Annotated in this window: 44 protein-coding genes, 1 other RNA gene and 1 riboswitch (1 of these 46 only partly in view); of the genes, 22 read left to right on the top strand and 23 right to left on the bottom strand. The window is 63.7% G+C overall.

What is annotated here, in order from left to right:
• Nucleotides 1-235: 235 nt before the first annotated feature.
• From LMTR3_RS35985 to LMTR3_RS35955, 7 genes are all read right to left on the bottom strand, one after another.
• Nucleotides 236-634: a hypothetical protein gene (locus LMTR3_RS35985; RefSeq protein ID WP_065749661.1), complete on the bottom strand. Its 399-nt coding sequence runs from the start codon at nt 632-634 to the stop codon at nt 236-238.
• A 27-nt stretch (nt 635-661) separates the two neighbouring features.
• Complete coding sequence (gene thiC / locus LMTR3_RS35980) at nt 662-2,590, bottom strand: phosphomethylpyrimidine synthase ThiC (RefSeq protein ID WP_065749660.1); 1,929 nt, start codon at nt 2,588-2,590, stop codon at nt 662-664.
• A 239-nt stretch (nt 2,591-2,829) separates the two neighbouring features.
• Nucleotides 2,830-3,456 carry a thiamine phosphate synthase gene (locus tag LMTR3_RS35975; RefSeq protein WP_065749659.1) on the bottom strand — a complete coding sequence of 209 codons (627 nt, stop codon included), beginning with the start codon at nt 3,454-3,456 and terminating at the stop codon, nt 2,830-2,832.
• The gene (locus tag LMTR3_RS35970) at nt 3,443-4,225 is read right to left on the bottom strand and encodes a thiazole synthase (protein ID WP_065749658.1); all 783 of its coding nucleotides are present in this window, start codon (nt 4,223-4,225) and stop codon (nt 3,443-3,445) included. Before LMTR3_RS35970 ends, LMTR3_RS35975 begins: the two co-directional genes overlap by 14 nt.
• 157 nt (nt 4,226-4,382) lie before the next feature.
• Nucleotides 4,383-4,580, bottom strand: a complete 198-nt coding sequence (gene thiS, locus LMTR3_RS35965) for a sulfur carrier protein ThiS (RefSeq protein WP_028349567.1) — start codon at nt 4,578-4,580, stop codon at nt 4,383-4,385.
• A complete protein-coding gene (locus tag LMTR3_RS35960) occupies nt 4,571-5,584 on the bottom strand; it encodes an FAD-dependent oxidoreductase (RefSeq protein WP_065749657.1) in 1,014 nt (337 codons plus the stop codon). Before LMTR3_RS35960 ends, thiS begins: the two co-directional genes overlap by 10 nt.
• Nucleotides 5,572-5,718, bottom strand: a riboswitch (TPP riboswitch). (Overlaps the previous gene by 13 nt.)
• A gap of 212 nt (nt 5,719-5,930) precedes the next feature.
• Nucleotides 5,931-6,464, bottom strand: coding sequence for a lytic transglycosylase domain-containing protein (locus LMTR3_RS35955; protein ID WP_084030015.1), 534 nt, complete (start codon nt 6,462-6,464; stop codon nt 5,931-5,933).
• Between the two features lie 368 nt (nt 6,465-6,832).
• Between LMTR3_RS35955 and LMTR3_RS35950 the strand changes: the two genes are divergently transcribed.
• From LMTR3_RS35950 to LMTR3_RS35935, 4 genes are all read left to right on the top strand, one after another.
• The gene (locus LMTR3_RS35950; RefSeq protein ID WP_057854958.1) at nt 6,833-7,027 is read left to right on the top strand and encodes a hypothetical protein; all 195 of its coding nucleotides are present in this window, start codon (nt 6,833-6,835) and stop codon (nt 7,025-7,027) included.
• A 160-nt stretch (nt 7,028-7,187) separates the two neighbouring features.
• Nucleotides 7,188-7,565 carry a PRC-barrel domain-containing protein gene (locus LMTR3_RS35945; protein ID WP_065749656.1) on the top strand — a complete coding sequence of 126 codons (378 nt, stop codon included), beginning with the start codon at nt 7,188-7,190 and terminating at the stop codon, nt 7,563-7,565.
• Nucleotides 7,566-7,661: 96 nt separating this feature from the next.
• A complete protein-coding gene (locus tag LMTR3_RS35940) occupies nt 7,662-8,198 on the top strand; it encodes a PRC-barrel domain-containing protein (RefSeq protein ID WP_065749655.1) in 537 nt (178 codons plus the stop codon).
• A gap of 197 nt (nt 8,199-8,395) precedes the next feature.
• Entirely contained in the window at nt 8,396-8,611 is a 216-nt protein-coding gene (locus LMTR3_RS35935; RefSeq protein WP_065749654.1) for a dodecin family protein, read from the top strand.
• Nucleotides 8,612-8,743: 132 nt separating this feature from the next.
• On the opposite strand, the gene LMTR3_RS35930 is transcribed toward LMTR3_RS35935, so the two are convergent.
• Nucleotides 8,744-10,312 (bottom strand): DUF4403 family protein, encoded by a 1,569-nt coding sequence (locus LMTR3_RS35930; RefSeq protein WP_065749653.1) that lies wholly within the window; start codon nt 10,310-10,312, stop codon nt 8,744-8,746.
• A 147-nt stretch (nt 10,313-10,459) separates the two neighbouring features.
• Nucleotides 10,460-11,134: a L,D-transpeptidase gene (locus LMTR3_RS35925; RefSeq protein WP_065749652.1), complete on the bottom strand. Its 675-nt coding sequence runs from the start codon at nt 11,132-11,134 to the stop codon at nt 10,460-10,462.
• A gap of 611 nt (nt 11,135-11,745) precedes the next feature.
• Here LMTR3_RS35925 and LMTR3_RS35920 point away from each other — a divergent pair.
• A complete protein-coding gene (locus tag LMTR3_RS35920; protein WP_065749651.1) occupies nt 11,746-11,946 on the top strand; it encodes a hypothetical protein in 201 nt (66 codons plus the stop codon).
• A gap of 376 nt (nt 11,947-12,322) precedes the next feature.
• Here LMTR3_RS35920 and LMTR3_RS38855 read toward each other — a convergent pair whose 3' ends face one another.
• On the bottom strand, nt 12,323-12,499 hold the full coding sequence (locus LMTR3_RS38855; protein WP_176722067.1) for a hypothetical protein: 177 nt from the start codon (nt 12,497-12,499) through the stop codon (nt 12,323-12,325).
• A 166-nt stretch (nt 12,500-12,665) separates the two neighbouring features.
• Nucleotides 12,666-14,066, bottom strand: coding sequence for a TAXI family TRAP transporter solute-binding subunit (locus LMTR3_RS35915; RefSeq protein ID WP_065749650.1), 1,401 nt, complete (start codon nt 14,064-14,066; stop codon nt 12,666-12,668).
• Between the two features lie 130 nt (nt 14,067-14,196).
• On the opposite strand from LMTR3_RS35915, the gene LMTR3_RS35910 reads away from it, so the two are divergent.
• The 3 genes from LMTR3_RS35910 (at nt 14,197) to LMTR3_RS35900 (ending at nt 16,742) form a co-directional block, all read left to right on the top strand.
• Nucleotides 14,197-15,252 (top strand): glycosyltransferase family 4 protein, encoded by a 1,056-nt coding sequence (locus LMTR3_RS35910; protein WP_065749649.1) that lies wholly within the window; start codon nt 14,197-14,199, stop codon nt 15,250-15,252.
• 60 nt (nt 15,253-15,312) lie between these two features.
• Complete coding sequence (locus LMTR3_RS35905) at nt 15,313-16,002, top strand: class I SAM-dependent methyltransferase (RefSeq protein WP_065749648.1); 690 nt, start codon at nt 15,313-15,315, stop codon at nt 16,000-16,002.
• 122 nt (nt 16,003-16,124) lie between these two features.
• The gene (locus LMTR3_RS35900) at nt 16,125-16,742 is read left to right on the top strand and encodes a hypothetical protein (RefSeq protein ID WP_065749647.1); all 618 of its coding nucleotides are present in this window, start codon (nt 16,125-16,127) and stop codon (nt 16,740-16,742) included.
• A gap of 283 nt (nt 16,743-17,025) precedes the next feature.
• On the opposite strand, the gene LMTR3_RS35895 is transcribed toward LMTR3_RS35900, so the two are convergent.
• Entirely contained in the window at nt 17,026-18,690 is a 1,665-nt protein-coding gene (locus LMTR3_RS35895; protein ID WP_065749646.1) for an aminotransferase class III-fold pyridoxal phosphate-dependent enzyme, read from the bottom strand.
• 34 nt (nt 18,691-18,724) lie between these two features.
• Here LMTR3_RS35895 and asd point away from each other — a divergent pair, with 34 nt between their 5' ends.
• Together asd and LMTR3_RS35885 are read left to right on the top strand one after the other, a co-directional pair.
• A complete protein-coding gene (gene asd / locus LMTR3_RS35890) occupies nt 18,725-19,594 on the top strand; it encodes an archaetidylserine decarboxylase (RefSeq protein ID WP_065749645.1) in 870 nt (289 codons plus the stop codon).
• A gap of 74 nt (nt 19,595-19,668) precedes the next feature.
• On the top strand, nt 19,669-20,181 hold the full coding sequence (locus tag LMTR3_RS35885; RefSeq protein WP_084030002.1) for an NUDIX hydrolase: 513 nt from the start codon (nt 19,669-19,671) through the stop codon (nt 20,179-20,181).
• Between the two features lie 163 nt (nt 20,182-20,344).
• Here the strand turns inward: LMTR3_RS35885 and LMTR3_RS35880 are convergent, their stop codons facing one another.
• A complete protein-coding gene (locus tag LMTR3_RS35880; RefSeq protein ID WP_065749644.1) occupies nt 20,345-21,073 on the bottom strand; it encodes a DUF2147 domain-containing protein in 729 nt (242 codons plus the stop codon).
• Between the two features lie 189 nt (nt 21,074-21,262).
• Here LMTR3_RS35880 and LMTR3_RS35875 point away from each other — a divergent pair, with 189 nt between their 5' ends.
• A complete protein-coding gene (locus tag LMTR3_RS35875) occupies nt 21,263-22,099 on the top strand; it encodes a DUF2147 domain-containing protein (RefSeq protein ID WP_065749643.1) in 837 nt (278 codons plus the stop codon).
• A gap of 414 nt (nt 22,100-22,513) precedes the next feature.
• A complete protein-coding gene (locus LMTR3_RS35870) occupies nt 22,514-23,767 on the top strand; it encodes an extensin-like domain-containing protein (RefSeq protein ID WP_065749642.1) in 1,254 nt (417 codons plus the stop codon).
• A gap of 108 nt (nt 23,768-23,875) precedes the next feature.
• Here LMTR3_RS35870 and LMTR3_RS35865 read toward each other — a convergent pair whose 3' ends face one another.
• The 6 genes from LMTR3_RS35865 to LMTR3_RS35835 all read right to left on the bottom strand — a co-directional run bounded on the left by LMTR3_RS35865 (nt 23,876) and on the right by LMTR3_RS35835 (nt 30,067).
• Entirely contained in the window at nt 23,876-24,799 is a 924-nt protein-coding gene (locus LMTR3_RS35865; protein WP_065749641.1) for an FAD binding domain-containing protein, read from the bottom strand.
• Entirely contained in the window at nt 24,796-27,486 is a 2,691-nt protein-coding gene (locus LMTR3_RS35860; protein ID WP_065749640.1) for a molybdopterin-dependent oxidoreductase, read from the bottom strand. Before LMTR3_RS35860 ends, LMTR3_RS35865 begins: the two co-directional genes overlap by 4 nt.
• Complete coding sequence (locus LMTR3_RS35855; RefSeq protein WP_065749639.1) at nt 27,483-28,154, bottom strand: TetR/AcrR family transcriptional regulator; 672 nt, start codon at nt 28,152-28,154, stop codon at nt 27,483-27,485. Before LMTR3_RS35855 ends, LMTR3_RS35860 begins: the two co-directional genes overlap by 4 nt.
• A gap of 100 nt (nt 28,155-28,254) precedes the next feature.
• Nucleotides 28,255-28,587: a KTSC domain-containing protein gene (locus tag LMTR3_RS35850; RefSeq protein WP_065749638.1), complete on the bottom strand. Its 333-nt coding sequence runs from the start codon at nt 28,585-28,587 to the stop codon at nt 28,255-28,257.
• Between the two features lie 13 nt (nt 28,588-28,600).
• On the bottom strand, nt 28,601-28,957 hold the full coding sequence (locus LMTR3_RS35845) for a YunG family protein (RefSeq protein WP_065749637.1): 357 nt from the start codon (nt 28,955-28,957) through the stop codon (nt 28,601-28,603).
• Between the two features lie 468 nt (nt 28,958-29,425).
• Entirely contained in the window at nt 29,426-30,067 is a 642-nt protein-coding gene (locus LMTR3_RS35835; protein ID WP_065749635.1) for a TetR/AcrR family transcriptional regulator, read from the bottom strand.
• A gap of 192 nt (nt 30,068-30,259) precedes the next feature.
• Between LMTR3_RS35835 and LMTR3_RS35830 the strand changes: the two genes are divergently transcribed.
• The 3 genes from LMTR3_RS35830 (at nt 30,260) to LMTR3_RS35820 (ending at nt 35,330) form a co-directional block, all read left to right on the top strand.
• Nucleotides 30,260-31,558, top strand: a complete 1,299-nt coding sequence (locus tag LMTR3_RS35830) for an HlyD family secretion protein (RefSeq protein WP_065749634.1) — start codon at nt 30,260-30,262, stop codon at nt 31,556-31,558.
• Nucleotides 31,559-31,609: 51 nt separating this feature from the next.
• Nucleotides 31,610-33,193, top strand: coding sequence for a DHA2 family efflux MFS transporter permease subunit (locus LMTR3_RS35825; RefSeq protein WP_065749633.1), 1,584 nt, complete (start codon nt 31,610-31,612; stop codon nt 33,191-33,193).
• A 334-nt stretch (nt 33,194-33,527) separates the two neighbouring features.
• Nucleotides 33,528-35,330 (top strand): ABC transporter ATP-binding protein, encoded by a 1,803-nt coding sequence (locus tag LMTR3_RS35820; protein ID WP_065749632.1) that lies wholly within the window; start codon nt 33,528-33,530, stop codon nt 35,328-35,330.
• A gap of 224 nt (nt 35,331-35,554) precedes the next feature.
• Here LMTR3_RS35820 and LMTR3_RS35810 read toward each other — a convergent pair whose 3' ends face one another.
• Entirely contained in the window at nt 35,555-36,487 is a 933-nt protein-coding gene (locus LMTR3_RS35810) for a DMT family transporter (RefSeq protein ID WP_065749630.1), read from the bottom strand.
• A gap of 72 nt (nt 36,488-36,559) precedes the next feature.
• Nucleotides 36,560-37,303 carry a sulfite exporter TauE/SafE family protein gene (locus LMTR3_RS35805; protein WP_065749629.1) on the bottom strand — a complete coding sequence of 248 codons (744 nt, stop codon included), beginning with the start codon at nt 37,301-37,303 and terminating at the stop codon, nt 36,560-36,562.
• A gap of 146 nt (nt 37,304-37,449) precedes the next feature.
• Here LMTR3_RS35805 and LMTR3_RS35800 point away from each other — a divergent pair, with 146 nt between their 5' ends.
• From LMTR3_RS35800 to LMTR3_RS35790, 3 genes are all read left to right on the top strand, one after another.
• Entirely contained in the window at nt 37,450-38,166 is a 717-nt protein-coding gene (locus LMTR3_RS35800) for an alpha/beta fold hydrolase (protein WP_065749628.1), read from the top strand.
• Between the two features lie 96 nt (nt 38,167-38,262).
• A complete protein-coding gene (locus LMTR3_RS35795; RefSeq protein WP_065749627.1) occupies nt 38,263-39,228 on the top strand; it encodes a helix-turn-helix transcriptional regulator in 966 nt (321 codons plus the stop codon).
• Nucleotides 39,229-39,327: 99 nt separating this feature from the next.
• Nucleotides 39,328-40,056: an alpha/beta hydrolase gene (locus LMTR3_RS35790; RefSeq protein WP_065749626.1), complete on the top strand. Its 729-nt coding sequence runs from the start codon at nt 39,328-39,330 to the stop codon at nt 40,054-40,056.
• Nucleotides 40,057-40,128: 72 nt separating this feature from the next.
• Here LMTR3_RS35790 and rnpB read toward each other — a convergent pair.
• An RNA gene (rnpB, locus tag LMTR3_RS35785) (RNase P RNA component class A) lies at nt 40,129-40,551 on the bottom strand.
• A gap of 134 nt (nt 40,552-40,685) precedes the next feature.
• Here rnpB and LMTR3_RS35780 point away from each other — a divergent pair.
• The 3 genes from LMTR3_RS35780 to LMTR3_RS35770 all read left to right on the top strand — a co-directional run bounded on the left by LMTR3_RS35780 (nt 40,686) and on the right by LMTR3_RS35770 (nt 42,998).
• Nucleotides 40,686-41,117 carry a PAS domain S-box protein gene (locus LMTR3_RS35780; protein WP_065749625.1) on the top strand — a complete coding sequence of 144 codons (432 nt, stop codon included), beginning with the start codon at nt 40,686-40,688 and terminating at the stop codon, nt 41,115-41,117.
• 150 nt (nt 41,118-41,267) lie between these two features.
• On the top strand, nt 41,268-41,618 hold the full coding sequence (locus LMTR3_RS35775) for a YciI family protein (protein ID WP_065749624.1): 351 nt from the start codon (nt 41,268-41,270) through the stop codon (nt 41,616-41,618).
• 138 nt (nt 41,619-41,756) lie between these two features.
• Nucleotides 41,757-42,998: an RNA polymerase sigma factor gene (locus LMTR3_RS35770; protein WP_065749623.1), complete on the top strand. Its 1,242-nt coding sequence runs from the start codon at nt 41,757-41,759 to the stop codon at nt 42,996-42,998.
• A 104-nt stretch (nt 42,999-43,102) separates the two neighbouring features.
• Here the strand turns inward: LMTR3_RS35770 and LMTR3_RS35765 are convergent, their stop codons facing one another.
• The gene (locus LMTR3_RS35765) at nt 43,103-43,888 is read right to left on the bottom strand and encodes an N-acetylmuramoyl-L-alanine amidase (RefSeq protein WP_065749622.1); all 786 of its coding nucleotides are present in this window, start codon (nt 43,886-43,888) and stop codon (nt 43,103-43,105) included.
• Nucleotides 43,889-44,535: 647 nt separating this feature from the next.
• On the opposite strand from LMTR3_RS35765, the gene rsmH reads away from it, so the two are divergent.
• A protein-coding gene (gene rsmH / locus LMTR3_RS35760; protein ID WP_065749621.1) for a 16S rRNA (cytosine(1402)-N(4))-methyltransferase RsmH crosses the window boundary here: on the top strand, nt 44,536-45,307 show its 5' portion. Its footprint extends 224 nt past the window's final position; only the first 772 of its 996 coding nucleotides appear in the window; its start codon is at nt 44,536-44,538; the stop codon falls past the right edge of the window.

Genomic DNA, 45,307 nt, shown 5'->3' with positions numbered 1-45,307 from the left:
TCCCCATAGCCACGCCGCGCTACCCACGTGCTCCCTCCCGCGGTTTCCTCCCTTGGAGGCTTTCGGACGCCGGCCGCCGAATACGCCGCGACGTCCCTCAAGCGGCCGGCATCCGAAACCCTTCACACTCTGCGACATATGCAGCGCAAGGAGGGATTTCCGCTAAACCGCCGAAACCGGACGGCGCATTATGAGTACACGCGCCCTAATCCGCTCTACGGGTTAACGCCACCTGCTACCGCACCGGCTCCTTCGCCCGCTCTTCCGCTGCGACGGCTTCCGCCGGCTTGCTCGATCGGACCATCAGAAACGTCCCGGCTGCCGCCGTGCCCGGCAGCTTCCAGCGCCCGTCGATTTCTGTCGCCTCGGCATTGACCGTGCCTTCATAAGAGACGGTGTTATAGCCGTGGCCGGGCGGCTCGTAACGTTTGATGAACGAGACCGCGCTGCCGGAGCGATGACCCGCAATCGAGGCGTTGTGTGTGCTGATCGGGCAGCCAGGCACTGTGCAGGGTTCGGTCACGTTTCCTGTGAGCGCGCCACCGGACTCGATGAGCGTCGCCAGAAACGTGACCATTCCTACCTGCCGCTGAACAAAGGTGCCGTCCCAGACACCGGTCAGATTGTCTGTCATTGCGGCTTAGGTGAGTGGGCAGCGCTCTCACAGCACCCGATTACTCTCCTTCACCTTCTCCGCATCCAGGTAGAGATCACTCCCCATCTCCTTGAACTTCTGCGACATCTTCGCCATGCCCTCCTTCGCCAAGGCTTCGGAGGGCAGGCCGTCTTCGATCGTCCCGCTCATCGACATCCCCACGCTCGCCGGATCGTTCAGCGTTGCCGCATAATCCCGCACGTCCTGCGTGATCTTCATCGAGCAGAATTTTGGGCCGCACATCGAGCAGAAGTGGGCGACCTTGTGGGCTTCCTTCGGCAGCGTCTCGTCGTGGAAGCTCTTTGCCGTATCAGGGTCGAGGCCGAGGTTGAACTGGTCGGTCCAGCGGAAGTCGAAACGGGCGCGGGAGAGCGCGTCGTCGCGGAGCTGGGCGGCGGGATGGCCCTTGGCCAAGTCAGAGGCGTGGGCGGCGATCTTGTAGGTGATGACGCCGGTCTTGACGTCGTTGCGGTCGGGGAGACCCAGATGCTCCTTCGGCGTGACGTAGCAGAGCATGGCGCAGCCGAACCAGCCGATCATGGCGGCGCCAATGCCTGAGGTGATGTGGTCGTAGCCCGGCGCGATGTCGGTGGTCAGCGGCCCAAGCGTATAGAACGGGGCTTCGCCGCATTCCTTGAGCTGCTTGTCCATGTTGATCTTGATCTTGTGCATCGGCACGTGGCCGGGGCCTTCGATCATCACCTGGCAGCCCTTGTCCCACGCGATCTTCGTCAGTTCGCCGAGCGTCTCGAGCTCCGCGAATTGCGCGCGGTCGTTGGCGTCGGCAATCGAGCCGGGGCGCAGGCCGTCGCCGAGCGAGAACGACACGTCATACTTGCGCATGAGGTCGCAGATCTCGTCGAAGTGCGTGTAGAGGAAGCTTTCCTTGTGATGCGCCAGGCACCACTTCGCCATGATCGAGCCGCCGCGCGACACGATGCCGGTGACGCGGTTGGCGGTTAAGTGGATGTAGGGCAAGCGGACGCCGGCGTGGATCGTAAAATAGTCGACGCCCTGTTCGCACTGCTCGATCAGCGTGTCCTTGTAGAGCTCCCAGGTCAGCTTGACGGGATCGCCTTCGCACTTCTCCAGCGCCTGATAGATCGGCACCGTGCCGATCGGCACCGGCGAGTTGCGCAAGATCCATTCCCGCGTGGTGTGGATGTTACGCCCCGTGGAGAGGTCCATCACGGTGTCGGCGCCCCAGCGGATCGCCCACACCATCTTGTCGACTTCCTCTTCCACCGAGGAGGTAACCGCGGAGTTGCCGATATTGGCGTTGATCTTGGTGAGAAAATTGCGGCCGATGATCATCGGCTCGAGTTCGGCATGATTGATGTTGGAGGGGATGATGGCTCGTCCCCGCGCGATCTCGGAGCGCACGAACTCCGGCGTGATGAAGGCGGGGACCTCAGCGCCAAAGCTTTCGCCGTCCGCGAGCGCTGCTTCCGCGCGCTCGAGCTGCTTTTTGCGGCCGAGGTTTTCGCGCTCGGCGACGTAGATCATCTCCTTGGTGATGATGCCGGCGCGGGCGAATTCGAGCTGGGTGATCTTGTGCCCGTCGAGGCCGCGGATCGGCTTGTGGTGCGCGGTGAAGGCTTTTGCAGCGTGCGAAGCGCCGACATTGCCGTTGTCTTCCGGCTTGATCTCGCGGCCCGCATATTCCTCGACCCCGGCGCGCTCCTTCACCCAGGCGAGACGGTTGCGGGGGAGACCGGCGTTGACGTCGATCACGACGGAGGGGTCGGTATAGGGGCCGGAGGTGTCGTAGACCGGCAGGTTCGGTTCGCCGGCGCCTTCCGAGAGGATGATTTCGCGCAAGGGCACGCGCAGGTCGGGCGCGGCGTCCGGCGCTGAAAAGATTTTTCGCGACGAGGGCAGGGGCCCGGTGGTGACGGCGGGAAGGGTGGTGTCGGGGTTGGAGCGAATGTTCATACCGTATCCTCCGTGTTATGGGCGTCGTTCCGGACGGACCGCGAAGCGGACCGATCCGGAACCTCGAGGTTATTGAGCGAGATTCCGGATTCGCGCTTGCGCGCGCTCCGGAATGACGCCGGTGGAAATTTCTTCCGTCATTGCGAGGAGCGAAGCGACGAAGCAATCCATTGTTACCGAGTACGCAGTGCCAATGGATTGCTTCGCTTCGCTCGCAATGACGGGGAAAGAGTGGAACATCACGCCGCCTCCGCGCCTTGGCCCAGCCACTGCCGCACCCGCGCATCGGGGTCGGTGTTCTGGGTGACGTCGCTGACGACGGCGATCGAGTCGGCGCCGGCGGCGTAGATTTCGGCTGATTGTTCGAACTTGATGCCGCCGATCGCGACCAGCGGGATGTCGCCGATGCGCCTTTTCCATTCGGTGATCTTTGGAATCCCCTGCGGCGCAAAGCGCATCGATTTCAGCGTGGTCGGGAAAATCGGACCGAGCGCTATGTAGTCCGGCTTCGCGGCAAGCGCGGTCGCCAACTCCTCGTCGTCGTGGGTGGAGATGCCGAGCGTCAGCCCTGCTTTGCGGATTTCGTTGAGGTCGGCGTCGACCAGATCTTCCTGGCCGAGATGCAGGTGCTTTGCGCCGGCGACGATCGCCGCGCGCCAGTAGTCGTTGACCACGAGTTTGGCGTCGGTGCCCTTGATGACTTCGAGGGCGTCGGTCACGATCTGCAGCGCCCCGGCGTCGTCGAGATTCTTGGCGCGCAACTGGATGGTGCCGGCGCCGAGCAGCGCCAGCCGGGCCACCCAGGCGACGCTGTCGACGACGGGATAAAAGCGGTCAGGATACGCGTGGCGATCAGGATACGGCATGCCAGAACGGTGTCCCGATCACAGGGGTGGAGGGCGAGGCGAAGTCGCGGGCTTCCATCAGGCCGGCTTCATAGGCGGTGCGGCCGGCTTCGACGCCTGATCGAAACGCCTTCGCCATCGCGACGGGGTCGGCAGCTTTTGCCACCGCGGTGTTGAGCAGCACGGCGTCGTAGCCGAGTTCGAGGGCGTGGGCGGCATGCGAGGGAGCGCCGATGCCGGCATCGACCACCAGCGTGATGTCGGGCAGGCGCTCGCGCATCAGTTTTAGCGCATCGCGGTTGGTGATTCCCTTCGCGCTGCCGATCGGCGCGGCCCACGGCATCACCACCTTGCACCCCGCATCGACCAGCCGCATCGCCACCGAAAGATCCTCGGTGCAATAGGGGAACACCTCAAAGCCGTCCTTGATCAGGATTCCGGCGGCTTCGACCAGGCCGACCACGTCAGGCTGCAGCGTGTCGTTGTCGGCGATCACTTCGAGCTTGATCCAGGGCGTACCGAACAATTCGCGCGCCAGCTTTGCGGTGGTCACCGCCTCGCGCACGCTGCGGCAGCCGGCGGTGTTCGGCAGCACGGTGACATCGAGCTCGCGGATCAGCGACCAGAACGCATCCCCGGTCTTGCCGCCGGCGGCCTCGCGCCGCAGCGACACCGTGACGATGTTGGCGCCGGAGGCGCGGATCGCCTCCTGCATGATCGCCGGCGAGGGATAGAGCGCCGTGCCGATCAGCAGGCGGGAGGAGAAGGTTTTGCCGTAGAAGTTCAGCATGTTCACGGTGTTTCCTCAAATAATCCTGTCATCCCCGCGAATGCGGGGATCCAGTACGCCGGGAAGCCTGCGATCGAACGACAGGCCGCGGCGTACTGGGTCGCCCGGTCAAGCCGGGCGATGACAGCGGAGTGTGCAGCGTGTGCACTGGCATCCATCACCCTCCCTGCCGTGGGGTGATGATCTCGATCTCGTCGCCGGCTTTCAGTGCGGTCTCGGCCCAGCGGCTTTTCGGCAGGACGTCGTAGTTCACGGCGATCGCGAAATGCGTGCCTTCGTATTCGAGCTCGGAGAGCAGCGCGTCGACGCGCTCCGAGGCGATCTCGCGCTGTTCGCCGTTGATGGTCACACGCATCGCATCACCTCATTGTCGATCTGGCCGCGCTGCACGAAGCGAAGCGTCAGCTCGGCCAGCGCCGGCGCCAGCAGGAAGCCGTGGCGGTAAAGGCCGTTGACCGCGATTCTGTTCTTGCGAACCGTGATCCGCGGCAGGTTGTCGGGGAAGGCGGGACGCAGCCCCGAGCCGAACTCGACGATGCGCGCTTCGGCAAAGGCCGGATGCACGGCATAGGCCGCGCCGAGCAGCTCCAGCGCCGAGCGCACGCTGACGCCGGTGTCCTCGGCCTCGATCGAGGTCGCGCCCAGCATGAATTTGCCGTCGCCGCGCGGGATGACATAGAGCGGCCAGCGCGGATGGATCAGACGCACCGGGCGCGACAGCTCGACTTCGCTCGTCTCGATGATGATCATCTCGCCCTTGACGCCGCGCAATTCCGGCTGCTCGTCGCGCGCCGAGAGCCCACGGCAGTCGATCACGATGCCGTCGAGATCTTCCGCACTGATGTCGCAATCGAACTTGATCGTGCCGCCGGCGGCTTCGATGCGTGCATGCAGCTCGGGCAGCACCTTGCGCGGCTCGACATGGCCCTCCTCGGCATAGAACAGGCCGTCGCGAAAACGTCCGTCGAGCGAGGGTTCGAGCCCGCCGACGCCGCTTGCGTCGAGCCTGACATGGCCGGTGGTGAGTTTGGCAAAACGCTCGAAATCGGCGCGGTCGCGCGGATGCGCCACCACCAGCGATCCGTTGAACGGGGTGTCGGGAAAGAGCTCCCGCCACAAATCGAGCGAGCGGAAGCCGAGCCGGCCGATCACAGGCTCGGAGGTCTCAGCCTCGCAATAAGGCGCCAGCATGCCGCCGGCCCAGTGGCTGGTGGAGAGCGTCATATCGGCGTCACTGCGCTCGTACAAAGTGACGGCGTGGCCGGCCTGTGCGAACAATAGCGCCTGCCAGGCGCCGGCAATGCCCGCGCCGATGATGGAGACGGGGGAATCCCCCCGCAGATCTGACTTCTGGTACATCCCTGTCCCTTCGCCGGCATGACCCGGATCAGGTTCAAAGGGTCACCGCGGTCCCAGACCTCTACTTTGAAGAAGTAGAACTGCCCAAGCTTGCGGTATCTCAGCTCCTCGTCGGAGCACCCCTCGGAACAGGACTAATGTAGGCGGTTGGGCGGAGGTGTCAACACGCGCCCTGTCGTCATGGTCCGGCCAAAGGACATTTCGGAAGGAACTTGCACAGCGTTCGTGCCCCGGACGCAGCGCAACGCCAGCGTTGCGCTGCTGAGCCGGGCCTAGACGGGTGGTATGGGTCCCGGTTCTGCGGAGCAGCGCAAGCGCTGCACCGCGCCCGGGACACGAGATACAGCTATTTTGCGGCCTGAAGCGCGTTCGCGTCAGCCGGCGTTCCGACCGGGCTGGCGACGATTTTCGGCGTCGCACCGCTCGCCAGCACGGGCGCGATCTGCAGCGGCTGCTCCGGCCTCTGGCGCTTTGCCGCGTAACGCTTTGCGGCGTAATAATAGCCGCTTGCATAATAGCGCACGGCGCGGCCGTGATCGCCACCCGCGGCGCGATAGGCGCCGGCGAGATATTTGATGCCCCAGGCGAGATTGGTGTCGGGATCGCGCAGGCCCGCGGCGTCGCCGGTGTAGCCGAGGCCGCGCGCGGTCGGCAGCTTGATCTGCATCAATCCGATGGTGCCGCCGCGTCCGACCAGGTTCGGGTGATACTTGCTCTCGCGCACGATCACCCGGTGCACCAGCGCTTCCGGCACGTTGTTGGCGGCGGCGTGGCTTGCGACCATGCTCTCATACTGGGCGCGGCTCTGCGCGCTTGCACCTGATGAAACGAACAGCGCGGCCGTCGCGACGAGCCAGACAAACTTCGGAAAACTTTTCATAAAAATGATCTCGGCGGATGGACGCGTGAACGAAGTGGCGCTTTCGATTAGTTCCACCGGCGGGCCAAGATGTGGCGAAAAGCCGACGACATCACGGCGAGATGTTCGCGGCTGATGCAACTGTACTGATGCAAGTGTAACGAACACGTCCAGCGTGACGCTTACGTTGTGGGTGCGATGCATCGCATCGAGCGACGCGAATCTGCGTCATGCGGACGCGCAAGGAATGTCGTGCAAAAGACGCAGTCAAGGTGTAAAGAAGACGCCGCGACAAAAGCCAATTCATTCCGACAGCAAACCTGTCTCATTCAACGACATTTTAAAAAGCGAGACGTCCTTACGACGTCCGAAGTCTAGGGAGATGCGCCATGGCTCGACTCGACTCCAGCTATCTGCCTCGCGGAAATCCCTGTGCCCAGTGCGGCAAGCCGATCCCGAGACCGGATTGGGTGGAGAGCAGTCCGGGCCGTACATCCTTCCTCTGGTTCTGCCGCGCCTGCGACTATCGCTTCGAGGCGATCGCGATTTACGAGGAAGCGGATCCCGACGCGCTCGCGGCCTGATAGCACACGCTTCATTCTACGCTACGAGATCGGCATCGCCGGGCGGGCGCTGCCCGAACGCATCGCATTTCGCCATTTCTGAATAGGACAGGCTGGTTGTCGTAGAGCGGAACCAGCCGGACGCTGCCACGTTGATTCTTCCTTGATAGTGGAGGGTCCGATGGCAAGCGATGTCATGCCCAAGCCGCATCAGTTGATCGCGAGCGACCGCGTCGAGGGGACCGCGGTGCGCCGGCCGAACGGCGACATGATCGGCCACATCGAACGGCTGATGATCGACAAGGTCACCGGTAAAGTATCGTATGCAATCCTGAGTTTCGGCGGGTTTCTGGGCATCGGAGCCAATCTGCTGCCGCTGCCCTGGGGACGGCTTCGCTACAACACGAAGTTCGAAGCCTACGAACTCGACATCGACGATGAAGAGTTGAGGCGCGCGCCGTCATTCCGTGCGGACACGGATTTCGACTGGGGCGATCGCGCAAAGGAAGCCGAGCTGCATCGCTATTACCGTATGCCGCCTTACTGGGGCGGCTTCTGATGCGGTCGGATCGGCGTGTTTCATGCGAAAACGGGTGGAACACTTGTTGAAGTGCCGGGTTTTCCTCAAAGCGTTTCTGAACTGAGGAGAACGGATATGTTAACGAAAACTGCCGTTGCCGGCATCGCGGTGTCCGCGTTGCTGGCGAGTGGAGCGTTTGCGCAGCAAAGTCCTTCGGCAACGACTGACAGCGCCAAGACCGCCGCGCCTGCGGCTGCAACCGATACCTCGTCGTTCAAGGGTACCTGGCGGGCTTCGAAGATGGTCGGTCTGAACGTGTACAACGATAGCAACGAAAGCCTCGGCTCGATCAACGATCTCCTGACCGACAAGAGCGGCGATATCAAAGCAGCCGTGATCGGTGTCGGCGGCTTCCTCGGCGTCGGCGAGCACCTGGTTGCGGTGCCCATCGACAAGGTGAAGTTCGTTGATGAGCCGGTTGCCTCTAGCACCGCGAGCGCGCCCGCGACCGGCGGGGCACGCACAGGCGCAGGCGGAGGCACGGGCACGACGGGTGCTGCGACGGCGCCTGCCGCGGCGAAGAAGAATCCGTGGTATCCGGATCACGCCGTGTTCAGCGCGACGAAGGATCAGCTCAAGGCGATGCCGGAGTTCAAGTACTCGACCGAATGAGGCCGCGGTCTTAAACACCAGGCTTCCTCAAAATGGCCGGACGGCATCACGCCGCCCGGCCATTTGATTTTGGAAATGCCCGTTCGCGCAATGGTGCAGCGCAGCCTATCGGCACGTACTTCGCGATGATAGGTTGTATTCCGGCAGGAGCATCTGCCTTCTGCCTTGCATGGATCCTGCGTCAACGGGAGGACGACATGGCGGACAGCGTCTACAAGGTTATCGAGCTGATCGGCACCAGCAGCGAATCCTGGGAGAAGGCCGCCGCTAGCGCGGTCAGCCGCGCCGGAGAAACCCTGCGGGACCTTCGTGTTGCCGAAGTGGTCCAGCTTGACTTGCAGCTTGATGCCCAAGGCAAGGTGGAAGCCTACCGCGCCAAGCTGAAAGTCTCATTCAAGTTCGAGGGGTCGTAGTCGGCCGTTTCGTAGGGTGGGCAAAGGCGCTTGCGCCGTGCCCACCATCTATCCACGATGGTTGCCTTACGTGGTGGGCACGCTTGCGCTTTGCCCACCCTACGATCTTTGCGCACCCTACAATTTGCAACATCACAGCGCCGGCAGCGCGCTGACGTAGACATTGATGGCGCCTTCCGCTTCGGCGATCACGCGCAGCGTTTTGGAATCGAAGGCAATGCCGGCGAGCCGCAGCTTGCTGATCTCGGCCGAGACCCGCAGGCCGTCCTCGTTCTTCTGAAGATCGGCGATCGCTGCTGCAATCTTCTTCTGCGCGTTGCTGGCGAACGGCTTGAGGTCGACGACAGCCTTCTCCGCCAGCGTCTCCTGCAAATGCGGGATGGCCGCGCGCGCCGCGGCGCCCAACAGCCCGAAGGCAGCCTCCGACTCGACGGCGAGTTCGATGTCGGTCAGCCGCAGCGTCTGCTCGCCCTGATCGAGCACCGGCTTGCCCCAGATATGCACATTGGCCTCGCCGCCGAGGCCCAGGAAACTCGTCTTTTCCCTGGCGCTGACCAGAAGCGAGATCAGCAGGCGATTGCCGGAAGCGGCCACGGCGGCGCGCTTGACGGTGACGTCGACCGCGCCCGAACCGTCTTCAGGAAAAGTCTTCCCGGCGAACTGTGCCTCCACGATCTTGTTGATCTCGGTAAACGGCATGTCGATGGGCACGCCGATCGCGACCCGTCCCGGCATCGGTGGCACCATGGCGATCGTAGCGGGGAACGGGCAGGACGGCTTGGTTTCGCTCGGTGTGATCCGGGTCTCGGCCTCGATGCCGAGCGTCAGCGTCAGGTTCGAAGCATCGACGCGCGGCTGCGCGGCAATCGCCCGGGTAGGGCGCAATTCCAGCCACAGCGCCGGCATCGTCGAACCGGCTGTCGTGCCCTGCAGCGGAATCGAACGGCAGGCCTTGGCCCACTGCACCCGCGCGTTCCGTTCGAAGGTCGGATCGTTGCGCATGCGTGCCTGCACCAGCGCGATTTGCTCGGCAACGTTCTGGTCGATCAACGGCTTCACCTGAGCGGGCACGTTGACGCGCGCGCCGGCCACGCTGAGGCTGGTGTCGCCGAGATTGACCTGCGCTGCGAGATTAGGCTCGATGCGCCAGTTCGTGGCGATCTGTGGTCGCGCCGATATGACGACGTTGCCCTTGATCTCGGCGCTGGCGTTCAGGTTCTTGATGTTCACGCTGCCGATCTGCTTGGCGACGTTGCCGCCGAGCAGGCCTCCGAGTGCTTCGCCGACCGCCCCCGTCGCCTTGGCCGACAGCGAGCCGGTTACGTTCAGTGTGCCCGTCAACGGAGTCGCCAGCGACAGCACGTCCTGCGCGCCGGTAGCTACGATCGGCCCGCGCGAGGCGGTCCAGCCGATGTCGGCATTCTGCAGGATCTGCGAAATCGGATTGTCGGCCTTGCCGGCGAAATTGCGTGGCGCGCCGCGATCGGCGGCATCGCGGATCGCCGACAGCGCAACCGCAATCGGCGCCATCACCGTGGATGCGCGCGCCGCCGGCGGCAGCGGCGGCAATTCGGCGAGCGCGGGCGCGCTGTTCGTGGCGCGAGGCGTGACAAAGTCCATCACCTTCAGGCTGACGGCAAACGACACGACGAGGACCGCAAGCGCGATCGCAATGGTCTTGACCCGCATCGGCAGACGCATCGTGCCCCGGACCCCAATGAATCGCCCCACGACGTTTTACAGGGGTGGCGAGGGGGACGCCACTGCACATTGCCGCGACCTCAGGTCAACGCAAAACGGCCCCGGCGAATGCCAGGGCCGCCTCTCGCATTAAAAAAAGCTAATGCCTCAGCGGATGGTCCGGCCGAGATCGGCGCGGCGATCCGTCATCGGCAGCACGATCACCTTGGTCCCGACACTGACCCGCGAATACAGATCAATGACGTCCTCGTTGGTGAGGCGCAGGCAGCCCGAAGAGACGCGGGTTCCGATCGTCGACGGGTCGTTGGTGCCGTGGATGCGATAGATGGTGCCGCCGAGATACATCGCGCGGGCGCCGAGCGGATTACCCGGGCCGCCGGTCATGTGGCGCGGCAAATAGGGCTGGCGGGCGATCATTTGCGGAGGCGGGGTCCAGGCCGGCCATTCGGCCTTGCGGGTGATCGTCTGGGTGCCCGACCAGGTGAAGCCGTCGCGGCCGATGCCGATGCCGTAGCGCATCGCCTGGCCGTTGCCGAGCACGAGGTAGAGATAGGTGTTCGGTGTATCGATGATGATCGTGCCCGGCGCCTCGCGGGTGTAGTAGTTCACGACCTGGCGACGCAGGCGGGCCGGCAGCTCGAAGCGCTCTCCCTCCTCGGGCGCAGCCGCAACCGGCGGCGGGGCCGCTTCGATCTGCGGCAGGAAAAACGGAAACAGCGGCAGCGGAGCCGCAGTGGCGGGTGCGGAAGATGCGGTCGCGCCAATCGCCAGCGCGCCGAAGGCAGCGGCCGCGAAGCGGCTCAGTATCGATGAATTGGACATGATCGTCCCCCTGTTTGTCGCACCAGTTCGGCGCGTCGTTGGGGAAACCTCTACCGATGAACCGTTTCAGGACATTTGCACGAAATCGCCAAAATGGTTTCGTGGCGTTAGGGAATTGTTTCGTTAAGGTTTCGTTGCCCCTCTCCCCCTGTGGGCCCCTGTGGGAGAGGGTGGATCGAATGGGCGTCAGCTCATTCGAGACGGGTGAGGGGTTCTCTCCGCGAGCTCATCTCTGGGAGGCAACCCCTTGTATCTGCCCATTGAGCAAAATGTGCGATGGGAGCGACTGAGCGCTTTGGCCGGTGGGCACCGGCCAAAGCGCTCGGCGATGACGCCCTCTCGCCCCCATGCTCCAGATCGTCCCAACAGGAGGCGATCCGCTTCCGCGGCGATGACTTCAACCGGATCAATAAGCGCGGCGAGTTGGATTGGTCGGGACATTGGTGATGGACGGGGTTATAGCCCTCTGCCATGGGCGCATGACGTGCTTTGCAATGCGCACCGCTCGGCACACGGCTTGACCGGCTACGCAACATTGCGGGCATAGGAACAGACATGAAAGCCGCGAGTTGATCGCTGGCAGAAGTCGATCCTGACAGGGCTATTCGGCTATGAGAAACATCGTGAATGAGACCGGTGAGATCATCGCCAAGGCAACGCATGACGGCACGTTGGTCGGCGGGCACCACCGCATCGCGGTGGCGGCTAGCCTCGGTCAAAAGCTGCTTTGGCAAGACAGCGGCGAACCTGTGAAGCTTGATGCCTTCTTCAAGCATCCGCATCCGAGTAGTTCTCAGCGGCACATAGCTTGAGGCGCTCGCTGACGTAGCGCCAGCCGGACCAGCCCTCACTGAGTATGACGAGGAGCACATCATCATGCGCGGGCTTGATGCGGATCAACAAGCGACGCCTGCCTTTGCCTGTATCTCTCGATCATGGCAGGCGTAGCCTTCTCGGCTAGGGCCTTGATGGTGTGGAACGGATTGTTAGGGGCGCTTGGGTCTCGGTCGTGGCAAAGGAGGTGATACAGGGCCCGCTAAGGCAATGGGCTTGGCCACGGGACGCTGCGGCTGCGCGCCTGCCGCGTCGTTCACGGGACTGCTGTGGCGGCCTACAATGTAAGCCCCTAGCGCCGTGACAACCAGTAGAACGAGTAGCGTTTTTGCCCGCATACTCGCACCACTACTTTTAGCCGGTCTTTCGAGCATTCATGGCCCGCTCAACCTCGTCGGCTAGTTGATCCAGATGCCGCGCAAGCCGGTCGAACATTTCGCGCTTCGCTTTGTCGGTAGCCAAGTCCCGGACAAGCGCGCATTCGGCCGCGTCTTTGCGCAGCTTCTCCAAATGGGTTTGATAATCCTTCATTGTCCCCTGCCTGTCTTAATTTTCCGTGACGGTGGCACGGAGAACGGGAGGCTGACCTAACAAATGTTAGGTCGGGGCAGACATTCGAAGGGAAAGAAGTAAGAGCGCTGCAATACGTCCGGCGCCGGCAAATCTAAATCGAAGGGGGAAAAGTCCACCTAACCAATCAAGCCTGGCCAGCGCGCATTCTCGGCATGTCGGCTTGGTCGGTGGCGAGCACCGCGCGGCGGTCGGCGACGGCGTGGTGGAATTGTTCGAGCGCGAGCGCGATCACCGAGAGGTCGCCTTCCTCGACGGTGCCGTCGTCGTAGCAATCGAACGCCTCGCGCAACATGCCGTCGGCCGCAGCTTGCATCTCGGCCAGCTCTTCCGGCGTTTCGGCCTTCCTCGCCCTGGAAATCAACTCAAGCAGATGATCGCGATGGGCGGTGTATTGCTCGCGCTCGTCCCTGTTCCAGTAATGCTTGAACCAGGCGCCGGCGGAGCCCAGGCCCGACAAGATCAGCACCGCGAACCAGATGTAGTCGGTGTATTTTTCGAGGAACGTTCGCTCGTTGCCGTCGATATAGGCGGCTGCGCCCGCATGCGCCGGCAGCGCTGCGTCCTTTTCGGTATCTGGCTTCTCGATCTGCGAGGCGGTCGGCAATTCACGCGCGAGCTGCTGGCGGTTGGTGAAGAGCTGGCGGGCGAAGGCGGCGACCGCCGTGTCAGACAACGACTTCGGTGCGATGATCAGGTGATTGACGGCCACCGTATCGACCTTGTCTTCCGGCCGCTGCGGTGAAGAGCCGAAGATGCTGGCGGGAATTTCCTCGGATTCGTAGATCGGATTCTTCTTGGCGATCGCGTCGGAAACCTCGATCGGCAGGAATTTCGGCTCGCCGCGGGCAGCAGCCGTTGCCGCGATGGCGTCCACAGTGATCTTGCTCTTGAGCGGGCCGACCGCCATGAACGCGTCGACCGACTGATCTTTCGCCATTTCGCCGAGCTGATTGGTGGCGAACTGGCTGATCGCGACCTTGTCGGGATTGATTCCGGACTCTTTCAGGATCCCGCGCAACAGCGTGACATTGGCCTGCGTGCGCCCGATCACACCGACGCGGTGGCCGGCCAGTTCATCGAGACTCTTGATCTTGGGCGTGGGCTGCTTCTTCGAGCCCTTGGCGGGAAGGCCGGAAGGCGCCCACAGCACGACGACATTCTTGCGCAGAATGGCAACCGACTCGGCATCCGTCGGCAGGTTCAGATCGCCGCGGGCCACCGCGAGATCGGCCTTGCCGTCCGTGAACAACGCAATGCTCTCCGCCGTTCCTTCCGTCGTGATCGGCGCCAGCCGCACCGAGCTGCCCTCGCGCGCGAACGTCTGCGCCATCAACTGGACCAGCTTCTGGTCGTCGCTGCCGGCAGGACCGACCGCAATCCGCAGCGTCGTCGGCCGCAGCACGTAATACAACGTGCCCGCGGCGACGCCGAACGCGAGCAGGCCGGCCGCAAGGATCAGAAGCGCATAGCTCTTGCGCTTCCGCCGCCGGCGGGATCGCGCAGAATTGTCGTTGTGGTCTGTCATCTCGCTGTCACGTTACACGAAAATGCGTGGAGGGGTCTTAAAAACATCCTTACATATCGATGACGTCATACGCTTGAAATATCCATGGCTGAACGTCGGATTTGAGAATCATTAATCTCGGGTCCGGGACATGAAGATATTGATTGCGACCGATGCGTGGCATCCGCAGGTGAACGGTGTCGTCCGCACGCTGACGTCGTTGGCGAAGAGCGCCTCTGCGCTCGATGCCGATATCAGCTTCCTGACCCCGGACGGGTTTCCTTCCCTCGGCGTGCCGACCTATCCTGGCTTACGCATCGCGCTGCCGAACCGGCGCGAGATCGCGCGACGGATCGAAGAGGCCGCGCCGGACGCCATCCATATCGCAACCGAGGGGCCGATCGGCTGGATGGTGCGCGCCTACTGCCGGCGCCGCAAGCTTTCGTTCACCACGTCCTATACGACGCGCTTTCCCGAATATATCGCCGTCCGCACCGGACTCCCGGCGGCCGTCGGCTATGCGGTGCTGCGGCACTTTCATGCCGCGTCTTCCACGGTCATGGTCGCCACCGACTCGCTGCGGCAGGAACTGACCGCGCGGGGCTTTCGGAAACTCGGCTTCTGGACGCGCGGCGTCGACACCGAATTGTTCAACCCGCATAATCCAGCGGCGCTCGATCTGCCGCGGCCGATCTTCATGACGATGGGCCGCGTCGCGGTGGAAAAGAATCTCGATGCGTTTCTGTCGCTCGACCTGCCGGGATCAAAAGTGGTCGTCGGCGACGGACCGCAGAAGGCGCAGCTCGCGCAGAAGTATCCCGACGCAGTTTTCCTCGGCGAGAAGAAGGGCGCGGAGTTGACCGCGCATCTCGCCGCCGCCGACGTCTTCGTGTTTCCGAGCCTTACCGATACGTTCGGCGTCGTGCAGCTCGAGGCATTGGCGTGCGGCACGCCGGTCGCGGCATTCCCGGTCACCGGGCCGAAGGACGTCATTGCCGATCATCCGATCGGCGCGCTCGACACCGATCTGCGCAGCGCGTGCTTGCGCGCGCTGCCGATGTCGCGCGAGGCCTGCCGGAATTTTGCGCTGGCGCGCTCCTGGGAAAACAGCGCGCGGCAGTTCCTCGGCAATCTGACCGCGCTGCAGCCGAGCCGCGTGTTGCGGCCGGTGCGCCGGGCGCCTGTGAGGGGCGCCGTGCAGGGCTGAACCGAAAAGTTCGACTATCAACCCAAGTCATATGCGTGAGACGAGAAGGCAGAACCAACCATGGCAGACATCATCAAGCTTGACGGTACCAGATCCCTGGATTTCGACCGCGAAACGGTCGAGCAGGCGTATGATCGCTGGGCGCCGGTTTACGACCTCGTGTTTGGGGGCGTGTTCAGCAAGGGCCGCAAGGCGGCGATCCAGGCGACCAACAAGATCGGCGGCCGTGTGCTCGAGGTCGGCGTCGGCACCGGCATTTCGCTGCCGCTATACGCGCCGCATCTGCGCATCTTCGGCACCGACATTTCGGAAGCGATGCTGCAAAAAGCGAAGAAGCGCGTCGATGAACTCGGCCTCAAGAACGTCGAGGGCCTCGCCGTCATGGACGCCGAAAACCTCGAATTCCCCGACGATTGTTTCGACGTGGTGATGGCGCAATATGTCGTCACCGCCGTGCCGAACCCCGAAAAGGCGCTCGACGAATTCGCTCGCGTGCTGCGGCCGGGCGGTGAACTCATCATCCTCACCCGCGTCAGCGCCGACGCCGGGATGCGCCGCTTCATCGAGCAGCGGCTGCAGCCGGTGGTGCGTCCGCTCGGCTTCCGCACCGCCGAATTCGCCTGGTCGCGCTATGCGCAATGGCTGGCGGGCGCGCGCGGCATGGAGCTGGCGGAGCGCCGCCTGGTGCCGCCGCTCGGCCATTTCTCGCTGGTGCGCTTTCGGAAAATCGACGTCGCCGCGGCTGCCTGACGCGCCCTGATCGCCGTTGCGCCATCGCGCCGCTGCGAACTGTCACATGTCATTATCATGATGTCACATGCCGGACATCGAATCTCAGTAGACCCGATCCCATCGGAATTTTGGGGGAGAACATGATCAAGAACTTTCTGCAGGAACTGCGTACCCAGCGCTGGGACGATCATCGCTACTATCACCACAGCCGCATCAACCAGTCGCTGCACTTCGTCAGCGCGGCGAGCTTCCTGTTCGCCTACGCGATGCTTTTCTTCGATCCCGTGGTTTCGGCGCTGGTCGGTTGGCTGGTCTCGATGACGACGCGGCAGGCCGGTCACTTCTTCTTCGAGCCGCGCGGCTACGATCACGTCAACCAGGCGACCCACGAGCACAAGGAAGAGATCAAGGTCGGCTACAATCTGCAGCGCAAGGTCGTGCTGATGACGATCTGGGCGCTGTCGCCGCTGGTCCTGTATCTCGACCCGACCTTGTTCGGCTTGTTCACGCCCTGGACGTCGTCGGCAGACTTCATGCGGCAGGTCGCCAAGATCTGGCTTGCGGTCGGCATCGGCGGGCTGTTGTTCCGCACCGTCCATCTGTTTTTCATCCGCGACGTCGAGACCGGCTTGGTCTGGATGACCAAGATCCTCACCGACCCCTTCAGCGACCTGAAGCTGTACTACAAGGCGCCGCTGGCTCTCATGAAGGGCGAGCTGATCGATCCGGGTCTCGAGAAGCACGTCAAGCACGCCTAAGCGTTGAGCTTGATCCAAACAACGCAGTCATGGCCGGGCTTGTCCCGGCCATCGACGTTCTTAAGCACCAGTTGTGAGATCGTCATTGCGAGCGAAGCGAAGCAATCCACCTCTCCGCACGGGGATAGATGGATTGCTTCGTCGCGGAGCCTGTCATCGGGCGCGCATTCGCGCGACCCGTTGGCTCCTCGCAATGACGAAGGAGGCCAGCCTGGCGATGTCGGCAGCGAATAAGACGTGGATGGCCGGGACAAGCCGGGCCACGACGACAGGCGATAGAGCCTCAGCGACCAAACCGCTTCCGGATCATCTCTCTCAAAATCCGCCGCTTGATATCCTTATTGGTCAGCGCAGCATCATGCCACCACCAGCCATCGCGCTTCATCTTCTCGGCCGCTGCGACGAAGCGATCGGCGACTTCATTGAAATCCGCATCCGTGTAGTTGAGGCTGAAGATCAACCGGCCGGTGCCGACCCAGCTCAGCGCCAGCCCTTCGGCGCGCAGGTAGTATTGCAGCATCCAGTTGTAGCGGGACGGGTCGGTATATTGCACCATCCAGATCGAGGAGATGTTGCTGACGCGGACGGGCAGATCCTGCGCGGCCAGCCGCTCGTTCAACGCCTTGGCGCGGCCGTTCCAGGTCTCGTCGAGCCCCTGATAGACGGCATTGAAGTTCGGGCTGGCGAGGCGGCTGAGGAACTCGTCCATCGCCGTCATCACGTAAGGGTGCGAATTGAAGGTGCCGCGGGCAAAGCAGACGTCGGCGGGGCGATCGTCGCGGAAGCGCCGCATCAATTCCTTGCGGCCGCAGACCACGCCGACCGGCAAGCCGCCGGCGAGGCTCTTGCCGTAGGTCACCATGTCGGCGCGGACGCCGAAATACTCCTGCGCGCCGCCGGCGGCGAGGCGGAAGCCGACGAAGACTTCGTCGAAGATCAAGACGATGCCGCGCTGCGTGCAGACCTCGCGCAGTTTCTTCAGCCATTCGGTGTAGGCCGCGCGATCGAACGCACCCTTGCGCGAGGAATCGACCAGCGCGGAATCGCCGGGCGCGTTGGCGTTGGGATGCAATGCCTGCAAGGGATTGACCAGCACGCAGGCGATGTCCTTGCGTGTTCGCAGCACATGCAGCGTGCGCTCCGACATATCGGCCAGCGTGTAGGTCTCGTGCGGCGAAACCGGATTGCCGACGCCCGGTTGCACGTCGCCCCACCAGCCGTGATAGGCGCCGGCGAAACGGACCAGATGCGAGCGTTTGGTGTGATAGCGCGCCAGCCGCACCGCCTGCATGACGGCCTCGGTGCCGGACATGTGGAACGAGACTTCGTCGAGGCCGGAAATCTCGCACAGCCGGCGGACGTTGTCGGTGATGACGGGGTGATAGGGGCCGAGCACGGGGCCCAGCGCGCGGGCGCGCTTTTCGGCTTCCGTGATGCACTCCTTGTAAAAATCGTTGCCGAAAATGTTGACGCCGTAGGAGCCGGTCAGGTCGTAGAAGATGTTGCCGTCGACATCGGTGACGGTGACGCCGGCGGAAGACTGCATGAAGGCGCCGGTGCCGAGATTTTCGCGCACCAGCCGGCTGTACTGGAACGGTACGCGGTATGTTTCCGTAAACTGCAGGTCGGAGATGTGCGTCGCGGCCTCGGCCGTCATCTGCCGGCCCTTGGCGTAGCGCTCCTCGTAGAGGCAGGCGAGCCGGAAGAAGGCGTCCTGCCGTTGCATGGCGACATCGCTGGGCGCGCCGTCGGAAGCGAAGTAACCGTCGATATCGAATTCGTAGTGGGGCACCAGCCGCGCGACCATTTTGGACATCTTGGAATGCCCGGTCAGCGAGCGGTGTTTGGCGCGCGACAGCGCCAGCCGCGCCTGCAATTTGGGGAACACTGCCGCGGCGCTAGCGACCGCAGCGGCGGACAGCGAAAGAATCGGAAGGGACGAATCCATGCCTGAAGCGCTAGCCAATCCTGCTGACAGATTGATGACAATCCGGCGCCTGATCGCCCGCCTCACCCAGCAGGAGGACCTCAACTTCCTCCTGACCAACCGCATTCCGCGGGCGGCGCTGACCCGCTTCATGGGCTGGTTCAGCAAGATCGAGAATCCGCTCGTCCGCGATTTTTCGATTGGCTGCTGGCGGCTGTTTTCCGATCTCGATCTGTCGGAAGCCAAGAAAACCGAATTCAAGAGCCTGCACGATTGTTTTACGCGCGAGCTGCGCCCGGGGCTGCGGCCGGCAGATCCCGATCCATCTGTCGTGGCAAGTCCTTCCGACGGCATCATCGGCGCGTTTGGCAAGATCGCCGATACCGAGCTGTTCCAGATCAAGGGTGCGCCTTACTCGCTGATCGACCTGCTCGGCGATCCCGCGCTGGTCGAGCAGCATCGCAACGGCCGCTTCCTGACGCTCAGGCTGACGTCGAGCATGTATCACCGCTTTCACGCGCCGTATGACGCCACGATCAAGAGGGTGACATTCATTCACGGCGATGTCTGGAACGTCAATCCGATCGCGCTGAAGCGGGTCGAGCGTCTGTTCTGCAAGAACGAGCGCGCCGTGTTGCAGGCGCGGTTGCCATCGGGCGAGGCGCTTACGCTGGTACCGGTTGCCGCCATTCTCGTCGCCAGCATCCGCCTGCATTTCCTCGATGTCACACTCAACGCGCAGAGCAGGGGACCGGTGGATTTCGCCTGCCTTGCGCGGGTCAAGAAAGGCGACGAGCTCGGCTGGTTCGAGCACGGCTCGACCATCATCGTGCTGGCGCCCGAGAACTTCGAATTTTGCGACAACGTCGCGGAGGGCGGACGCATCCGCGCCGGCGAACGACTGTTGCGAAAGCCGCAGGTTTAATCTCGATTCTCCGGGCTGTTGCCTCTATATGCTCGCGGTCGCAGTCGCAGTTGCGAAAACGCGGGAAGAGATAGATGGCGAGAGCGCCTGTCATGGCGGCGGGAGGAATCGTGTTGCGGCAGGCGGAGCCGCCGCTGATCGCCGTGGTGCGCCTGCGCAAGCGCAACGAATGGGTCTTGCCGAAGGGCAAGCTCGACGACGGCGAGACGCCGCGCGCCGCTGCCGAACGCGAGGTGATGGAGGAAACCGGGCACGACGTTGCCGTGCACGAGTTTCTGGGCACGCTGGCTTACGAATCCCGTGGCGGCGCCAAGGTGGTGCATTACTGGCGCATGGCGGCGGGTGATCTGCCCACGCGCATACCGATGCGCGACGTGAAGGCGGTGGACTGGCTGCCGCTCACTGAGGCCGTCGAACGGCTCTCGCGCGGCTATGAGCGCGCGTTCCTGGAAAATGTCGGGCCGATCGCGCTGGCGGCGGCGAATGGTGCGGAAGGCGTAGGGTTGCCGACGTCGGTGCAGCCTGCCGAAGTGCCCAAAGCCCAGCGTGCAGGCTTTCTTCAAAATCTGCTTCGGTTATTCCGCTAATTCGTGTCCCGGGCGCGATGCAGCGCGCTGGCGCCTTGCTCAGCCATTCCGGGGCGCACGAAGTGCGAACCCGGAATCTCGAGATTCCCCGATGCGCAATTGCGCATCTGAGGTCTGGTCCTTCGGACCATCCCGGAATGACGAGCATGTTAACGATTGACGGTCAGCTAACGCGCTTCCAGGTCTGGCCGCCGCAGAACATGCCGCCGAAGGCACAGCCCTGGACGCGCAGTGAGCTGGCGCCCTTCAGCGCGATCGTCGAGTCGTATTTGCGGCCGCTGTCGGGGTCATGAATCCGGCCGGTCCACTTGCTGCCCTGCGGCTTCATGTTGATCAGAATCCTTTCGCCGGTGTTGACGGAATAGCCGCACAGATTGGCGCCGCATTGCTCGATGCGCACGTTGCCCTTGTTCTCTTCCGTCGCCCAGATGCCGATCGGCGAGTCGGCAGCGGGCGCTGCGGCCGCGGCCGGCTGCGGTGCAGGCGCCGGCGCTGCGGCGACCGGGGCGGGCGGAGGCGGAGCGGGCGGTGCGACTTCGGCTTGCGCCGGTGTTGCAGCCGCGACTGTGGTTTGAGCGGGCGCAGGTGTTGCCGCGGGAGCCGCAGGCTGCGGAGCGGTGGTCTGGGCCGGGGCGGGTGCCGCGGGTTTGGGCGCCGGCGCGGTCGCGACGACCTCATCGTCGTCCTTGCTCTTCGAGCCCAGACCTTTGAGGTCGATATTGCCGAGCGTCCCGTTATAGCCGGGCGCGGTAATCTTGATGCAGGAAATGGCGTTGCAGTTGCGCGGCGATTCGACACGAATGCGCTCGCCGTTGATCTGGAGGGTAATGCCGCCCGCATGCGCCGAGGTGGTGGCCATCAACAATGCGGCGAGGATGTACAGCTTCTTCATGCGAGCCTCCTGAGCAGCCTGTGAGCGGGTGGCGGTGAATTTGGACAGACCCTACGCGGGCGCGGGGATACGCTCTGTGATCCAGGTCACGAAGCATCAGGCGCCGCCGAAGCGGCTCGGTGATTCAAATCACATCCAGCCGAAGTTCCCCGCGACTAGTTTTTCCGCGATCACCCGCGGGAGGCTTCGATGAAACAGCTTTGTTTTCTCGCCGTGCTGATGCTGCTTGGTGCTTCAGCCCATGCCGGCGCGATTTCATTCAAGATCGGCGGCCATCGGGTGCACATCGAATCCTCCAGGCACTGCCGTTCGACGTCCTGTGCCTCGATGTCGGTCTCCAGAAGCCTCAACTGGCGCCACAAACGCGACCGCCATGACGATGATCGCGATGGGGTCGTGCCGGCGAAGCCTGCACCACAGACGGTTTCGCCGCCTGCGCCGCCAGCGGCGGCCCCCAAGACCATCGTCGCCGCGCCACCGCCGGTCGTCTACACCCCAGCCGCATCGACGACGCAAATCGTAGCTGCGCCGCCGCCTCCGCCAACTCCGCCGCCTGCACCCCCGCCGGCTCAGCAGGCCTCGATTCCGTTGCCGCCACCGCCACCGCCTGCGAAACCGGCCGAAACTGTGCAGCCTGCGCTGCAGGTTGAACGGGTCTCGCGTCAGGCCGCGGAAGAGCCAGCGGACTCGCCGATCGGCGACTGGCAGACGGAAGGCAAGGGAAGGGTGCGGATCGGAAAATGCGGCAGCGCGCTGTGCGGCTATGTGCTCGATTCATCGTCGAACGAGAAGGGTGAGGCTATTCTGGTCAACATGAAGCCGAAGACGGAAAGGCGATGGACCGGCGGCGTCTACAGCCAGGGCAGCGGCGAGACGTATTACGGCACGATGTCGATGAAGGGGGTCGATACGCTTCGCGTCGAGGCCTGTGCGGTTCTCCGCTTCTACTGCTCCGGCAACAATTGGAGCCGTATCATGCGCCACGCCGATGGCCCGTCGATGGTGTCCGCCGAGCCGCGCTCATGACACCTTTTGTTTTGACGCGTTTTCTTTACGCGAACCGGAATCCACTTCGCTCGAAAACGCTATGTGCGCGAAAACGCCCGGTGACTTGGCCACCGGGCGTTCGGGTCCATTGTCTGGACGGGAAGTCTAGAACACGCCAAGCACAATCGCGCCGACGAAGGCAATTGCAACATACGCAGTTACAACGCCAAGTCTGCTGACGAGAGGACTTACGAAATCCATTGGGAAGGCTCCCTGGGTTCACGTCTGCCCGCACTTAACACTTAAGGTTAGCAAAGCGTTCCCGGCCCAAAAAGTCAGTGCCGCTGTCCATCCACGGATTCTCGACCGCCGGCAGCCCCGGCAACGTGGTAAAAAAATCGTTAAATCAACATGTTGAAGAGTCTTTAAATAAATTGGTTGAACGTGCGCGGGATGACGCGCGGAGTTCGTTTGTATCTCGTCGGCTCCTTCGTCCTCGTCTCGCTAGCGGGTTGTGGCCGCGGATTTTTTCAGTCCGCCGAGCGCGAACCGTGGCGTACCGAGGCCGAGGTCGCATGCCTGAAGTCCGGCGCGGTCAAGGAGAGCCCCGACCTGGTCCGGATCGATCCGATCTCCGGTCCCGGCGTGTGCGGCGCGGAATATCCGCTGAAAGTGGCGGCGCTCGGCGAAAACATCACCTCTTTCGGCTTTGCCGACCAAAGCCTGCGGCCGCCCGCCAATATCGGCAGTCAGCCGCGCTGGCCGATCGCGCGCGCCCCGGCTGCGGCTCCGCCCCAAGGAAACTATTCTGGTTATTCTGGGAGCCATTCAGGAAACTATCCGGATTCGGCGCCGCCCCAGCCGAACTATGCCGCGCCGTCGAACGGTCCGATCTCGCTCTCGGCGCCGGGCGTCGCCTCGCAGCAGGATGATATCGATGTGCCGCCCGAAGGCGTGCCGACGTCGCGCGACGGCGGTTATGCGGCGCCACCATCCTATCCACCGCGCGACCGTTACACCGCGCCGTCTTCTGCGCCGTATCCGCCATCCCATTCGCCATCGCCGGCTGCGCCGCGGCTCGGTCCCGCGCAAGGCAATTCCGTCAGCGCCTTCGGTCAGGTCTCGATGAAGCCGGCGGCGACGCTGGCGTGTCCGATCGTCTCCGCGCTCGACCGCTGGCTCACCGATTCGGTGCAGCCGGCGGCGATGCGCTGGTTCGGTGTGCGTGTCGTCGAGATCAAGCAGATCTCCGCTTATTCCTGCCGCGGCATGAACGGCAATCCGCATGCGCATATTTCCGAGCACGCGTTCGGTAATGCGCTCGACATCGCAGCCTTCACGCTCGCCGACGGCAGGCGCATCACGGTCAAGGGCGGCTGGCGCGGCGTGCCGGAAGAGCAGGGTTTTCTGCGCGACGTGCAGGCGGCCGCCTGTCAGCAGTTCAACACCGTGCTGGCGCCGGGCTCCAACTCCCACCACGAGGATCACATTCACGTGGACCTGATGCGCCGTCCCTCCCGCCGCACCATCTGTCAGCCCGCCGCGGTATCAGCCGAACAGGTCGCCGCGCGCGCCCAGCGTAACCCCTACGCATCACGTGACCCGTATTCGACGGGCTCGCTCGGAGCCAAGAAGTCGATCTCGCGCTGGTTCGGGGGTCGCAGCAAGGTCAACGAGGAAGACGAGTTCGAGGATCATTCGCATTGAGCGAATTGCTCAATGCGTAGGATGGGTGGAGCGAAGCGATACCCATCAATGCCGGCTGCGCAACGATGGGTTTCGCTTCGCTCTACCCATCCTACGAGATCTTCACGCTCACTCTGCAATCTTCTCCAACAAATCCCGCACCACTCCTTTCAGCAGATCGAGCTTGTAGCCCGTCATAGGCAGCGGCTTTGCGCCGGAAGTCGCCTGCTGCGCCGCGTCGGCGATGGCGGATGCGGATGCTTGCTTGCCCTGCACGGCCGCTTCCGCAGCCGCAAGCCGCAGCGGCACCGGCGCGATGCCGCCGGCGGCCAGGCGGACGAACTGAAACGTGCCGTCCTTTACCACGGCGCGGGCGCAGACTTCGACCAGCGGCCATTCGGCATGGGTGCGGCTGATCGCGCGCTTGTAGAACGCGCGCTCGCCTTGCAGCGGTGAAGGAAGCTCGATGCTCTTGATCATCTCGCCAGGCAGCAGCGCGTTGTCGGAGCCGCCGTTGCGGCCGTCGCCGAGCAGCTCGCCGATCGTTAGCGAACTCCGTTGGTCGGTCATCACTTTCGCATCATAGGCAAGCAGTGCTGCGGCCATCGTCGAGGGATGCGGCGCCACGCAGGGGCCGAGGTCGAACGCGACGTGGTAAAGATGATTGCCGGACCGCGCGGGGCAATCCGGTCCGCCCTTCCTGAGACAGGCGATGTGCGGATTTCGAAAATACCAGCAGCGCGAACGTTGCGCGAGATTGCCGCCGAGGGTGGCGAAGTGACGGACCTGCGGCGTCGCCAACCCTTGCGCGGATGCGGCGATGCCCGGATACGCCGCGACGACGCGTGCATCGGCCGCGATGGCGGCAATGGTGGTGAAGGCACCGAGGCGCAAATTTCCGTCGGCGCCCCAATGTGTCCCGATCATGTCGGGTGCGGCGGCAATATCGATCAACGGTCCCGTCGAGACGCCGCTGCGGCGCCGCTCGGAGAGGTCGGTGCCGGCGGCGCGGAATTCGCTCGCCTGCGTGGCGGTCATGGCTGTCGGTGTCATGCAGCAGCCCTCCCCTTGAGCGCGGCGACGAGACGGTCGGGGCGGATTGGCAACTCCGTCAGCCGAACGCCGGTCGCGTGGTGAATGGCATTGGCGACCGCGGGCGAGGTCGGCACGGTCGCGACCTCGCCGATACCGACGCTGCCGCCGAGCACATGATCGAATCCGCGCTGGTCGAAATGCACGTCGATCATGGGCGTGTCGGCAATGCCGGGAATACGATAGTCCTCCATGCCGCCGCTGAGCACGTCGCCGGTGCGGGAATCGACCTCGCGTGCTTCATAGAGCGCGTAGCCGATGCCCTGAATGACGGCGCCGGTGGCCTGGCTTCGCGCCAGCGCCGGCGCCACGATCCTGCCAACCGCAATGCCGGTGTGGACGTTGACGACACGTACATGGCCGAGCCAGGTATCGACTTCGACTTCGACGACCTGCACCGAACTCGGCACGCCGGCGCCGATCGCAAGATTGGAGAACCACCGCATAATCCAGCCGAAGATCCAACCCATGAAGCCGGCCTGCTTCAGCGGCGACTGGACACCCGGCGCCGTCCGCCTGGAGTCCTCCGGCCGCACGCCTGATGCGGCGAGGTCGGGCGAGGCCGCGAGCATTTCGCGCCATGGCGCGTTGGAGCCGGGGACCGGCTGCCGTTTTGCATTCTGCCGGATTGCGGCTTTCAACTGCTCGATCGCCAGCAGCATCGGCGGGATCACCGAAGCCGTGACACGGCTGCCGCCCGAGCCGGGCCCTTCCGGCAGCTTTGAATCGCCGATCCGGACCTCGACCTCATGCGGCTCCAGCCCGAACTCGCGTGCGAGCGTATCGGCAATCACGGTGCGGGTGCCTGTGCCGATATCCTGCGTCGCGGTGCTCGCGATCAGGCGTCCGCCCTTCACGGCTACTTCGACCTTCGAGCCGGGCTGCCACAGATAGAGCCAGTAGCCGGTGGCGACGCCGACGCCGCGGCGATAACGGCCGCCTTGCGCTGCGACCGGTTTGCGGTTGCGCCAGACCTCGAGGCTCGAAGCCCAATCGTAGAGCCGCTGGCGGTTGGGATCGGGGTCCCAGCGCTTGCGAAGCGCGATCGCGTCGATGTTCATGCGCACCGCCGCTTCGTCGATCGCCTGCTCCAGCGCAAACGCCATCGGCGGCCCGCCGGGGCCGCGGAACGGGGCGCCTGCCGGCAAATTGCTGATGACGTCGAAATCGGCGAGCTCCTTTCCCTCCGCCGGATAAATCAGGCGCGCCAGTGCCGCGATGGTCGAATTGGTCGCTGCTCCTGTATCGGCATAGGCGGTGAACGAAAGCGCTTTCAATTCGCCCTGGTCGGACGGCAGCAGTGCGACCTTCATCTCCGCCGCCGGTCGATAACCGGTGACCGAAAGCTCCTCGTGCCGATCGTAGGCGACGCGCACCGGCGCCTTGGCCTCGCGCGCCAGCTCGATCGCGGTGGTGGTTTCCACGCCAAGCGCAGCCTTCGAACCAAAGCCGCCGCCGACATGGTCGGCAATCACGCGCACCTTGTCGTGGTCGAGCTTGTAGCGCTTGGCGATCAGCTCCATCAGGTGAAACACGGCTTGCGTCGAGACATGCACGGTGAGCCGGTCGCCTTCGAAACGCGCGACCGCCGCATGCGGCTCGAGGCAGGCATGCTGTTGCGTGCCGGTGCGGAAGGTGCCCTCCACCAGCAGCGGGCTGTTCGCGGAGCGTGCGCTGTCGATCCAGCTTCGCACCTTCTTCGGCTTCTTGGAGAACGCCGCCGAGGGACCGCGGATGTTGCCTTTCCAGGAAGCCGGCGCACCGGCGCCCTCGGAGACGTTGCCGGCCTTCCTGCGCGTGGATTTCTCGAACACGACGGGCGCATCGGCCCTGCGCGCCTCATCGAGCCCGATCACCGACGGCAGGCGTTCGCTTACGAGCTTGATTGCGGCGATGGCGGCCAGCGCTGACTTGCGATCCTTCGCCGCGACCGCCGCGATTGGTTCGCCGACGAAGCGGACGATGCGGTCGTCGCCGAGCAGCGAGATCGCTGCGCTCACACCCGGCAGGGCGCGCGCGGCGGTGAGATCGAGCTCACCGATGCGCGCATGCGCGAACGGCGAGCGCAGGATCACGCCTTCGAGCTGGCCGTCATGATGGATGTCGACGGTATACTTCGCCGATCCCGTCACTTTGTCGCGCGCTTCCATGCGCGGCGGAACGAACTCCTCGCCGTCGAAGCGGCCGGCGCAGGCATCCGCCACGGCGCGAAAGATTCCGTCATAGGCTCCGCAGCGGCAGAGATGCCCCGACAGCGCCGCGCCGATTTCCTCGCGCGAAGGCACCGCCGTTCCCTTGGCCGCACGCCAGGAATCATGAAACGCCGCGGCCTCGACGATGAAGCCCGGCGTGCAGAAGCCGCATTGCAGGGCGTCGTGCGCCATGAAGGCCTTCTGCACCGGATGAAGTTTTTCCGCGCCGATGCCTTCGACCGTGGTCACGTTTCGATCCGCGGCGGTGCGCGCCGGCATCAGGCAACTCACGGCAGGCTCGCCGTCGACCAGCACCGTGCAGGCGCCGCAGACGCCGGCCCCGCACACAAGCTTGGTGCCGGTGAGGTCGAGCGCCTCGCGCACGACGTCGACCAGCAGTGCATCGGGATCGTCGGGGAGGGAAGCGAGCTTTCCGTTGATCGTCATGGTGCTCATCTGCGATCTCCAGGTTTGCGGGCGGATTTCTTGTCAGATTTCTTGGCTGGCTTCGGTTTGGCCGCGCGCGGCTGCTTCGCCGGGCCGACGGCCCCGGCGATCAGCGTGCGCAGCATGATTTCCAGATCCTTCAGAAAGGCACCGGGCGGCTGCAGCGCGGGGTAGGCGGACTTGGTGCCGTTGACCGCCATCTCGATGCATCGCGCAAGCTCGCGCGGCGTCATGCCGGCGTTGAGAACGAGGCCCTGCTTGCGGCAGACGCGCGTGATCGTCGCGGCGAGCTGATCCGCATAGAGAGCGGTATATTTCTGGTAGAGGTCGCGGGCTTGCAACAGATGTTCGGAGAACAGCTCCTCGACATGGGGCGAGCCGTCGAGCGAAGCGGCCATCTGTCCGAGCTTGGCGGAAACGGACGCGACGAGAATATCGGCGAGGCTGCCGCCGGCCTTCTCCGCGGCGCTTGCTGCGGCGATCTCGGCGGCAAACGCCTCCTCATGCAGCCGCTCGATGACGGCACGGAACAGCGCTTCCTTGGATTTGAAGTGGTGATAGAGCGCCTGTCGCGTCAGCCCGGCAGCATCGGCGGCCTGCTCGATCGACGAGCGCCGAAAGCCGTGCCGGCGGAACACCAGCATCGCGGCATCGAGAATGCGGGTACGGGCGCTCATTTGACGATTTTTACAAAAATGAACGAATTGTCAAATCACGGAGGCGCGAGGACAGCGCGGGCCACAATAGCGGGCGTGACGTCACTAATGGGACGACGCTTTATGTGCTTGGGCAATCGTAAAGCCGGTTACCGTCGTGGTCGGCCGCCTTGATGTTGGCGTTGAAGTATTGGCCCATCGACGGCGCATTCAGGAGCGCACCGATGGCGTTCTTCGGCACATCGCAATATTGCTCGTAACTCGCGTGGCGCTGGACCAGCATGCGCTGGCTTTCGCTGTCGTAGCATACCCGGCTGATGACGCTGCTCCGGGTGACATCCTGACAGGTGAACGGCGCGAGGTCGACCAGGCCGCGGTCTTTGACGTCAACGGTCTCGGCTTCCTCCCAGGGCGCGGCGAAGAGCAGGGCGAGGATGAAGGCGAGACGGGTCATTTGACGTCAAGGTTCACGACGGCCGCTTTCCTGATCGAACCAGCCCGAGAAGCAGTTCGTATTGCCTTGCGGAGGTGTCGCTGAACGCCTCCTGCCTGTTGCTCGGGAGGTCATCATACCCGATTGGGCTGTCGAACTGGCTCATCGTGAAATCGACGCGCCGCCCGTCGACCTGATTGTAGAAGTGCCAGGCGCCGTTGACGTCCGTCTTCAGTATCCCGCCTCCGAGTTCGTCCTGGATCACCAGCGCTGTCACCGAGCATTGACCCGCCGCCGGATTGTCGGACCGCCACTGGCTGCTCGTCTCCGCCGACCAGGCATCGCGCAGTTTGTGATAGAGACCGATCAGGGATGGGCAGCCCGTCGTCATCAATACCTCGTGGGTGTGGTGATGGTGCTCCCGCCATTCTGGCAGGTCGCCACCGCTGCTCTAAGGTGCGAGAGGGAGACCGGTCGCACGTTACACGACTTGATCCCGATCACGTCGCCCTTTTTCCAGGCGACCTTACAGGCTCTGGCTGCGCGATGTCCGGTCGAACTTCAATTGAAGCTGCGACTCGACGAGTTGCCCTAACGAACGCGTCAGCCGGGATGCAGGAAGAGTGCGAGCAGCAGAATGATCGATAGCGGAACGCCGGTCATCCAAAAAAGTGCGCTCTTTACGGACATCATCCATGCCCTCCGAGCGGGGATAAACTATCCAGCGGAACGATGGTTCCTAGGCCACGGCTTTCCTGTTGACGCCCTTGCACAGCGCGACCGTGACGCACGACGACATCATTTTGTTCCCCCGGTTCATCAGCTTTTGGCTCGTGACCAGGAAAGGTCGAGGAGGGGACTACTTCAGTTTCGCCCGGTACGTCGCCAAAAACATCCGCGTTGCGCTGTCGACCACGCGCGCGATGCGCTCCGCCGACGGCGCCGGCTCGGCCTGAAACACGAACGGCAGAAACAGCGTCGCCTGGCACATCTGCAGGAATTGCGCGGCGGCGAGGCCGCAATCGTCGATCGCAAGCTCGTTCGACCGGACATGCGCCTGCAGATACTCGGCGAGGCGGTTGATCGTCTTTGCCAGCACGTTCCCGTAAAATTGGCGTCCGACCTCCGGCATCCGCTCGGCGATTGCCATTACCGTGCGGATCGACGAACCGCCGCCCGGCTGGCAGATCGAACCGATATAGGTTCGGCCGAATTCGCACAGCGTGGTTTCGACATCGCGTTTGGGATCGAGATTGTACGCTATCTTGCTTTTTTCGAGCGCTTCGTCCTCGACGATGGCCTCGAACAGCCGGCTCTTGTCGGCGAAGTAGACATAAAGCGTGCCTTTGGAGACGCCGGCCGACCGCGCGATCTCGTTCATGCTGGCCCCATCAAAGCCCAGATCCATGAACACCTGTCGCGCGCCGTCCAAAATCTGGCGGCGCTTCGAACCGTCCTCCTCGCCTAACGGATGAATCGTGTTTGCTGTGGATGCAACCATTGGTTTATCGTCTCGCGCAAGAATTCAACCCGGGATATAGTAGGAAGTCTCTTCTCGCTTTATGGTCGGGGTGGTAGCAATCTAACTTGACCGAACCGTTCGGTCAAAGATATTTTGAACCAAAGGCGCCAATGCGGCCGGTTTTCGTGGCTTCATGCATCGCGACATTTTGAAAATGGGGAGGCCCCGTTGATGGCCGCAGCGAGAGACCAGGCCGCACGCGTCGTTCGCGCCGAACCGGACGAGGCGCAGGACGAAGCCGCGCCCGAGGCCAGCCCTCAGCTCGCCGATCAGTTGCGGACTCACGTCGCGGAAGAAACCAGGCGTCGTCCCGCGGAGCCGCCCGGCGCTCCCGCAATTGAAAAACCGGCCGCCGCGTCCGTCGATGCACCGGCGGCGAAACCGGGCAAGCGCAAGTTGGTCATGATCGGCGTGCTCGGCTTGCTCGCGCTGGCCGCGATCGGTTACGCCGTCTACTTCGTCCTGGTCGGGCGCTTCTATGTCTCGACGGACGACGCTTACGTTCGCGCCAACAACACCACGCTGGGCGCCCGGGTATCGGGCCATGTCGCGGCTATCCTGCCTCGCGATAATTCGCTCGTTCGCGCCGGCGACGTGATCTTCAGGATCGACGACGGCGACTATCGCATCGCGGTGGAAGCCGCGCGCAGCAAGATCGCGACCCAGCAGGCCACCATCGACCGCATCGGCCGTCAGGTCACGGCGCTCGAAAGCGCCGTCGAGCAGACCAGGGCGCAGCTCACTTCCGCGGAAGCGGCGATGAAGCGCGCAGGCCTCGACTTCGATCGCCAGCAGACGCTGAGCACCAAGGGCTTTGCCTCACGCGCCGCCTTCGAGGTCTCCGAAGCTGGCCGCGACCAGAGCCTCGCCGCGGTGAAATCGGCGCAGGCGGCCTATGACGCCGCGCGCGACAATGTCGAGGTGACGAAGGCGCAGCAGGCCGAGGCGCGCGCGCAGCTCGTGGAATTGCAGACCCAGCTTGCCAAGGCGGAGCGCGACCTTGCCTTCACCTCGGTGCGCGCGCCCGTCGACGGCACCTTCTCCAATCGGCTCGTCAATGCCGGCGATTTCATCCAGGCCGGGCAGCGGCTCGCCAATGTGGTGCCGCTCAACGACGTCTTCATCGACGCCAACTACAAGGAAACCCAGCTCAAGCGCATCCGTCCCGGCCAGCCCGTAAAAATATCGGTGGATGCGTACGGCCATCGCAAATTCGCCGGCGTCGTCGACAGCATTTCACCCGCGGCAGGATCGGTGTTCACGCTGCTGCCGCCGGACAACGCCACCGGCAACTTCACCAAGATCGTGCAGCGGCTGCCGGTTCGCATTCGCGTGCCGAAGGAAGTTGCGAAGCAGAACCTGCTGCGCGCCGGCATGTCCGTCTATGTGACCGTCGACACCCGCGAGGGCGCAGCCGACGCGGACAGCGAAGCCGACCTCGACGCGCCCGCGACGGTTCAACCGCAGTAATTCTCACCTCGAGCTCCGGGCGAAACGCCCGGCGCCTGTGCCGAGCTGATCATGGCCGACGCCATCACCGCATCGCCCTCGCTGATGAACACAGCAGTCGACGAGCGCATCCCGCCGCGACGGCTGTTTGCCTTTCTCTTCATGGTGTTCGGGATGTTCATGTCGATCCTGGACATCCAGGTCGTCTCGGCGTCGCTGCAGCAGATACAAGCCGGCCTTTCGGCCAGCTCCAGCGAAGTATCGTGGGTGCAGACCTCATATCTGATCGCCGAGGTGATCGCGATCCCGCTATCCGGGTTCCTGTCGCGCGCGTTCGGCACGCGTCTTCTGTTTGCGATTTCCGCTTCCGGCTTTACCGTCGCAAGCTTGTTCTGCGGTTTTGCCTCGACAATCGAGCAGATGATCGTGTGGCGCGCGATCCAGGGTTTTCTGGGCGCGGGCATGATCCCGACCGTGTTCGCATCCGCCTATACGGTGTTCCCGCGTTCGAAAATCCATATCGTCGCTCCGATCATCGGCCTGGTCGCGACACTGGCGCCGACGATCGGGCCGACCGTCGGTGGTTTCATTACAGACACGATGTCGTGGCACTGGCTGTTCTTCATCAACATCGTTCCCGGCATCGGCATCACCATCGGCGTATGGACGCTGTGCGATTTCGACAGGCCGAATTTCGCGCTGCTCGAGCATTTCGACTGGTGGGGCCTGCTGTTCATGGCCGGATTCCTCGGCACGCTCGAATATGTGCTGGAAGAGGGGCCGCAGTCGCAATGGCTGGAAGACACCTCGGTCGCGGTCTGCGCCGCGATCTGTGCGATCTCGGCGATCGCCTTCTTCTGGCGCGTGCTCAGCGTGCGAGAGCCGATCGTCGACCTCAGGACCTTCACCGACCGCAATTTCAGCCTCTGCTGCCTGATCTCGTTCTGCGTCGGCATCGGCCTTTACGGGCTCACCTACATGTATCCGCGTTACCTCGCCGAAGTGCGCGGCTACAGCCCGATGATGATCGGTGAGACCATGTTCGTCTCTGGTATCGCCATGTTCCTCACCGCGCCGATTGTGGGGCGGTTGATGGCGAAATACGACGTGCGCTACCTGATCGCGATCGGTCTGGTGCTGTTCGCGCTCGGCTCGTACCAGATGACCTGGATGACGAAAGAGTATGATTTCTACGAATTGCTGCTGCCGCAGATTTTGCGCGGAGCCGGCTTGATGCTGGTGATAGTGCCGACCAACACGATCGCGCTCGGCACGCTGGCGCCGGAGCGGGTGAAGAACGCCTCGGGCCTGTTCAACCTGACGCGCAATCTCGGCGGTGCGGTGGGCTTGGCCGTCATCAACCAGGTGCTGAACGAGCGCACTGACCTCCACATCTCGCGCCTGCACGACCGCGTCACCTGGGGCAACGCCGCCGCGGTCGATACCCTCAACATGTTCACCCAGCGCATGCAGGGCATGGGCGATTCCGCCCTGATGGCGCTGAAGCAATTGTCGCAGATCGTGCACCGCCAGGCCGTCGTGATGGGCTATGGCGACGCCTTCTTCATGCTGGCGGTGTTCTATTTCGGCCTGAGCCTGCTGGTGATGGTTCTGGAAAAGCCTTCAGCAGCGGCGCTCGGCGGCGACGCGCATTAAAAGCGGCGAGACAACGCTGTTCACGCCCTTGTCATGTTGCAAATCACCCGCGATGCATTTATAAGCTGCGCATTGTCGCTCGAACCGGGGAGATTTGCATGATTTCGATGTATTCGCAGATCGCGCCCTCGCGTCCGACGCTGGTGCTGGTTTTTCGGTCGCGTCGCTGAGCGCGATCTCCGCCGGCCCTGATCGGGCCTGACGCCCGATCTTTCCAAACTTCCCAACGACTTAACGACAGTTTTTCAACGACGCATGCGTTCGGCCCCGGGGCTGCCCGCGCGTCAAACCCAGATGGAGCCGGTTTGCGCCGTTCGCGCAGCCGGATGACGCCATGACCGTTCAAATAGACAAACGTCCCGCGGCGATACGCGTGGTGATCCCGTTCGTGTTCCGCCACTGGCTGCAACAGCCCGGCCGCGCCGCCGTCGTAACCGGCGGCCTGCTGGGAGCAACCGCGGCCGACCTGTTCATGCCGATCTTCTCCGGCCGGCTGGTCGATGCGCTGACGCTGGGCGCCTCCGACCCGGCCGCGCGCCATGCCGCGTTCGTTGCCTTCGGCGGGATCGTCGCGCTCGGCCTCATGTCGATGGTCCTGCGCCTGACCGGCCTGCAGGCGATCGTGCCGTTCACGCTCACGACCATGGCCGACGTGTCGCGCGACGCCTTCGCGCGCGTGCAGCGCTTCTCGACCGACTGGCACGCCAACTCGTTTGCCGGCTCCACTGTGCGCAAGATCACGCGCGGCATGTGGGCGCTCGACCTGCTCAACGACACCATCTTGATGGCGCTGCTGCCGTCGCTATTGGTGCTGGTCGGCTCGATGATCCTGCTCGGGCTGCACTGGCCGGTGTTAGGTGCGGTCATTGCGGTCGGCACAGTTATCTACGTCTCGATGACGATGGCGTTCTCGGTGAAGTACATCGCACCGGCCGCGCGCGTCTCCAACGCCTGGGACACCAAGGTTGGCGGCACGCTGGCGGACGCCTTGACCTGCAACGCGGTGGTAAAGTCCTTCGGCGCGGAAGCGCGCGAGGATGCGCGGCTGGCCGGCGTCGTCGGACGCTGGCGCACGCGCGTGCGTCGGACGTGGTATCGCTATAACTACACCTCGACGGCGCAACTTGCGGTGCTGTTGTGCTTTCGCGGCTCCGTGATCGGCGGGGCGATCCTGCTATGGATCGCCGGCCGCGCCACGCCGGGCGACGTCACCTATGTGCTGACCAGCTACTACATCATTCATGCTTACCTGCGTGACGTCGGCATGCACATCAACAACCTGCAGCGTTCGGTCAACGACATGGAGGAGCTGGTCGCGATTCACGACGAGCCGATCGGCATCGCCGATGCGCCGGATGCCAAGCCGATCGACATCCAGGGCGGCCGCATCGTGTTCGACGACGTGACGTTCCATTACGGCGGCCACCGCGCGCCGCTGTATGACGGACTGTCGGTGGAGATCCGCGCCGGCGAACGGGTCGGCCTGGTCGGCCGCTCCGGCTCCGGCAAGACCACCTTCGTCAAGCTGGTGCAACGGCTCTACGATATCGGCGGCGGGAAAATCCTGATCGACGGTCAGGATGTCGCGAAAGCCACGCAGCAATCGCTGCGCAGCCAGATCGCGATCGTGCAGCAGGAGCCGATCCTGTTTCACCGCACGCTGGCCGAGAACATCGCCTATGGCCGGCCCGGCGCCAGCATGGCTGCGATCGAGCAGGCGGCGCGGCTCGCCAACGCGCATGACTTCATCCTGCGGCTGCCGAAGGGCTACGGCACGCTGGTCGGCGAGCGCGGCGTCAAGCTGTCGGGCGGCGAACGGCAGCGCGTCGCGCTGGCACGCGCGTTCCTGGCGGACGCGCCGGTGCTGATCCTGGACGAGGCAACCTCCAGCCTTGATTCAGAGTCAGAGGGCCTGATCCAGCAGGCGATGGAGCGGCTGATGAAGGGACGCACCTCGATCGTGATCGCGCACCGGTTGTCGACGGTGCGCAGCCTCGACCGCATCCTGGTGTTCGACCGCGGCGAGATCGTCGAGCAGGGCACGCACGCGGCGCTGACGGCGCGGCCCGGCGGCATCTATCGCGGGCTGTTCGAGCTGCAGGCCACCGAGTTCAGCCGCATTTCGGCGGCGGAGTGAGATCCGTATTGTTGCGAACCCGATCGATGTCGGAATATGTTTTCCGGCATCGAGAGGGGTTCGCGCGGTGCGCTGGTTTCGAAAGGATCGGCCGCCGGAGGTCTGGGAAACCGACGTTCAGCCCGCGGGGCGAACCATCTGAAAACGGCGAGAGTTCTGCTGCGCGCTATCCAGTCGGAAAAGATCAGGGCCGAATTGACCGCGGAAAGTCCGGTCCTGACCGATCAGGACGCCGCTAGCTGAGGCGGCTCGCGATTTCGCTGCGACGGTGAGGGCGCCGGCTTGGCCCGCGTGCGCGTCGAAATGGCGACCGTCACCACGACGGCGGCAGCGAACAGCAGGATCTGCAGCGTGATGGTCTCGCCGTTGAAGAACGCCGCGAGCGCAAAGGTGACGAAGGGTTGCAGCAACTGGATCTGCGAAACCCGCGCGATGCCGCCCATCGCGAGCCCGGCGTTCCACGCGAAGAACCCGATCCATTGCGAGAACAGCGCGACGTAGAGCAGCCCGAACCAGGGTTTCAGCGCGATGTGGGTGATATCGGCGGGCATGGTCAGCACGGCTGCCGGGATCGACAGCGGCAGCGCAATCACCAGAATCCAGCTTATGACCTCCCAGCCCGGCATTTGCGAGGTGAGCCGGCCGGAGAATGCGTAGCCGATCGCGGCGACGGCCACTGATGCGAACAGGAATAAATCACCGGCGACCAGCGCGCCGCCGCCTTGCCGCAATGCGAATGCGATCACCAGCGCGGCGCCGGCCACGGACGCGATCCAGAACAGCGGCCGCGGCCGCTCATGGGTGATGGCGACGGCGACCAGCGCGGTGGCGATCGGCAGTACGCCCAGCACCACGCCACCATGCGAGGCGTCGACCCTCTGCATGCCCATCGACATCAACAGCGGAAACAGGATGGCGACGCAGAGCATCGCGATGATCAGTTGCAGCCACAGCGCGCGGGGCGGCAGCGGTCGGCGTAACACGAGAAGGAGCGCCAGCGAGCACAGCCCGGCGATCGCGGTGCGCAGCGCGGTCAGTGCAATCGGATCAATTTCCGCAACCGCGATCCGCGTCGCCGGCAGCGTACCGCCGAAGATCGCCATGCCGATGAAGCCCAGCAACAGGCCGAGGCGCTCGCGCGAAGCAGGGGAGCTCATGACGCGATTGGTTAACCGCTTTGCAGGTCAGCGTACAGCAATCTACTCGGAGCACATGGCGGCTATGCGCGCCTATCTCGGAGCAATGCTGCTCCACACCAATCCGGCCCCGGAAAGAAACAGCAGCGCCAGCACGACGTCGTAGAAGTTTCGGTCATTCAGGGCGTGATAGGTGCGCATGCCAAGACGAGCGCCGATCAGCGTGCCGGGCAGCGCCAGCACCGCCAGCCAGAACACGTCGAATTTAACGAAGCCGCTGGCGATCTGCAGGATGAGGGCGGCGCCGAGCACGCTGCCGTTGAAGATCTGGAACACGCCGCGGCGCTGGTCCTTGGTCCAGCCGCGGATGCTGGCCCACAGGGTCGGCAGCGGACCGGACAGGCCGGCGAGGCCGCCGAGGATGCCGCCGGCAAATCCGATGGCTGCGTCGGCCGGCCGGCCGCCGAAGCGGAAGGCCATCGGCTTGCGGATGAAATACAGTGCGGTGGGAAATACCAGCAGCATCACGCCGACGCTGAGCTTGAAGTTTTGCGGGTCGGCGCGCGCGACCAGCAGCGCCCCGATCGGCATGCCGACAAGACCGCCGGCGACGAACGGCCACGCCAGCCTGAAGTCGAGAACTTTCCACATCGACGGCAGCGTCGAGATTTGCGAACTGACCGAACAGATCAGGACCAGCGGTACGGCAATGGCCGGCGGCAAGATGTAAAGCCAGATCCCCAGCGCCATCAGCGCCGTGCCGAAACCGGAAAGTCCGGAGACAAAACCGCCGGCGAGCGCGCCGGCAAGCAGGATGCCGTAGGTGGCTAGTTCCACTCTTAGTATTCCCCCTCGTCGTTCCGGGTTTGCATCTTCGATGCGCCCAGGAATGACGTTGAATGTTGTAGTGACGTTTACACGACGCTGAGGGCGGGTACTATCGCAATCCAAGCCTTCAACAACAACCTGGTGGAAACGGCCCAATGAGCTCGACCTCCTCGAAAACCTTCCTCGTCTGTCACGGCGCGTGGTCCGCGGGTTGGGCCTGGAAGAAGATGCATCCGCTGATGCAGGCGGCCGGGCATCGCCTGGTCACGCCGACCTATAGCGGTCTCGGCGAGCGCGCGCATCTGGCGCATCCGGGGATCGATCTCAATTCGCATATCGAAGACGTACTTGCCGTCATCGAGTATGAAGACCTGCGCGACTTCGTGCTGATCGGCCACAGCTACGGCGGCATGGTCGCGACCGGCGTCGCCGACCGGGCGCGCGACAAGGTCAAGCAGCTCATTTATATCGACGCTTTCGTGCCGCAGGACGGCCAGTCGCTGCTCGATTTGAACGAGGCGGGGCGGGCGCGGATGCAGGAGCTTTCGAACAGCGGCGACGGCTGGCGCGTGCCGCCGAATCCGACGCCGCCAGATACGTCGCCTGCGGACGTGGAATGGCTCAGCGCGCGCCGTGTCGACATGCCGATCAAGTGTTTCGAGACCAGGCTCAAGCTGCAGGGCGGCGCGCTGACGCTGCCGCGCAGTTACATCTACGCCACGCGGATCACGCCCGCCGATACTTTCGGACCGTTCGCCAGGATGACGAAGGTTGATCCCGCCTGGAGCTATTACGAGATCGACGCCAGCCATTCGCCGAACGTCACCGCGCCGGAGGCGTTGATGGCGCTGTTGCAGAAGATCGCAGCGTAGGGCCGTTACCCCATCCACGGCCGGCGGATTGACTCTCCACCATCCGCCCAACAAGCTAGCAAACGGTGGTCGACGTCGATCGCGGAGGACAGGGCCATGGCGGCCAGAACGACTTCAGTGATCGAGACATGGTCGACCGGCCTGGTCGAGCCGGAACGGCGCCTGGACTATTGGATCGGCGCCGTATGCGAATGTTTTCTCGAAATGGATATCACGACGCCGGTGCGGTCGGGCTTCGACTGCTCCGTTCAGCGCGGGCAACTCGACACGATCGGCATCAACCGCGTCGAGGGCTCAGCGCAGCACGTCTACCGCAGGAAAGCCAGCCTCGCGCGCAGCGCGTCGAACTACTATTACCTACTATGCAAGACCGACAATGACTGGACCGCCATGCAGGACGGCCACGCGTCGCGCCTGCGGCCCGGCGATCTCGTGCTGCTGGACTCCCGGCGCTGCTATGAGTTCAACTTTCCGGTAACATCAAACACGCTGTCGCTGGAGCTGCCGATCGCGTGGGTCGAATCCTGGATCACCGATCCGGAGCAGCGCATCGGGCGGCGTATCGATGGGCGCGCGGGCTGGGGCGCCGCGCTCAGCGCGTTTGCATGCCAATTGACGCCGCAACTGGCGATCGAGCGGCCCCTGCCTGCCCAGGTCCTGACCGACCAGCTTGGATCGCTACTGGCGCTCGCATTCGGAAGCGAGATTCCGTCCGCGCCCTGCGAGCAACGCGATGCCGCGAAGCTGTTGGACCAGATCGGCCGCGTTATCCGGCTGCGCTATGCCGAACCCGGGATGACGGCTGCGATCGTCGCCGCACATCTGCGTGTCTCGGAACGAACGCTGCATCGCTGTCTCAACAGAGCGGGCCTGACGTTCAGCGGGCTGCTCAACGATTGCCGCATGGCAGCGGCGCGCAGGATGCTGAGCGAGCCGCGGTTCGATCGCATCAGCGTCGGCGGGATCGGGCTGCGGGTCGGCTTTTCCGATCCGTCCCACTTCATCCGCCAATGCCGCAGATATCTCGGCATGACGCCGGGCGCCTTCCGGCAGCAGCGCTAGAGGCTGGCACAATCAGGCGATGACGGTGGCCGAATCCGGCCATCCGGGAAAAGCCGTCTCTATCAATGTCTGATTTCCAGAAAATCAGGGGGAGACGGCATGTCGGACATTTACGTTCTTGTTCACGGCGCGTGGCACACCGGCGTCGAAATGGAAGCGGTGGCCGGGCATTTACGAAAGAGCGGCCATGTCGTGCATTGCCCGACGGTCGCCGGCAACAACAAGGATGACGATCGCGAGAAAACAGGCCTCGAGCAGGCGATCTCGTCCGTCGTCACTTACATCGAGGCGAATAGTCTGCGCGACGTCAGGCTGGTCGGCCACTCCTATGGCGGGATGGTAATTTCGGGTGTCGCGGACCGTCTGACCGACAGGATCAAGCGCCTCGTCTATGTCAATGCCTTCGTGCCCTTGGACGGGCAGTGCCTCAACGACATGGTGCCGCCGCACTATGTCGGCCTGTTCGATGCTGTGGCCGCTGCCAACAACAACGCCGTGATGCTGCCGTTCGAAATCTGGCGCGATGCCTTCATCAACGATGCCGATCTCGAACTGGCAAAGTCGGCCTATGCCAGGCTCAACCTGCATCCGTACAAGACGTTCACCGATAAGATCGCGCTGAAGCGCCCCCTGGCAGGGCTGCCGATCGGCAAATCCTATGTCAACTGCCGGCAGGACATCGCCCTGCCGCACGGCCTGCCGTGGCATCCGCGATTGTCGGAGCGGCTGGGCCTGTTCCGGCTGGTCGAATGCGACGGCAGCCATGAGATGTTCTTCAGCAACCCCGCACGGCTGGCGCAGGCGATCGGGGAGGCGGGGCGCGATTGAGATTGTTTACGCGCGACGTCAAACAAAATGGCGAGGAGCCCGGCGTGTTCGCGCCGAGCCCCTCATTCATAAGATATCAGCCAGCCTGTAAGCCGGGTTCTGTAGGGCACCATTCTTTCGAATGATACGTGACGGCCATTCCTCTGGGACCATGTTCGCACATGGCCTCGAGCAACCTACCCGGACGGCGGGCCTGACATAGCCCTGCGGCGTTATCGCTTTCGCGAACAGCCCGCGTTGCCGTCCCTATTCGGTTTTGCTCCCGGTGGGGTTTGCCATGCCGTCTCCGTTGCCGGAAACGCGGTGCGCTCTTACCGCACCTTTTCACCCTTACCCTCCGAAGCCCGAAGGCGAAGGAGGGCGGTTCGTTCTCTGTGGCACTTTCCCTGGGGTTACCCCCGCCGGACGTTATCCGGCACCGCATGTCGATGGAGCCCGGACTTTCCTCCCCCGCAGCCTTTCGACCATAGCGGGAGCGGCCGTCCGGCCGACTGACGCCCTACGAATGGGGGCTCGGCGGCGCGGCGTCAAGGGATGGCGATGGTTAATCCGGTTCCACCTGCGCGTTTTGACATGAGCGCGACCGTGGCATTTGATACCGGCGTCGTCAAATAACGGGCAGACATGCGATGAACGTTCCTTCCGGTCTTGGCGAAGCTCTGCTGCGCAGCGCTTCTGACGCGATCATTGCGACCGATCGAGATGGGCGCATCACGTTCTGGAATCCCGGCGCGGAACGGATATTCGGCTTCACGGCTGCGGAAGCCACCGGCCAGTCGCTCGACCTGATCATCCCCGAAAATTTGCGGGCGCGGCACTGGGCCGGCTTTCGGCACACCATGGAGACGGGAATGAGCCGCTACGGCCACGGCGATTTGTTGTCGGTGCCCGGCCTGACCAGGGACGGCCGACGGATCTCGGTCGAGTTCACCATCATCTTGCTGCGAGACGCGGCGCAAGAGGTCGCAGGCACCGTGGCGGTGATGCGCGACGTGACGAAGCGGTTTGAGGAAGTCAGGGAACTGAAGCGGAAGCTTGCGGAGATTGGCGGGAAGTCCTGAATATCCGATAGCAAATGTTCATGCTTCCTATATCCCAGGTTCCCGAAGGGGCCGCCCTACCGCCAAAAAAATTTCGGTGGCGATGTCGTTTTGCGGGAGGCCCAGTCGACTGGGTGTCGGCGATCCAGCCGGTAAAAAGGAGTTTCAAAGATGCAGTATCTGTTGTTGATCTATCGAAATGAAGCCGAGCAGGCAAAGATGGACGCTTCCGAGCTCCAGAAGCAGACGGCGGAATACCGCGCATTCACCCAATCCATCATCCAGAGCGGCAACTTCAAGGCCGGCGACGCCCTGCAAATGACGGCGGCCGCTACAACCGTGCGCGTTCGCGACGGCAAGATGTTGACCACGGACGGTCCGTTCGCGGAGACCCGCGAGCAGCTCGGCGGCTATTACTTGGTGGAGGCCAAGGATCTCGACGAGGCGCTGGGCATTGCAGCCAGAATTCCCACCGCCAGGGTTGGTTCGATCGAGGTCAGGCCGATCATGGTCTATGATTGACGGCGAAGCCGTCATTCCGGGGCGCGAAGCGAACTATGGTGCGCACTTGCGCACCTGAGAATCTCGAGATTCTCCGAGGCGCAAGGGCGCCCCATAGTTCGATGCTTCGCATCCCCCCGGAATGACGGTTGAGATTGCATGACTCCGGTCGAAATCGAAAAAGCATTCCGCGACGAGACGGGGCGAGCATTGGCCACGCTGATCCGTCTCGTCGGCGATTTCGATCTGGCCGAGGATGCCTTGCAGGACGCGTTCGCGGTGGCAATGGAACGCTGGCCGGCCGCGGGCCTGCCGTCCAATCCACGCGCCTGGCTGGTCAATGTCGGCCGCAACAAGGCGGTCGATCGTATCAGACGCAACATTACGTTTCGCGGCAAGCAGCAGGAGCTGACGCATGAGCTGCTGCTCAACGCGTCCGAACCATGCGAGGACGCCGACAGCGCGCTTGACGACGACATGCTGCGGCTGATTTTCACGTGCTGTCACCCCTCCTTTGCCGCCGAGGCGCAGGTCGCGCTGACGCTACGCACGGTATGCGGGCTCACGACGGCGCAGGTCGCGCGCGCCTTTCTCGCCAGCGAAGATGCGATGGCGCAACGCCTGCTGCGGGCCAAGCAAAAAATCCGTCTTGCCGGCATTCCCTATGAGGTGCCGGAACGCGAAGCACTGGAGCCGCGGCTGCGCGGGGTGCTCGCGGTGGTCTATCTCGTCTTTACCGAGGGATACGCGGCCACGTCAGGGGAAGGCCTGATGCGGCCGGATCTCGCGCGCGAAGCGATTCGGCTGGCGCGGCTGCTCGATGCGTTGATGCCTGGACGTGGCGAGATCAAGGGCCTGCTCGCCCTGATGCTGCTGCATGATGCGCGGCGCGCCGGCCGCCAGACCGCGGGCGGCGACATCGTGCTGCTGGAAGAGCAAGACCGCACGCTATGGGATGATGCACAGATTTCGGAAGGCTTGCTTCTTGTGGAAGAGGCGTTGCGGATGCCGGGCCGGCCGCAATCCTATGCGGTGCAGGCGGCGATCGCCGCGCTGCATGCGCGTGCGCCCAGTTACGAAGACACCGACTGGCGGCAGATCGCCGGGCTCTACGAGGTGCTGCTTCGTATCAGCCCGTCGCCGGTGATCGAACTCAATCACGCCGCTGCGGTGTCGATGGTCGATGGGCCGGCGCGGGCGCTCGATCTGGTCGATGCGCTGGAGGCGCGCGGTGGGCTGAAGAGTTATGAGCTGCTGCCGGCCGTCCGCGCTGATTTGCTGCGCCGGCTCGGCCGGCACGACGCGGCGCGGGAGGCGTATCAGGAGGCGACGTTTGCGACCCAGTTGGAGCCGCTGCGAAGGCTGTATGCACGAAGGATTGCGGAGATGGATCGCAGCTAGTTCATTCGTCATTGCGAGGCGCAAAGCGACGAAGCAATCCATCTATCCAAGCGTGCGGAGAGATGGATTGCTTCGCTTCGCTCGCAATGACGGCTGAAAGCGAACTACCTCGCCGCGACCGTCGTCATCGCGTCCGCCGGCAAGCTCGCCAATAACGCATGCAGCGTGCTCATCGTCGAGTGATCGGCGATGCCGTCGACGCGCGCGGGGCGGAAGTGGCGCTGGAACGCGGTGACCACTTCCATGGTCGGACCGTCGAACTTGCCGTGGGTCGGGATGTTGTAGCCGTATTTGGCGAGCGCCGCCTGCATGTTGGCGACGCCGTCCGAGATGCTGCCGAGCTTGAGCGTTTCGCCGCGCACGATCGGCGCCGGCTGCACCCAATGGCCGACACCGGAATTCGCCAGCAAGTGCCACGGGAATTTTTCGCCGGGATCCTTCTTGCGCGCCGGCGCAACGTCGGAATGTGCGAGCACGCGATGCGCAGGTATCTTGCGGCGAAGCATGATGCCGCGGCACAGCGCGATCACGGCGGCGATCTGGCGCGATGGGAAATCCGGATAGCCCCAGTCGTGGCCGCTATTGATGATCTCAACGCCGATCGAACAGGAATTGATGTCTTCCTCGCCGGCCCAAGAGGATACGCCGGCGTGCCAGGCGCGCTTGGCTTCCGGCACGCACTGCACGATGCGGCCGTCCTCCAGCACGATGTAATGGGCTGAGACGTCGGTGCCGGGGGTGCAGAGCTGGGCGATCGCGCCTTCCACATCCGGCATGCCGGTGTAGTGCAGCAGGATCATATCGGCGACGCGGCCGTTATTGCGGTCGCCATAGTTCGGCGACGGGATGACGTCGGATGCGATCGAGGAATCCGGGGTAAAAGTCTTCATGTCGGCGTTGGCCCTGGGAACGGGAAGGGCGCGTTGACGCCTCGAATCAATACCAGCAGATGTGAACGAACCAGAAGCCATTTTTTAAACCCAAACCGGGCGGCAGAGCGGCAACATCGTGTTCAAATGGCAATATCGTTTACTACTCATTTACCGCGTGCCCGCGCAATGCGGCAGCCGAGTTCCCTCTCGCATTTTGACCAAGTGTGGGCGGGGCGCATCACCATTTTTCAGTGTCTAGAGCTTCGGTTCTGATTCAATCAGAACCGAAGCTCTAGATTCTTGTTTTGACGCGTTTTCTTCACGCGAACCGGTACCCACTTCGCTCGAAAACGCTATAGAAAGCGCGGAAAAACCCGCGGTCGACCATCAACGCTTTCTTAACGCTAAGTGCCGTTACTAAGTGGTGAATAGCCGAACCGGGTTGGGGACGGCCGAAGCCCTCTTTCACGCTCGAAAATGCCATGGCAACCCAGCAAATTCCGTCTGGAAATGAGGGGTCGCGGGGCCGGGCGAGAGGTGGCAATCCCGCCTGTTCGCGGCCATTTGGCCGGAAAAGCCCGGCGAAGCGCAGAGATTTGAGGCGCAATGGGCCCGTTCGCGTCCAGTTTTCGTACCACAGACTGGAAAACACCAGAGGACGGCGCATGAGTCCGGCTGCGCCGCGCCACATCTCGGTGCTTGGCCGCGAGGCGGTCGAGATGCTCGATCCCAGGGACGGCGGCATCTATGTCGACGCGACCTTCGGCGCCGGCGGCTACAGCCGCGCGATTCTCGATATCCCGGGAACGCAGGTCATCGGCATCGACCGCGACCGGTCGGCGATTGCCGGCGGGTTCGACCTGGTCGAGCAGTCCGGCGGCCGGCTGACCCTGGTCGAGGACCGATTCTCCAACCTGGCGGAAATCTGCGCGGCGCAAGGCGCGGCCGCAGTGGACGGCGTCGTGATGGACGTCGGCGTTTCCTCGATGCAACTCGATCAGGCCGAGCGCGGCTTCTCGTTCCGGCTCGGCGGCCCGCTCGACATGCGGATGGGTCACGACGGGCCGACGGCGGCCGATGTGGTGGCGAAGGCCTCCGAGACCGATCTCGCCAACATCATCTATATCTTCGGCGAAGAGCGCCATTCCCGCGCCGTCGCGCGCGCCATCGTGGCGGCGCGGAAAGCGGCGCCGATTACGACCACCCAACAACTGGCCGATATCGTCGGCAGGGTGGTGCGCTCAAAGCCCAACGAGATTCACCCGGCGACGCGAACGTTCCAGAGCCTGCGGATCTTCGTCAACGCCGAGCTCGACGAACTGTATCTCGCGCTTGCGGCGGCGGAGCGCGTACTGAAGCCCGGCGGGCGCTTGGTGGTCGTCTCGTTCCATTCGCTGGAAGACCGCATCGTCAAGGATTTCCTCAACGCGCGCGGCA

The sequence above is a fragment of the Bradyrhizobium sp. LMTR 3 genome (assembly GCF_001693485.1).
Lineage (GTDB): Bacteria > Pseudomonadota > Alphaproteobacteria > Rhizobiales > Xanthobacteraceae > Bradyrhizobium.
This window is presented reverse-complemented; position numbering and strand designations above follow the sequence as displayed.

What these genes read in the sequence shown, in the direction of transcription:
- LMTR3_RS35985 (WP_065749661.1), bottom strand. Translation starts at nt 634, where the DNA reads ATGACAGACAATCTGACCGGTGTCTGGGACGGCACCTTTGTTCAGCGG.
- thiC (WP_065749660.1), bottom strand. Translation starts at nt 2,590, where the DNA reads ATGAACATTCGCTCCAACCCCGACACCACCCTTCCCGCCGTCACCACC.
- LMTR3_RS35975 (WP_065749659.1), bottom strand. Translation starts at nt 3,456, where the DNA reads ATGCCGTATCCTGATCGCCACGCGTATCCTGACCGCTTTTATCCCGTC.
- LMTR3_RS35970 (WP_065749658.1), bottom strand. Translation starts at nt 4,225, where the DNA reads ATGCTGAACTTCTACGGCAAAACCTTCTCCTCCCGCCTGCTGATCGGC.
- thiS (WP_028349567.1), bottom strand. Translation starts at nt 4,580, where the DNA reads ATGCGTGTGACCATCAACGGCGAACAGCGCGAGATCGCCTCGGAGCGC.
- LMTR3_RS35960 (WP_065749657.1), bottom strand. Translation starts at nt 5,584, where the DNA reads ATGTACCAGAAGTCAGATCTGCGGGGGGATTCCCCCGTCTCCATCATC.
- LMTR3_RS35955 (WP_084030015.1), bottom strand. Translation starts at nt 6,464, where the DNA reads ATGAAAAGTTTTCCGAAGTTTGTCTGGCTCGTCGCGACGGCCGCGCTG.
- LMTR3_RS35950 (WP_057854958.1), top strand. Translation starts at nt 6,833, where the DNA reads ATGGCTCGACTCGACTCCAGCTATCTGCCTCGCGGAAATCCCTGTGCC.
- LMTR3_RS35945 (WP_065749656.1), top strand. Translation starts at nt 7,188, where the DNA reads ATGGCAAGCGATGTCATGCCCAAGCCGCATCAGTTGATCGCGAGCGAC.
- LMTR3_RS35940 (WP_065749655.1), top strand. Translation starts at nt 7,662, where the DNA reads ATGTTAACGAAAACTGCCGTTGCCGGCATCGCGGTGTCCGCGTTGCTG.
- LMTR3_RS35935 (WP_065749654.1), top strand. Translation starts at nt 8,396, where the DNA reads ATGGCGGACAGCGTCTACAAGGTTATCGAGCTGATCGGCACCAGCAGC.
- LMTR3_RS35930 (WP_065749653.1), bottom strand. Translation starts at nt 10,312, where the DNA reads ATGCGTCTGCCGATGCGGGTCAAGACCATTGCGATCGCGCTTGCGGTC.
- LMTR3_RS35925 (WP_065749652.1), bottom strand. Translation starts at nt 11,134, where the DNA reads ATGTCCAATTCATCGATACTGAGCCGCTTCGCGGCCGCTGCCTTCGGC.
- LMTR3_RS35920 (WP_065749651.1), top strand. Translation starts at nt 11,746, where the DNA reads ATGAGAAACATCGTGAATGAGACCGGTGAGATCATCGCCAAGGCAACG.
- LMTR3_RS38855 (WP_176722067.1), bottom strand. Translation starts at nt 12,499, where the DNA reads ATGAAGGATTATCAAACCCATTTGGAGAAGCTGCGCAAAGACGCGGCC.
- LMTR3_RS35915 (WP_065749650.1), bottom strand. Translation starts at nt 14,066, where the DNA reads ATGACAGACCACAACGACAATTCTGCGCGATCCCGCCGGCGGCGGAAG.
- LMTR3_RS35910 (WP_065749649.1), top strand. Translation starts at nt 14,197, where the DNA reads ATGAAGATATTGATTGCGACCGATGCGTGGCATCCGCAGGTGAACGGT.
- LMTR3_RS35905 (WP_065749648.1), top strand. Translation starts at nt 15,313, where the DNA reads ATGGCAGACATCATCAAGCTTGACGGTACCAGATCCCTGGATTTCGAC.
- LMTR3_RS35900 (WP_065749647.1), top strand. Translation starts at nt 16,125, where the DNA reads ATGATCAAGAACTTTCTGCAGGAACTGCGTACCCAGCGCTGGGACGAT.
- LMTR3_RS35895 (WP_065749646.1), bottom strand. Translation starts at nt 18,690, where the DNA reads ATGGATTCGTCCCTTCCGATTCTTTCGCTGTCCGCCGCTGCGGTCGCT.
- asd (WP_065749645.1), top strand. Translation starts at nt 18,725, where the DNA reads ATGACAATCCGGCGCCTGATCGCCCGCCTCACCCAGCAGGAGGACCTC.
- LMTR3_RS35885 (WP_084030002.1), top strand. Translation starts at nt 19,669, where the DNA reads ATGGCGAGAGCGCCTGTCATGGCGGCGGGAGGAATCGTGTTGCGGCAG.
- LMTR3_RS35880 (WP_065749644.1), bottom strand. Translation starts at nt 21,073, where the DNA reads ATGAAGAAGCTGTACATCCTCGCCGCATTGTTGATGGCCACCACCTCG.
- LMTR3_RS35875 (WP_065749643.1), top strand. Translation starts at nt 21,263, where the DNA reads ATGAAACAGCTTTGTTTTCTCGCCGTGCTGATGCTGCTTGGTGCTTCA.
- LMTR3_RS35870 (WP_065749642.1), top strand. Translation starts at nt 22,514, where the DNA reads ATGACGCGCGGAGTTCGTTTGTATCTCGTCGGCTCCTTCGTCCTCGTC.
- LMTR3_RS35865 (WP_065749641.1), bottom strand. Translation starts at nt 24,799, where the DNA reads ATGACACCGACAGCCATGACCGCCACGCAGGCGAGCGAATTCCGCGCC.
- LMTR3_RS35860 (WP_065749640.1), bottom strand. Translation starts at nt 27,486, where the DNA reads ATGAGCACCATGACGATCAACGGAAAGCTCGCTTCCCTCCCCGACGAT.
- LMTR3_RS35855 (WP_065749639.1), bottom strand. Translation starts at nt 28,154, where the DNA reads ATGAGCGCCCGTACCCGCATTCTCGATGCCGCGATGCTGGTGTTCCGC.
- LMTR3_RS35850 (WP_065749638.1), bottom strand. Translation starts at nt 28,587, where the DNA reads ATGACCCGTCTCGCCTTCATCCTCGCCCTGCTCTTCGCCGCGCCCTGG.
- LMTR3_RS35845 (WP_065749637.1), bottom strand. Translation starts at nt 28,957, where the DNA reads ATGACGACGGGCTGCCCATCCCTGATCGGTCTCTATCACAAACTGCGC.
- LMTR3_RS35835 (WP_065749635.1), bottom strand. Translation starts at nt 30,067, where the DNA reads ATGGTTGCATCCACAGCAAACACGATTCATCCGTTAGGCGAGGAGGAC.
- LMTR3_RS35830 (WP_065749634.1), top strand. Translation starts at nt 30,260, where the DNA reads ATGGCCGCAGCGAGAGACCAGGCCGCACGCGTCGTTCGCGCCGAACCG.
- LMTR3_RS35825 (WP_065749633.1), top strand. Translation starts at nt 31,610, where the DNA reads ATGGCCGACGCCATCACCGCATCGCCCTCGCTGATGAACACAGCAGTC.
- LMTR3_RS35820 (WP_065749632.1), top strand. Translation starts at nt 33,528, where the DNA reads ATGACCGTTCAAATAGACAAACGTCCCGCGGCGATACGCGTGGTGATC.
- LMTR3_RS35810 (WP_065749630.1), bottom strand. Translation starts at nt 36,487, where the DNA reads ATGAGCTCCCCTGCTTCGCGCGAGCGCCTCGGCCTGTTGCTGGGCTTC.
- LMTR3_RS35800 (WP_065749628.1), top strand. Translation starts at nt 37,450, where the DNA reads ATGAGCTCGACCTCCTCGAAAACCTTCCTCGTCTGTCACGGCGCGTGG.
- LMTR3_RS35795 (WP_065749627.1), top strand. Translation starts at nt 38,263, where the DNA reads ATGGCGGCCAGAACGACTTCAGTGATCGAGACATGGTCGACCGGCCTG.
- LMTR3_RS35790 (WP_065749626.1), top strand. Translation starts at nt 39,328, where the DNA reads ATGTCGGACATTTACGTTCTTGTTCACGGCGCGTGGCACACCGGCGTC.
- LMTR3_RS35780 (WP_065749625.1), top strand. Translation starts at nt 40,686, where the DNA reads ATGAACGTTCCTTCCGGTCTTGGCGAAGCTCTGCTGCGCAGCGCTTCT.
- LMTR3_RS35775 (WP_065749624.1), top strand. Translation starts at nt 41,268, where the DNA reads ATGCAGTATCTGTTGTTGATCTATCGAAATGAAGCCGAGCAGGCAAAG.
- LMTR3_RS35770 (WP_065749623.1), top strand. Translation starts at nt 41,757, where the DNA reads ATGACTCCGGTCGAAATCGAAAAAGCATTCCGCGACGAGACGGGGCGA.
- LMTR3_RS35765 (WP_065749622.1), bottom strand. Translation starts at nt 43,888, where the DNA reads ATGAAGACTTTTACCCCGGATTCCTCGATCGCATCCGACGTCATCCCG.